This window comes from uncultured Ruegeria sp. (assembly GCF_947500045.1).
GTDB lineage: Bacteria > Pseudomonadota > Alphaproteobacteria > Rhodobacterales > Rhodobacteraceae > Ruegeria.
The window spans coordinates 224,144-281,002 of the sequence record NZ_CANMQQ010000003.1 but is presented as its reverse complement, the minus strand read 5'-3'; the positions used below and the strand labels follow the sequence as shown (position 1 = coordinate 281,002).

Below are 56,859 nucleotides of genomic sequence, written 5' to 3'. Positions count from 1 at the left end.
GCGTCAGATTGAAGCAGTTTCAGAACGACTGCGGCGTCCATACCGACGCTGTCAGCGATATCGGCAAGGACCTCGTGACTTCCGATGTCGCGCGCATCTACGAAGTATGCTTTGAATAAGGCATCGACCACAGCGTCCTGTTTGGTCTCGATCCCGGCCCAGTGGATCAGGCGGTGGGCATCCAGTGTGTTGGGCGTGCGTTTCATGCCCTCGAAATCGATCTTCAGACCAGCGTTTTCGGCATGTTCAACCACAGGAGCATAGGCGCGGACAGCGCCGTCCTTGCCGCCAAACTTGCGTTCGAGATACTCGCGCCGGTCCATGCCTGCGTCGGGCATGTCTGGATTCAGCTGAAAGGGATGCCATTCGATGACAAAGGGGTGTTCGGGCACCGCAGCGAGCGCTTTGTCCAGATGGGTCTTGCCGATATAGCACCAGGGGCAGATGGGATCGGACATGATGTCGAGCTTAACGGTTTGTGTCATTCGGACGTCGCCTTGAAATAGGCCGGCAGGGCGCGGCGCAGGAGTTTGCCGTTGCCTCCGGTGGGCAGGGCGGACAGATGGACAAAGGCGCGCGGCTGTTTGTAGCGCGCCAGCTTGTCAGACACATAGGCCTGCAGCGTCGCCGCGTCCAGTTCTTCGGGTCCGGTATAAAAGGCAACGATGATAAAGCTGTCCTGTTTCACCTCAACCGCTGCCGCGCCGACCTGCGTTATGCCGGGGTGGGTGGATAGGGCGGCCTCAACTTCGACCGGAGAAACCCTGTATCCGCCTGCATTCATCATGTCATCGTCGCGGCCCAGATAGGTGATCTGCCCATCGGCTGACATCGCGCCCTGATCTCCGGTCAGGAACCAGTTGCCAGCCATGCGCGCCTCGGCCTCTTCCGGCGCGTTCAGATAGGTCAGCATCAGTCCGGGGTCGTTGCGATGAATGGCGATCGTGCCCTCTTGCCCCTGCGGGACCGGGCCGCCCGGCCCGACGATGGCGACGCGGCGCCCGGGCTGTGGCTGACCCAGAGCCTCCCCTCGCGCGGGGTGGCTGGGGCTGGATGAAATGAAGGTCGAGCATTCCGACATGCCGTACGCCTCATAAAGCTCAGTCCCGGTAAGTTGCACCCACTGTTCATGCAGATGCCGTGAAAGCTTTTCTCCGGCGCATAAGCCGTGGCGTAGATCGGGGAGGTTCAGTTGGACCTCCTCTTGCATGATCTTCCGGAAGACCCCCGGGGCGGCGGCAAAAATGGTGGCTCGGTGTTGTTTCAACAGGGCGGGAAGTTCACTGATGTCTGTCCCCGGTTCAGGGATCAGGGCCGTTGCGCCGATGGTCCAGGGATCCATCAATCCTGTTCCCAGCGTATAGGTCCAGTTGAACGCACCCGCGTGGCACAAGCGGTCCGAGGATTGCAGGCCGTACCAGCCGTCGACCATCATCTGCCGCGCCCAAATCGCACGATGCGCATGGGCCACGGCCCGAGGTTTGCCGGATGTGCCTGACGTGTAGACGACATAGGCCAGCCGCTCGGGATCACCCATGGCAAATGTTGCTGGGGGCAGGGATCGCATGCGAACCAACTCTACCAACATTATCTGACGCGGATGCGGGGCGCAGGTGACATTGGGGTCGCGCAAAACTGCGGCGGGTTTTAGATCGTCGATGATCTTGCCGGTTTCTGTGTCGGTCAGTTGCGATGAGGTTGGCACCGGAACCAATCCCACGGCAATTGCACCCAAGTAGGCGATAGGAAAATCGACGGTATTTCCCAGTCGCATCAAGACGGTGTCACCGGGGTTTAGGCCGCTCTGGAGCAACCCCGCCCCGGTCCCCAAAATGGCCGATCGCAGATCGCCGTAAGTCCAGTCTGTTGCACCAGTCGATCCAAGCACCGACAGCGCAGTCTTCCCAGCACAAGTTTGTGCATGACGCATGACATGCGCAGCAAGATTGAACGGGCGCGGGCAGGGTGGCGGAGGCCCCTGATCAAAGATTGACAACATGAGAACTGGCTATCGCCGCATGACGTCCGTTGCAAGCGGGGCATGCTGGCCCTATAGAAAGCCCCATGACCACTAATGATCATAAGTCCATCGTCAGAATCGCCCGTGACAACGGTGTCAGCACCGAGTTGGAGCCGGTCGATCTTGGCGCACGGGTGCGCGAACTGCGCAAGGCCCGGAACTGGACACTGGAACAGGCGGCAAGTCAGGCGGGTCTCGCGCGGTCGACACTCAGCAAGATCGAAAATGGTCAGATGTCCCCGACCTATGATGCACTTAAAAAGCTGGCAACGGGTCTAGAGATCTCGGTCCCGCAGCTTTTTACACCACCTCAGCGTGATCAGGTGATCGGTCGCATGGCGGTGACCAAAATGGGTGAGGGGACTGCACATGCCACGACCACCTATGAACATGAGTTGTTGGCCGAAACGCTGACCAAAAAGCAGATGCTTCCCTACCGCGCACGAGTACGCTCGCGTTCGATGGAAGAGTTCGACGGATGGGTGCGCCACGATGGCGAGGAATTTCTGTATGTTCTCACCGGTGTGGTGCAGCTATTCACCGAATTCTATGAACCGGTCGAAATGCGCCGGGGCGACACTGCATACTACGATGGTAGTATGGGCCACAATGTTATCTCAATCAGTGATGAGGATGCGACGATCCTGTGGGTGACGTCACTTACTTAGGGTCTGGGCGACTTCGCGGTTCAACGCTTCGGTATACAGAAAATCCTCAAGCTCTTCTCGCGCTTCGTTCACCGTCAGGTGGTGACGCTCGGCCAGATACGCTTCGAATTGTTTGCGATCTTCGCCAACGCGCGCCATGTCCCTGTTGCGCAGGTTAGGAAACCTGCGTTTCGCACGTGCATAAGACGCGTCCCAATCTTGCGTCAGATCAGCCCAGTTCAGCATCTGCGAGCCTTCCCTTTTTCAGGTTCCAGGATTGCTCTCCCCCAAGTCAGCCTACGGAGTGTTGGGTGGGATCGCGGACATGACAAAATGTCGCATGTTGCCGTAAGGGCAATCGAGTGAAAAAACCCGCTGCGGCAATACCGCAACGGGCCGACGGACCTGCAGTTATGTGAGTGGCGGCCGGTCCGTTATTCTTCTGGCGTGAACAGCCAGTTCAGTATTATGTGACCGATAAATACAGCAATTATCTGCATTAAAATGAACATCGGAATATGCGCAGGGTATATCCCGGCAAACGTGTCCGTAAAGCCCCTAGCGATGGTAACCGCCGGATTCGCAAAACTTGTGGATGATGTGTACCAGTAGGCGCCAGTGATATAGAGCCCCACAAGCGCTGGTACAGTATCCGGCTTGTGCCGAATTCCGCCGAAAATCACAAAAAGCAAGCCCAGGGTCGCGATGATTTCGGAAAACCATTGATGCGATCCGGTGCGGTGCAATGTTTCCGAGCTTTGTAGAATCGGCAGGTCGAACATGTAGTGACTGGCCCAGACGCCAACGATGCCGCCGGCAATCTGAACCAGCATGTATGGCGCAACAGCGCGCCATGGATGTTCGCCGCGCAAGGCGAAAGCCAAAGTTACTGCCGGATTAAAATGTGCGCCTGACACGGGGCCAAGCGTCGTGATGATGGCATAAAGCATGCAGCCGGTGGCGATGGCATTGGCCAGCAAGGCAAGCGCGATGTTCCCGTCGGACAATGTTTGCGCCATGATACCCGACCCTACGACACCGATCAGCAGGAAGGCTGTTCCAAGAAACTCGGCAAAGTACTGGCGGGCGTTCATTGGATGTCTCCGATACGTTTGAGATGAGCGGTAAGTTGTGCGCTATCCATGGTTTCAATTGGCAGCGTCAGCAGGGCCTGGGCGCGGCGGCCCAGAATGTCATATGCGGTGCGAAAGGCGGTGTCCCAGTCGGCCTCTGACGCGGCGGCGGGGTCTTCGACGCCCCAGTGCGTGCGCAAGGGTGCACCGGGCCACACGGGGCAGGTTTCATCGGCGGCGGAACCGCAGACGGTGATCACCATGTCCATTTCCGGGGCGTTTTCTGCGGCAAACTCATCCCAGCTTTTGGACCGGGCATCGCGAAGGTCATGGCCTTCGGCACTAAGCAGCGCCAGGGATTGCGGATGAACCCGCCCCGTCGGGTTGGAACCCGCGGAATAGGCGCGAACACGCGCGTCGCCGTTATGGTTGAAGATCGATTCCAGCAGGATGGACCGGGCTGAGTTGCCGGTACACAGAACCAGTATGTTCATGGAGAAATCCTTGGGTTGGCGAGGGGCTAATCGGACATCCGGCCGATATCGTCCACCTTGTGTTGCAATGAGATACGGTCGAGCGTTTCAAAAGGAAGGCTCGCAAAGGCTGTGATGCGGTTGCGCAGCAAACCATAGGTCTGCTGGAACGCCAGCTGCTTTTGCGCCTCGGTCCCTTCGGCCTTGACCGGATCGGGCAGACCCCAATGGGCGCTCATAGGCTGACCGGGCCAAGCTGGACAGGCTTCGTTCGCCGCGTGGTCGCAGACGGTGAAAACGAAATCCATTCTGGGTGCGTCTTCGACGGTGAATTCCTCCACCGATTTTGAGCGCAACTTCGAAACATCGAAGTCCTTTTTCTGCAGCAGCTCCAATACAGTTGGGTTCGGCCCGTCCGTTGGGGCGTTGCCCGCGGAATACGCCCGGAATAACCCGGTACCTGCATCGTTCAGAATCGCTTCGGCCATGATGGAACGGGCGGAATTCCCAGTGCAGATAAAAAGAGCGTTCATAACGCGGTCCGGGTTCTTGAGGAAAGGCCCCTTGGGGGTTTGCAGGCAGAGGTCGGGGCGGTTCTGACAGCATTCACCCAGAAGGCTATCAAACAATCCCCGCACCGCAGGCAGGTTCGCCGTATATTGCAACGACGTCCCGCTGCGGGACTGTTCGATCAATCCGGCAGATTTGAGAGCGTTTAGGTAGGTAGAAGTCGTGTTGGGCTTAAGCCCCAGCGCGTCCGCTATCTGACCGGCGGCAACTGAACCAGGATAGCGGCGCATGAGCAGCCGGAACAAATCCAGCCGTTTGGGATGCGCAAGCGCGCCGAGCTTGTCGTGAATCTCTATTTCCATATTTCATGAAATATGGAAATAGAGAGGGTTCGTCAATCCTGATACCACCAGACCTGAGGCATATATTCAGGTCCGTCGCCATAAATCGGCAGAGTGTCGGGTTGCCTCAGTTCTTTTATGTGGGCAATACGGCCGACATCAAAGCTCCAGATCGGAATGACATAACGGCCAGCGGTCAACACGCGATCCAAAGCGCGGGTTGCGGCAACGAAATCTTCATGGCTTTCCGACGCCAACATCGCATCGATCAACCCGTCTACTGCTGGAGAGGTCAAACCCATTACATTGCGCGTTCCCGCAGTGTCGGCGTTTTCGCTGCCCCAATACAGGCGTTGCTCGTTACCCGGCGATAGTGAGAGTGCGCGACGGAATGGGGTCATATCGAAATCCTGCGCGTCGATACGCGAGGTATACTGCGCGTCATCGACCTTTTCGACAGTCAACTGGATGCCAAGTCGTTCGAGGGCGCGGGCATATATTTCTGCGATTACACCCACATCCTGCACGACATTCAGGCTGCCTTGGCTGATCACCAGATCAACCTGGAAGGCCTCACCCTGGGCATTACGAAGCTGACCGTCCTGAATTGTCCATCCTGCCTCTTCCAGTAGTTTGAGCGCTTTGCGGATGTTGCTACGGTTGCGTTCGGATCCATCACCCTGCGGCAATTCATATCCATCCAGCGTGCCGGGGGGCAACTCGGCGGCATAGGGTTGCAACAGGTCTTCGACCCGACCCGTTGCCGGTCCGGGCTGCATGCCCAGCGTAGAGCCGGAAAAATACGATGTAATCCTCGGCTGCGCGCCACCGGTGATGGTGTCGTTGATAAACTCGAAGTTGAACGCCAGCGTCAGCGCCTCGCGAACGCGCCAATCATCGTACGGTGCCTTGCGCGTATTCATGACGAACCCAGTCATGCCCGATGGCTTTTGATGAGGGATTTCCGTCTTCACGACATCGCCGCGCTGAGCTGCGGGAAAGTTGTACTGAGTGTTCCACTTGTCCGCGTTGAACTCGCGCACAGCGGAAAGCTCGCCGGCTTTGAAGGCTTCGAAAGCGACGGTGCCGTCGCCGTAGAATTCAATCCGCATGTCGTCGAGATTCATCGTACCCTTGCGGTAGGGGATATCTGCCCCCCAATAGTCCGGGTTGCGGCGCAGATTTACAAAACGGCCGGCTTCGTAATCATCGATCACATATGGTCCTGATCCGATGGGAATGTCGTGCAACTGGGCATCCGCGAATGATTTCCCCTCCCATTGTGCCTTCTGCAGGATTGGGCGCAATCCGGCGATCAGCGCCAGTTCGCGATCGGGGTCGTTAAAAGTGATCCGGGCGCTGCGCGGGCCGGTCTGTTCTATGCTGTCAATCTTGCCCCAAAGCCCGCGATACCGCAGATGACCTTCGGTGCCCAAAGTCTCATACGACCAGATCACGTCTTCGACAGTGACCGGCGTTCCGTCCGAGAATTCGGCATTTTCCCGCAGTGTAAATTCGACCCAGGTTCGGTCCGGATCAGTCTCAACTGATTCGGCTAACAACCCGTAAAGAGAGAAAGGTTCGTCCCAAGACCGGCCCATTAGGCTTTCATGGGTCCAAAATCGCAATTGCCAGGGTGACGTGCCTTTTTGCACAAACGGGTTCAAACTGTTATAGCCGCCGGTATTGCCGAACACGACCTTGCCGCCTTTAGGCGCGTCCGCGTTTGCATAGGGCAGCGACACAAAATCCGGTGGTAGGGCAGGGTCGCCATACATAGCTATGCCATGGGCCGATTCTGCCGAAGCGAACGAGGCCGCCAAAATGCAGGCGATTCCCGCAATTGCTGGACGGAAGGGATGGAGATAATCGGGGCTCATTTTGGAAACAATCCTGCTCTGGCCTTATTTTGTTTGGGATTCACCGTAGCCATGATTTTTCTTATTATCAAACTTTTAGCTTGGATGAAGGCACAGAATTGCTTATAAAGGGCGTACTGCTCGATAGGTTTCTTGCCTGTATGAAACCTGCCTCAATAACTTAACGCCCGCTTCGTGCGGGCGTTTTTTTTGGCAAAATCTGCGGGGACGTTCCCGCCCGATCATTCCCCGTTTCCTTTGCAGGTGCAGCATGGCACTGTGTGCCCGAAACGAAATCAGGACGGAGAGCGGTCATGAGCTTGTCGGGAAAAACGGCCATCATTACGGGATCGAATTCAGGGATTGGACTGGGCATTGCGCGTGAGCTGGCCAAGGCCGGTGCGGACGTGGTTCTGAATTCGTTCACTGACCGGGAAGAGGATCACGCACTGGCCGCCGAGATTGGGCAAGAGACCGGAACCAATGCGCGCTACATCAAGGCGGACATGTCGAAAGGTGATGAATGCCGCGCCCTGATCGAGCAGGCGGGTGCCTGTGACATTCTGGTGAACAACGCAGGTATTCAGCATGTAGCCCCGATCGACCAGTTTCCAACCGACAAGTGGGACGCGATCATTGCGATCAACATGAATTCAGCTTTCCACACGATGGCGGCAGCGTTGCCGATGATGCGTGCGGCAGGTTGGGGTCGGATTGTGAATATCGCCTCGGCCCATGGTTTGACGGCCTCACCTTTCAAGGCGGCTTATATCGCGGCCAAGCACGGTGTGGTTGGGATGACCAAAAGCGTAGCGCTGGAGACTGCTCAGGAACCGATTACCTGCAACGCGATCTGTCCGGGATATGTCCTGACCCCGCTGGTCGAAGCGCAGATCCCAAATACGATGAAGGAATACAACATGAGCCGCGAGGATGTGGTGAAGAATGTCCTTCTGGAGCGGCAGCCGTCCAAGGAATTCGCCACCGTCGAGCAATTGGGCGGAACAACGATCTTTCTTTGTTCAGACGCGGCGGCGCAGATTACGGGGACGACGATTTCGGTCGATGGGGGCTGGACCGCATTGTGAGGTTTCATGGGGGTACCACCCCCATACCCCCGAGGTATGTTGAACAGAAGAAAAGGTTTCAGTTGTGAAAAAGATCAATCTGGCACTGCAGGGAGGAGGGGCGCATGGGGCGTTTACCTGGGGCGTGCTGGATCGGTTGTTGGATGAAGAGGATATCGAAGTTGCGGCGATTACCGGAACCTCGGCCGGGGCCCTGAACGGTGCCGCATTCAAATCCGGTATGGTGCATGCGGGGCGTGACGGTGCGCGGGCATGTCTTGATGGATTGTGGAAACGGATGGGAGCCGTCGGTGATATGCGGATCGCCCATTGGATGCGCGGTATTGAGCCCGCGCACATTGCGCAGGCGCTTGAGTATTCACTGCCATATTCGATGGCGGAGACATGGTCGCGGCTGGTGTCGCCGTATGCCTACGGACCATTCTATCGCAATCCGCTGGAGCCGGTGGTGGATCGGTTTAATTTTGATGAGATTTGCGCGGATGAGGGGCCGGATCTTTTTGTCTGCGCGACTTGTGTGCGCAGTGGCAAGATCAGGGTGTTCACAGGCGACGAGATTTCCACGGATGCCATTTTGGCGTCGGCCTGTCTGCCCAACCTTTTTCAGGCAGTCGAGATATACGATCCAAAATCTGATCGGACCGAGGCGTATTGGGATGGGGGCTATACCGGTAACCCGGCGCTCTATCCCTTGTTCGGTGATGATTTACCCGACGATTTGGTGATCGTGAATATCAATCCGCTGGAACGGGACGAGGTGCCCAAGACGCCGCAGCAGATACAGAATCGGATCAACGAAATCAGTTTTAATTCGTCCCTGTTTCGCGAGTTGCGGGCGATCAACTTTGTTCAGCGCTTGTTGGCAGAAGGCAAGTTGAGGGCGGGTGAGATGAACCGGGTACTGGTTCACATGATCGCGGATGATGAACTGATGAATGATTTGTCAGCGGCGACAAAGACTGTCCCGAACCCGGTGGTGCTGAACAGGTTGAAACAGGCCGGCCGCGCGGCCGCTGATCAGTTCCTGCGTGCCCATAAGAAAGATCTGGGCGAACGCAGTACGGTCGATCTGCCCGCTATGTTTGGTTAACTATTCAGGCGGTTGTGTTGGGTCTTTTTCGTTGGGGTATACAAGCCCCGCCGAAATCACCAGTTTGGCCGCGTCCTCGATCGACATATCCAGCAAGATCACATCTTCGGCTGGAAAGAACAGCAAGAAACCGGATGTGGGGTTCGGGGTGGTAGGGACAAAGATGCTTAGCAATTCGCCAGCCGTGTCGGCACGCTCGCTAACCTCGCCCCGGGCCGTTGTCGACACGAAGCCGATTGCCCAAATCCCGCGGCGCGGATACTGGATTAGGCAGGCCTTTTCGAAAGAGCGTTCTGTCTGTGCAAAGACCGTTTCCGAAATTTGTTTGATACCGGAATAGACCGAACGGACAACGGGCATCCGGTTAACAAGGCTTTCGGCGAAGTGGATCAGCGAACGGCCAAGAATGCCCTTGGCGATCCAGCCGACGATGATCGTGAAAATCAGGAAGATGATGACGCCGACGCCACGCAAGTTGATTCCCACATATTCCGAAGGTTGGAATTTCTGGGGAATGAGCGGCAGCACCGCGCTGTCGATCCAGCCCACGACGGACCAGATCAGCCAGATCGTCAGCCAGACCGGAGCAATGACGACAATGCCCGTCAGAAATGACGCGCGCAACCCGGATAACAGGCCCGAGCGGCGATGAGGTTCTTCGTCAAACGGCGTGTTCATTGCGGTCCTGAGTGGTTTGCGGATTTAGTTAAGCAGTCCGAGGTCTTGGTACAATAGGCGATTGCTACCCGGCGCTGTTGATCAGGGCCTTTGCAATACCAGCTGCCAGGCGCGCGTTGTTGCGCACCAGCGCGATGTTGGCGGTTAACGAACGACCTTCGGTGCGTTCGTAGATGCGCTGTAACAGATAGGGGGTCACACCCTTGCCGGTAATTCTGTGCGCTTCGGCATCAGCCTGAGCCGACGCAATGATCGGAGCAAGCTCTTCAGCTGCGATCTGGTCGGTCTGTGGGATCGGATTGGCGACCAGCTGTCCGCCCGGTAGGCCCAGTGCGCGACGAGTGGCATGAGCCTTTGCAATGTCTGCGGGACTGTCCATCCGCAAGGGTGCGGCCAAGGGGGACTTGGCAGACCAGAAAGCGGGAAACTCATCTTGGCCATGCGCGATAACGGGTACGCCTAGGGTCTCAAGTACCTCAAGCGTTTTGGCCAGATCGAGGATGGCTTTGGCACCCGCCGCGACAACGGTTACCGGCGTTTGCGCAAGCTCATGAAGGTCGGCAGAGATATCGAACGAAGTTTCGGCGCCCTGATGCACGCCGCCGATACCGCCGGTGGCGAAAACCTCGATACCCGCAAAATGCGCGGCAATCATGGTGGCAGCGACGGTGGTGGCGCCGGTGCCGCCGGTGGCAAGGCAGGCGGCCATGTCGGCCCGCGACAGCTTGGCGACGCCTTGCGTCTGACCCAGCGCCTTAAGCTGATCCGGTTCGAGACCAACATTCAACACGCCATCGATCACTGCAATCGTTGCCGGAACTGCGCCTGCGTCGCGGATATCCTGTTCGACCTGAGCGGCGACCTCGATATTCTGGGGGTAGGGCATCCCATGGGTGATGATGGTGCTTTCCAGCGCAACGATGGGATGCCCAGCGTTTTTTGCGTCGCGGACTTCGGCAGAATATTGGATGTTGATCACAGTGGAGTTTCTCCGGAAACATATGTTGCGGCAGCGTGCAGAGCGCGGGCCAGAGCGGCGTCATTGTCCGCGCCGTTTGCCTCTGCGGCGATATGGGCGGCCATGAATGTATCGCCCGCACCGGTCACGCGCGTGACCAGAACGGAAGGTGGTTTCTGGGTCAGAATATTATCGCCGCTGCCGACAGTGGCAGAGTTGCCGCCATCTGTCACAAGAACGCGCAATGCACCTCGGTCGAGCAGGCCTTTGGCGGCGCTTTCGGAATCGGTGAACTCTCGCTGGCACAATAACCCTGCCTCTTCGAGATTCACGTAAAGCGTCGCTCGGGCGTGTTTCAAAAAGGGCAGTAGACGTTCAGCCTTGCCGGGCGAGGCCGGCGCTACGCGCAGGTCAGCACGGGCAAAAGCGGGGCTTTGGGCGATCTCTTTCAGCAGGTCCAGCGTCAGGTTTCCATCCAGCGCCACGGGCCCTTCGAACGGATCGTTTTCATAGCCCAATGGCCCATGCATCAGGGGCCGCAGGATCTTGGCGCCAGCAGCTTCGAGCGAATGTGCATCGGCGATGGCAGCGATCAGACCATTCGCACCCTCGACTGCCATATAGCGATCGGTTGGCAGGTCTTGCGACCGATAAATGTGATCGGTGATCATACCCATCCGAGCGCAGGCGTTGGTCAGTTCGTCCCCTTCGGGATCACGTCCGATTGCAGTCAGCAATGTAGGGGTCATCCCGAAGCGTACCAGCGTCATGGCGATGTTCATGGCGACGCCGCCGGGCAGGCGCGTGATCCGCCCCGGAACGTCCGATCCCTGCCGCATCACGCTGGCAGAGCGCCCGATCACGTCCCAAAGGACCGATCCGATACACAGGATTTCGCAGTTCTGAGTCATGTCTGGTGTCATGCCGCAGCCCCGGAGCGGGTGCAAGGGTTAACGCTCACGGTCCTCAGCGCATTGCAGCGATCAGTGTGTTCAACGCGTCTAGCGGGTTTTCCTGTGACCAGATTTCATCCCCTATGCCGAAAAAATCGGTGCAGGGGGTCAGATCGCGGACCAATCCATCGGTCAGACCACCCTCGGCCACGACCGGAACCTCGATCATCTGCGACCACCATTGGAACAGGTCGTGCTCGGCGCGGGTTCCGTCGCCCAATGCAACGTTTCCGACCGGACCAAAGGCAACATAGTCTGCTCCGCCTTCTCCAGCGGACATGCCATCGTGGCTGGAAGCTCCGCAAAAGCTGCCGACGATGGCATCCGGGCCCAGTTCCTTGCGCGCGGCCCTGACCGAGCGTGCTGCATCGTCCAGATGCACACCATCCAGCCCCAACCGTTGTGCCAGAAGCACGTGGTTTGATATCACCAGCGCCACGTCTCGGGCATGGGCAACCTCGCGGCAGGCATCTGCGGCGCGGGCAATGGTGTCTTCGTCACTGCCAGCCAACGCCAATCGGATGCAAGCGATCTCGGCCCCGTCCAATACGCGGGACAGTTGGTCGGGGAACGTGCTCAGGGTGATCGTTGGCGGGGTGATCAGATATATCTGCGGCTGCTCTGGGGTGTCCATGGGCGCGTCCTTGGCTTTCGGTCTTTCGCGGGGTTTAGCGGATTGTGCCGGGGATGCAAACTTTCATGCCTCTGCCAGATGTAATTGGGAACAGAAAAAGCAGGGGCGGCTTGCCCTGACGGGACGAGAGGATTAGAGCGGGCGGAGCTTTTTTGGAGTCCATGATGCCCAGCGACAAATCTCAGCCGTCCTTTGTGCTTGTGCGCCCGCAGATGGGAGAAAACATCGGCGCCGCAGCGCGGGCGATGTGGAATTTCGGGCTAGACCGGATGCGGATTGTTGCGCCGCGCGATGGTTGGCCAAACCCCAAAGCCGTCGCGATGTCCAGCGGGGCAGGGCGGCTGTTGGATGAGGCACAACTGTTTGACGATCTGGCCGGGGCATTGGGGGATCGGACCTATGTCTTTGCAACCACGGCGCGGCAACGGGGCCTGACCAAACCCGTATTCAGCCCCGAACGGGCCATGCAGATCGCCGCTGAAAAGGTAGCCTCGGGCGAGAAGGTCGCCGTGTTGTTCGGACCTGAACGCGCCGGGCTTGAGAATGAGGATATCGCCAAGGCAAATGCGATTATCTCGGTGCCGGTAAACCCTGAATATGCCTCGTTGAATCTTGGGCAATGTGTGCTGCTGACCGCTTATGAGTGGATGCGCCAGACCGGGGATGTGGTGCATGAAGCCACTGATCTGGGCAAAGGCGACTGGGCGACGGGGATCGAGGTCGAAAAACTGGTCGAACACTACGAGGACCGTTTGGAAGAAGCAGGTTTCTTCTATCCTCCCGAAAAAGCCGAAGGGATGAAGACAAACCTGCGCAATCTGTGGTCACGAATGCGGATGACGCGGGCGGATGTGCAGATGCTGCATGGTGTCATGCGTCAGATGGTCCGCTGGAAGGATCGGGGCTGAGGCTGGACCTCATGCCCAAGTCAACCTAGCTTGCGACGAAATCCAAGGCACAAGAGGACAGCATGAGCGGTAAGCGCAGCATCTTCGAAGACGTCTCAGACACGGAAAAACAAGAGGCAGTTCAACCGGGATTGCTTGATCGTGGGCGTGGCGGCGCGCGTCAGGCCATTCGCATCTGGCTTATGATCCTGTTCGCGCTTGTGGTCATCATGATCGCGGTCGGTGGTCTGACCCGCCTGACCGATAGCGGCCTGTCGATCACTGAGTGGCGCCCGATCACCGGAGCCATCCCGCCGACCTCTGAAACCGACTGGCAGGCCGAGTTCGACAAGTACAAGCAGATCGATCAATGGCGTATCCAGAACCAGTGGATGGAGCTGGACGATTTCAAGTCAATCTACTGGTGGGAATGGGGCCACCGCCAGCTGGGCCGTGTGATCGGTCTGGTCTGGGCGATTGGTTTCTTTGGTTTCCTGGCAGCCCGAAAGATTCCGACAGGTTGGACCGGGCGCTTGTTGATCCCCGGAGCATTGGGCGGCGTACAGGGGGCTGTCGGCTGGTGGATGGTCGCCTCGGGCGTGACGCAGGGCGAGGGGATGACCGCCGTCGCCAGCTACCGACTGGCCGTTCATCTGGGGCTTGCGTTTGTGATCCTCGGGTTTCTGGCTTGGTACATCTTCATGTTGGGGCGCGAGGAACGCGATCTGATGCAAGCCCGCCGTGCAAAAGAAGCGCGGTTGTTCTCGCTGTCCACAGGCCTGATGCATTTCGCCTTTTTGCAGATACTCATTGGTGCTTTGGTCGCTGGAATCGACGCCGGTCGTTCTTATACGGATTGGCCGTTGATCGGAGGCCAAATCCTGCCACCGGATGCGACCATGCTGGAACCGATGTGGCGAAACTTCTTCGAAAGCCCGGGTCTGGTGCAGTTCATCCACCGCTGCGCCGGCTATCTGCTGTTGGCTTTTGGAATCGTTGTCTGGCGGCGAGGCAGCGCCAGCGCGCACCCGCAGACCCGGTTCGCCTTTAATGCATTGTTTGCCGCGCTATCACTACAGGTTGTGGTCGGGATCATGACAGTGATCTATGCAGCACCCTGGCAAATAGCGATATTCCACCAACTCATGGCCGTTGTGGTCTGGATACTGATCCTGCGCGCACGTTTTTTGACGGCCTATCCCATTGCAACCTCTTTGCGCGGAGCATGATTTAGATGACAGCTTTCAACGACCTGATGGCGTATCAGCGCCAAACCTCGGCCCTTGGCCAGATTGCCGGACGTCTTGGTTGGGATCAGGAAACCGTGATGCCGCGCGGCGCCGCTCCGCAGCGGGCCGAGGAGATGGCCGCGATAGAAGCTGTGCTTCACGCACGTCGATCAGACCCGCGTGTCGCGGAGTGGTTGGAAAGCGCATATGCAACCAGCGATGCAGACAAGGCCCAACTGCGGGAAATTCGCCGCGCCTATGAACGTGCGGTAAAGGTTCCGTCGGATTTGGCCACGGCGATTGCGCGCCTGACGTCCGAGGCACAGGGAAAATGGGCGCAGGCCCGTGCTGACGAAGATGTTGCAGCCTTCCTGCCTGTTCTTGAGGAGGTTGTTGCTCTCAAGCGCGAGGAGGGCTCGGCGCTTGCCCAAGGTGGCGATATCTATGATGCAATGGTCGAGGATTACGAACCCTACACGACGGGTGCCCAGATCGCCGAGATTTTCGACCAGATGCGCCCGCGATTAGTTGCCTTGCGCGCAGCCGTTCTGGATCGGCCCGAACCTGCGGCCTTGACCGGCAGTTTTGATGAAATGACCCAGATGCGCCTGTCGCAAAAGCTGGCCGTCGCATTCGGGTATGACCTGAACAACGGCCGCGTCGACAAGGCGGTACACCCGTTCAGTTCGGGCAGTGGGCTGGATGTGCGCATCACCACCAGAACCAGCGAGACCGACCCGTTCAACTGCTTCTACTCGACGATTCATGAGGTGGGTCATGCGGCCTATGAACAGGGCATTGATCCGGTCTATCTGCTGACGCCATTGGGAAGCGGCGTGTCCATGGGTGTGCATGAAAGCCAAAGCAGGATTTACGAAAACCAGTTGGGCCGGTCTCGCGCCTTTACCGGCTGGCTGTTCGACCAGATGAAGGAAGCCTTTGGTGATTTTGGTATCGCAGATGCGGATGCCTTCTACGCTACGGTCAACCGCGTGCACAACGGATATATCCGAACCGAAGCGGACGAGGTTCAGTACAACCTGCATATCATGCTGCGTTTCGATCTTGAGCGTGCGCTGATGGCGGGTGATCTTCAGGTCGGCGACCTTGAAGCCGCATGGAACGACCGTTTTGCAGCTGATTTCGGATATGCGGTCGACAAGCCATCGAATGGATGTCTGCAGGATGTGCACTGGTCCGTTGGTCTGTTTGGGTACTTCCCAACCTATTCGCTGGGCAATGTCTATGCGGGGTGCCTCAATCAAGCGTTACAGAAAGCTGTTCCTGAGCTAGATGCGCAATTGGCCAAAGGCGACACCTCGGGCGCAACGGGTTGGTTGCGCGAGAACGTCCAGCAATTCGGCGGACTTTATGCGCCACGCGAGGTCATCCAGCGGGCAGGTGGAGTTGAACCGGGGCCGGAGCCTTTGTTGGCGTATCTTGAGGACAAGTTTGGGTCGTTGTATGCGCTTTGAGTGAGGGTCAAATATTAACCTCCCAAAGGTGTGCGCAAGTTTACGAATTCAGGAATTGACTTGAGGGCGCTGTCCGCTTTGCGCCAAAATTACGGTTTCTGCAACCAAAATGAATGTCGGGAACTGAGCGCGGTTGGTCAGCGATGCAAACAGAAAGTACGTGACTTTGGGTTAATCTCGCCTCTAGATTGGTCAGATACAAAAAATTATCCCAACGTTCTTATTGCGTTGTGGGGCAGAAAAACTCTAGCGGGGCCCAATATGTTGAACAAATACCTTGTCGCTGTTGAAGGAAGCGAAGGCAGTCAACGTGCTTTGGCGCATGCAATCGAACGCGCGAAAGCATCGAATGCAGAGCTGATCTTAGCCCACGTCATCGACTGGTCACCCTACAGCTTTCATACCCCAGAAGAGCTCTCTGCGCGGCACAAGCGGCGCGAAGAAGAACTAACAAGGGCAAGGGATGTAGTGCTGGCACCAATCATGAAGCGCGTCGAAGAGGCAGGTGTGCAGTCGTCGTCCGAAGTTCGGCACGGCAAGGCGGCCGAAACACTTGCTGAGATGGCAATTGAACATGATGTTGCTCAGATAATCGCCGGACGAAGTGGTGAAAGTGGTATGTCGACGATGCTGTTTGGCACGACGCCATCGAAACTCGTCCAGATCAGCTCAGTTCCGGTTTTGATCGTCCCCTAAAACAAAGAAGACAGAATTTATAAAGAAACTCCGGAGGGACAACATGGCTTATCGACATTTAATCGCCTGCTCAGTGCTCTTTGCCGCCCTGGCTTCCCCGGCATTCGCCGGGATCGACGACACCATCAACTCGATTACGGCTCCGATTGCAGCGCTGGTCGGGCAGATCGTGTTCTTCAAAATCCCGGTATTCGGAGCACAACTTCCACTTGTCGTGCTTTGGCTCGTGGTTGGTGCGGTGTTTTTCACATTCTACATGGGCTTTGTCAGCCTTCGTGGTTTCAAGCATGCGATTGAGCTGGTTCGCGGCGATTACTCTAATCCAAACGATGCCGGGGAAGTTTCGCACTTTCAGGCCCTGGCAACGGCGGTTTCAGGGACAGTTGGGATCGGTAATATCGGTGGCGTCGCTGTGGCGGTAACCGTTGGTGGACCAGGTGCCACCTTCTGGATGATCCTTGCAGGGTTCCTCGGCATGTCGACAAAATTCGTGGAATGTACTCTCGGTGTTAAATACCGTCAGCAGAACCCGGACGGATCGGTGTCTGGCGGGCCTATGTACTTCATGCGCGACGGACTGGCGGCGCAGGGTCGGGCTGGCCTGGGAAGGTTCATGGGAACATTCTACGCCATTGGTATTTTTGTTGGCGCGCTTGGCATTGGGAATATGTTCCAGTCCAATCAGGCCTATGTGCAGCTTAACACCGTGGCTGGCGGGGCGCTTGACGGGTTTGGCTGGCTTGTAGGCCTGATCCTGGCGGGTGTCGTATTCGCTGTCATCATCGGCGGTATCAAATCTATTGCGGCTGTGACTGAGAAAGTGGTGCCGTTCATGGCAGTGCTTTATTGTGTATTTGCAATCATCGTGATCCTAATGAATGGGGCCTATATCCCAGCAGCGATTGGCAACATCTTTAGCGGGGCGCTCACCCCGGAAGGCGTCGCTGGTGGAGCGCTTGGTGCACTCATCATCGGTTTCCAACGGGCGGTCTTTTCAAACGAGGCCGGGATCGGCTCTGCTTCTATCGCGCACTCTGCTGTTCGGACGAATGAGCCTGTTACCGAGGGCTATGTATCTCTGCTGGAGCCATTCATAGACACCATCGTGATTTGTACCATTACTGCATTAGTAATCGGCACCACACAAGTAGCGGCACCGGGCTTTGCCGGGGATGCAACCGGGGTTGCCATGACCTCAGCGGCATTCGAACGGCAGATCAGCTGGTTCCCATACGTATTGGCCATCGCGGCTCTGCTCTTTGCCTTCTCGACCATGATCTCATGGTCTTACTACGGGCTGAAGGGCTGGACATATCTGTTTGGTGAAAGCACGCAGACCTTGTACAAAGTAATCTTCTGCGCCTTTGTGGCATTGGGTTGCATGGTTCAGCTTGGTCCGATCCTTGATATCTCGGATGCGTTGGTCTTCCTAATCTGTGTTCCCAATATTTTGGCGCTCTACTTCCTGGCACCAGTCGTGAAGCGCGAAATGAACAGCTACCTCGATCGCATCAAAAGTGGTGAGATCAAGAAATACAGCCACTAGTCTGCAGGAAGACTAGTCTAAGTATTAAGTGAGAAGACCTGCCAAGCGGTTCAAAGACCGCTTGGCAGCCGACCGAGGCCTTCTGGGCTGATCTTATCCACAATGCCGACATCGTCGCGTGCGCTGCGAATGCACACATTGCCTGCTGAGCGGTCGTTGGAAAGTTTAGACCAAAGAAACCGAGTTTATCTCACCCGGTTTCTTTCTTGATCTTTCACTCTTCGGCCTCTTCGTCGCCCTGATCCGCGATCCAGGCCACACTGACGACCTCTTCGCCTTTGCCGGTGTTGAAGACCTTCACTCCCCCGGCGCTGCGGGAGCGGAAGGATATTCCATCAACCGGCACCCGGATCGACTGACCTTTGGAGGTGGCCAGCATGATCTGATCGTCAATCTCGACCGGGAAGGATGCCACCAATTCACCTCCGCGCATGGCTTTGTCCATTGCTGCAACACCCATGCCGCCACGGCCGCGAACGGGATAGTCGTGGCTGGAGCTTAGTTTGCCCGCGCCACCAGCGGTGATGGTCAGGATCAGGTTCTCGGCCGCCGACATCTCGGCATAGCGTTCCTGAGGCAGGACACTGTCAGCATTGCCTTCATCTTCATCCGTCTCGGCCTCATCCGTCACGCCAGCCATCAGACGGCGCATCTTAAGGTAAGCGGCCCGTTCATCCGAAGTGGCGTTGAAGTGGCGGATAACCGACATCGAGACCACCTCATCCTTGCCGGTCAGGCGCACACCGCGCACACCGACCGAGGACCGGCTGTTGAATACCCGTACATCCGTTGTTGAAAAGCGGATCGCACGACCGGATTTTGTGACCAGCATCACGTCATCATCATCCGAGCAGATGCGCGCGTTGATCAGTTTGGTATCCGCATGATCCTCTTCGAACTTCATCGCGATCTTGCCGTTACGTTTCACATTGGTGAAATCCGACAGGCGGTTGCGTCGCACGGTGCCCGCACTGGTGGCGAACACGATCTGCAGGTTTTCCCATTCTTCATCCGGCACATCCACTGGCATGATCGCGGCGATGGAAACTCCGGTTGGGATCGGCAGAATGTTGACGATGGCCTTGCCCTTGCCGGTGCGCCCCGATTGCGGCAGACGCCAGGTCTTGAGCTTGTAGACCATTCCATCGGTGGTGAAGAACAACAGTTGCGTGTGTGTATTCGCCACGAAGAGGGTGGTAACCACGTCCTCTTCCTTGGTCTGCATGCCCGACAGACCCTTGCCGCCGCGCTTCTGCGCACGGAAGTCGGCCAACGGGGTACGCTTGATGTATCCGCCCGAGGTGACTGTCACGACCATGTCTTCCCGTTCGATCAGGTCTTCGTCGTCCATGTCGCCAGACCAGTCGACGATTTCCGTGCGGCGCGGCACAGCAAACTGTTCGCGTACTTCACGCAGCTCGTCACCGATAATGGACATAATGCGCTCGCGAGAGCCAAGAATTTCAAGGTATTCCTTGATCTTGCCTGCCAGTTCTTCCAACTCGTCGGTGACTTCTTTCACACCGATCTGGGTCAGGCGCTGCAACCGCAATTCCAGAATGGCGCGCGCTTGCGTTTCGGACAGGTTATAGGTTCCATCCTCGTTCGCTGTGTGGGTCGGATCATCGATCAACGCGATGTATTCCAGGATCGGCTGCGCGGGCCATCGCCGAGTCATCAGCTTTTCGCGGGCCTCAGCGGCGTCTGCAGATTGGCGGATCGTCGTCACAATCTCATCGATATTGGTGACGGCCACGGCCAGACCACATAGAATGTGGCTGCGTTCGCGCGCCTTACGCAACAGATGCGCGGTTCGACGGGCGACGACATCTTCGCGGAAGTCGATAAACGAGGTCAAAAAGCGACGAAGCGTCAACTGTTCGGGCCGACCGCCATTCAATGCCAGCATGTTACAGCCGAAATAGGTCTGCATCGGCGAGAAGCGGAACAGCTGATTCAGGACCACTTCGGGCGTTGCATCGCGTTTAAGTTCGACTACGACACGTACACCGTTGCGGTCGGATTCGTCCTGGACGTGGGAAACACCTTCGATGCGTTTCTCGCGCACCGCTTCAGCGATCTTTTCGATCATCGAAGCCTTGTTCACCTGATAGGGAATCTCATCCACGACGATGGCATAGCGATCTTTGCGGATCTCCTCGACGCGGGTTTTTGAGCGGATGATGACGCTGCCGCGGCCTTCCAGATAGGCCTTGCGCGCACCCGAGCGGCCCAACATCAGGCCGCCGGTCGGGAAATCGGGGCCGGGGACGTATTCGATCAACTGCTCGGACGTCAGATCCGGGTCGTCGATCAGTGCCAGCGTCGCGTCAATGACTTCGCCCAGATTATGTGGCGGAATGTTGGTTGCCATACCCACGGCGATACCGCCGGCACCGTTGACCAACATATTCGGGAAACGGGCGGGCAGGACGGTCGGCTCTTTGTCTTTGCCGTCGTAGTTGTCCTGAAAATCGACCGTGTCTTTTTCGATATCGGCCAGTAGGGATGCGGCAGGCTTATCCATCCGCACTTCGGTGTAACGCATGGCCGCCGGGTTATCGCCGTCCATCGAACCAAAGTTGCCCTGACCATCCAGCAGCGGCAGAGACATCGAGAAATCTTGTGCCATCCGCACCAGCGCGTCATAGATCGCGCTGTCACCATGTGGGTGGTACTTACCCATCACATCGCCAACCGGACGGGCGGACTTGCGATAGGATTTGTCGTGCGTGTTCCCGGTTTCGTGCATTGCATAGAGAATGCGCCGATGCACCGGCTTCAACCCGTCTCGCAGATCGGGGATCGCGCGCGAAACGATGACAGACATGGCATAATCCAAGTAGGACGTGCGCATCTCGGATTCGATAGAGACCGTCGGGCCATCATAGACCGGGCGTTCTGGCGGAGTTTCATCCATGTTTTCAGGTGTTTCTGGCGTATCGCTCACGTAGGCTGCCCGTGTCTTGTTTTTGATCTATATCTTGTGGATGCACCTTATCAGACGCGGCATATAAGGTGCAAGCAAGCAACCGTCTCGAGGCCAATTTAGCTTGGTAACAGTAGAGTAACATATTGTTATCTAAGTATTAGGTAGTTTCCATGTTACCCTGAGAAGACCTTGTAATAAATTTGGAGGTCTGAATGGCGCAAAGCGAAACCGAACTTATGCTCAGAGGTTACGGGTTAACGACGGCCGAGTTCTTCTACCATATGCCCGACTATATTCACGTTCTGAACACGTTCATTTGGCAGGACTACGATCTTGCCCCGGATCATCCAAAGCTGTTTGAATTCGTTGAATATTGGCAAAAAGAGATTGAGGGACCGCTGCATTCGGTCCGTTTCACCCATCGCAAGATGATCGCTCCGGGCGAGTGGAGGAACATGGTCGGCGAATTCCAGGTGAACTGAAGCTGAGACAAATATCATCTGCGCGTTCTAAAGACTGGTTTTCAATCGAGGCAATTGGGTTATGGTGTCGACCAAGTTGATGGTCTCATGCGGAATTCCACTATGCCCAGAATACTATTCATTGCCGTGGCGCTTTGTCTGAACAGCCCTGCATTTGCTGAGGGCGTTCTGGACAAGATCAAAAAAGGGGCCGAGAACACAGCAACCGCTATCGGCCGCGGCGCAGAAGGCGTTGGGAATACTATTGAAAAGGGTGCCAACGCGGTTGATGACACCATTGATTCCACTTCCGAACTGTTAAAGTACGAAGCGACGCCAGAAGAGACGCGTGTCAAGCTGGATGCGATGGCAGGCGACATTCTGGATCAATTGCTTGCAGAAGACCCGCAGGCGCAAGCACTCTACGATGTCAGCGCCGGATATGCTGTATTCGACTCGCGTAAAGTGACCGTGTTTCCAGTGTCGGCTGGCTACGGCCGCGGTGTAGCCGTTTCAAAGGAAACTGAACAACACACATACATGAATATGGGTACAGGCGGGGTCGGTGGGGCCATCGGAATTGGTGGGTTCGAAACCAAGTTTGTCATTCTGTTCGAAACACCCGCGGATTTGGAAAAGTTCATCAGCCAGGGCTATGACGCGACGGCAGAAACAGGTGCGATGTATGGAGAGGATCGTTCGGGCGAAACGCTCCACTTCACAGAGGGCCGATCATTCTTTGCACTGAGTAAGAAGGGGTGGCGCGTTTCTGCGGGTGCCACGGGTACGAAATTTTGGAAGTCGCCGGAACTTAATTGATCATCCGGAACAACTCGCCCCACCAAGAACGCAGAATTTGGCGCAGTGGGGGTGATTCAGGTGTACGTCGGCCTCGGCTTCGGCAAGGGTCTCTCCCATTTCGAACTCAGGTGAATTCGGCAGCAGGGTGCAGGCCAGCACCGTCGGGCGCTCTGCGCCTTTGCGCTTGACCACCATGCGGGAGCTTGCGCACATGACCGCATCTGGGGATTTATTTAGAATTCCCCAGCAAGCGGTTGTAATTTCGGGCACTTCTACCGTTTCGTCCATTTCGGGAAACAGGACTGTTTGGCCCGGATCCTGCGCATCGATATCAAACCCATGCTCGGCAAAAAACGCGGCATATCCTGCGCGGCTTTCAGCGTCGGAATCGCCCCAAACGGTCCGCCCCGCGATGGCCATTTTGAGATTATTGTCCCGCAACCACCCCATACCGGTGAGAGTTTTGGCAAAACTGCCTTTGCCGCGTTCTTCATCATGAAGTTCAGGGCGATAATGATCGACAGAAACGCGAAGGATCAGCTTATCCCCATACTCTTGCTGCAGGGCCAGCAACCCATCGCGCATCTTGCGACGCATCATCGGAAGCATTGCATTGGTGAGGATCAGAACCTCGTATCCGCGTTCCAGTGCCGCACGGGTCATATCGATCATCTGGGGGTTCATGAACGGCTCACCGCCGGTAAATCCGATCTCGCGTATCGGCCACCCGCGATCTTCGATCTGATCCAGAAATTCGCGCACTTCGTCCGCAGTAATGTAAACCAACGCATCATTGGTCGGGCTGCTGGCGATATAGCAGTTCACGCATTCGATATTGCACAGCGTGCCTGTATTGAACCACAATGTCTCGGGATTGGTCAGTGCAACTGAGGCGCGCGTCTGCCCGTCCGCTGTCACCAAACTGTTTTGAAACTTCCCGATATTTGCTGCCTGAGTGGCGTTGTCTTTCATTCCGGCATCCGGTTCTGTGAATTCACTGAACCGACTTAACCGTTTGCACCAGTTTAGTTAAGTATGTTGACCCTTTGCTGACAGAGTTTTGATGTTGGAAGAAAATTGCCGAATGATTGCGCTAACATTGGACATGCCTCAAGCGGCAAGGTAAGGAAAAGCCATGGTTTCTCGCGTCATACCTGTTGACCCATTTGATCTGGTCATTTTCGGCGGAACTGGCGATCTGGCACAGCGCAAGATCGTTCCAGCTCTGTTTCGGCGTTACTGTGCCGGACAGTGGCCCGAGGCTGCCAGGATCATAGGTGCGGCGCGGGCTGGATTAACGGTTGATGCGTTTCGTGGGATGGTCGCCGATTCGCTGCGCAAGCACGCGCCGAAGCGGGCAAAAGACCCTGAGGCTGTGAGGGGTTTTCTGCAGCGTTTGGACTATGTTCCGCTGGATGCATTATCCGACGAAGGCTGGGCGCAGTTGGTCGATAGGCTGAGTACGGATCGTATCCGGGCCTTTTATTTCTCGGTCGGGCCAAGATTGTTTGGGCCGCTAGCCGAACGGATCAGAGCGCACGATTTAGCTACGCCGCAGACACGCATCGTTGTTGAAAAGCCGTTTGGTCATAATCTGGAAAGCGCCCGCGCGTTGAACGCGACTTTGGCGGCGCATTTCGACGAAGGGCAGATCTATCGGATCGATCACTATCTGGGTAAGGAAACAGTTCAGAACTTGATGGCTGTACGGTTCGGCAACATGCTGTTCGAACCGCTCTGGAACAGCCAGTATGTCGACCATATCCAGATCACTGTGGCCGAAACCGTCGGCATAGACGGGCGAGAAGAGTATTATGAACGCGCAGGCGCCATGCGTGACATGATGCAGAACCATTTGATGCAGCTGTTGTGCCTGATCGCGATGGAACCGCCCGCAAAATTCGACCCGGACGCAGTGCGTGATGAAAAACTCAAGGTGATCCGCGCGCTTGACCCGGTTGAGCCGCATCACATCGTGCGCGGCCAGTTTGCGGGTGGCGGTGATGGCCGCAGCTATCGTGAAGCCGCTGGAAACCCCCGATCTACGACCGAAAGCTATGTTGCTTTGCGTGCGCATGTCAGTAATTGGCGTTGGGCGGGGACACCGTTTTATCTGCGCACGGGAAAAGAACTGGTGGCGCGATCGTCTGTCATCAATGTGATGTTCAAGGACGCGCCGCATTCGATTTTCGGGGAAGAGGCTGGTCGCCATGCCAATGCGCTGTCGATCCGTTTGCAGCCGAACGAAGGCATCACCCTGAAGGTTACGATCAAGGAACCTGGGCAGGGCGGTATGCGCTTGGTCGACGTGCCATTGGACATGAGCTTTGCAGAGGCATTGGGCCCTGAAAATCAGGATCCGCCCGACGCTTATGAAAGGCTGGTCATGGATGTCATCCGCGGCAACCAGACACTGTTCATGCGTGGCGATGAGGTCGAGGCCGCCTGGGCCTGGACCGATCCGATTATCGCCGGTTGGCAGGCGCGTGGTGACGTTCCCAAACCCTATGAGAATGGCAGCACCGGACCAGGGGATGCCGAACTGCTGATGAAACGAGATCACCGCCGCTGGCAAGGAATAAACCCATGAATATCAAAGAATACGCCGATCGTGATATGCTGGCAATTGATGTAGCGAACGCATTAGCTGGCGACCTTGAGGCCGCGTTGCTGCACCACGATGCCGTCTCGCTGGCCGTTCCCGGCGGTACCACACCGGGGCCTGTGTTCGATGGGTTATGTGCGGCTGATCTGGATTGGGATCGCGTGCGTGTTTTGCCCACCGATGAACGATGTTTGCCGGGGGATCACGAACGCTCGAACGAGCGATTGATCCGTGAAAGGCTGCTGACCAGCCGCGCATCCGTCGCGCAATACATCCCTCTGTATGTCGCGGGTCACGAGCCCGAGGCGGTATTGCCCGAGATCGAAAGCCTGATTAACCCGGTTTTGCCTTTATCGGTACTGGTGTTGGGCATGGGGGAGGATATGCACACTGCTTCGCTCTTTCCCGGGATGGAAGGCTTGTCCGCCGCGTTGGATAACCATGCGCCGACATTGGCAGTGGCACGCACAGACGTGCAGCCTGAGGTGCGGATCACACTGACCGCACCGGTTTTGGAGGGCGCGATGTCGAAACACCTTGTCATATTTGGAGGAGCCAAGCGGGATGCTCTGGACCGTGCCATGTCATTGCCGCCCGAGGAGGCCCCGATCGCAGCTGTGCTGAGTGGCATGACAGTTCACTGGGCGGAGTAATCGCGATGCAATTGGATCAACTGAACTCTTTTGCGGCGTCCCTGAAAGGCCGCCGGATACTTGATCTGTTCGACGCGGATTCAAACAGGGCACAGGGCTTCTCGGCCTCGACCGGCGACATGTTGTTTGATTATTCAAAAACGCAGATCGACGACGATATCAGGTCAGCACTTATCCAACTTTGTGACCAGGCCAACCTGGCTGATCGCCGGGCTGCGATGTTTGCGGGCGAAAAGATCAATGAGACCGAAGGGCGTTCGGTGCTGCACACTGCGTTGCGCAACCTTGATGGTGGACCAGTCGAAGTTGATGGTCAGGACGTGATGCCAGACGTTCTGGATACACTGCAAAGGATGCGTGTGTTCGCCGAAGAGGTGCGTGGCGGGGCGATCAAGGGGGCAGGGGGCAGTTTTACTGACGTGGTGAATATCGGCATTGGCGGCTCAGACTTGGGGCCGGTCATGGCGACCCATGCGCTGTCGCAATACCACGATGGGCCAAGGCTGCACTATGTCTCGAACGTGGATGGTGCGCATATCGCGGATACGTTGCGACCACTTGATCCGACACGGACCTTGGTGATCGTCGCCTCCAAGACCTTCACAACCATTGAAACCATGACCAATGCACGGACAGCGCGGGCATGGATGGTGGATGGCGGTGGGGACCCGTCGCAACAGTTTGCGGCGGTTTCAAGCGCGGTTGATAAGACGCAAGCGTTTGGTATCCCCGAGGCACGCGTGTTCGGCTTCGCCGACTGGGTGGGCGGGCGCTATTCCGTTTGGGGGCCGGTTGGCTTACCAGTCATGATCGCCGTCGGCTCAAACGCGTTCGATTCTTTCCTGCGCGGTGGACAGGCGATGGATTTGCATTTTCGCTCGGCAGAATGGGCGGAGAATGTTCCGGTCATGCTGGCGCTTGTAGGTGTCTGGCACCGTCAGGTGCTTGGTCATGCCAGCCGTGCGGTATTGCCGTATGATCAACGCCTGCTGCGTCTCCCGGCGTATTTTCAACAGCTTGAAATGGAATCGAACGGCAAATCCGTCGCGATGGATGGCAGCGATCTTACGGTACCATCCGGTCCGGTGGTCTGGGGTGAACCCGGCACCAATGGGCAGCACGCATTTTATCAGTTGATTCATCAGGGCACCGATGTGATCCCCTGCGAGTTCATGGCCGCCGCCGAAGGGCACGAGCCAGAATTGACACATCATCATCGGTTGCTGCTGGCCAATTGCTTTGCTCAGTCCGAGGCTCTGATGCGCGGTCGATCACTTGATGAAGCGCGGGCGCAGATGGAGGAAAAGGGCCTGACCGGAGATGAACTTGAACGTCAGGCGCGCCATCGTGTGTTCTCGGGGAACCGGCCCTCAACCACGCTGATGTATCCGCAGCTTACGCCTTATGTGCTGGGCCAGATCGTCGCGTTGTACGAACATCGTGTGTTTGTCGAAGGCGTGCTGCTAGGCATCAACTCGTTCGATCAATGGGGCGTTGAACTGGGCAAGGAACTGGCCACTTCGCTTGGTCCCATAGTCGATGGTGAGGTCAGTACCGTGGGTAAGGACGGATCAACTGCTGCTTTGGTCGATTACGCGTTGCGCCATCGCGGTTGACGCGGCACCCGGCTGCACTCTTTTATTGTCAGACAATTGAATTCTTGGCAGGGTCATTGCCAAGGACCAAGGGCGCGGTCATGCGCTGACGATGGGAGGAATGTCCATGCTGGGACAGATGATGACGCAGCCTTTGCTGATTTCGTCGCTGATTGATCACGCCGAACGCTATCACGGCCAGACCGAGATCATCTCGGTCGAAACAGACGGCACCGTGACCGAGACCAATTGGGCCGGAATTGCACGAAATTCTCGGCGGATGGCCTCGGCGCTTTCGAAACTGGGGTTGCAGCCACAAGATCGCATCGGCACACTGGCTTGGAACAACCGCCGGCACCTTGAGATTTACTATGCCGTTTCTGGCGCGGGCTTTGTGTGTCACACGATCAACCCGCGTCTGTTTCCCGAACAGCTGACCTATATCATCAACCACGCACAGGACCGGGTTCTGTTCTTCGATGCAACCTTTCTGCCATTGGTGGCTGCGCTGCACGGGCATCTGACCGAAGTGCAGCACTATGTGCTGATGGGCGCACGAGATGAAGAGGTGGCATCACAAGTGCCCGGAGTGGTCTTTTATGATGAGTTGATCGAAACCGGTGATGATGACTACACGTGGCCCGACTTTGATGAAAATACCGCCTCCAGTCTTTGTTACACGTCAGGCACGACGGGTAATCCCAAAGGCGTTCTCTATTCGCACCGGTCTACGGTGCTGCACAGTTTTGCGTCTAACACGAAGGATGTGATCGGCTTTTCCGCCATGGATGTGGTGATGCCGGTGGTGCCGATGTTCCATGTCAACGCGTGGGGCTCGCCCTATGCCAGCGCAATGTCGGGCTCGCGAATGGTAATGCCAGGGCCTGGCCTGCATGGTGAAGCGCTGGTCGATCTGATTGACACTTATGGGGTAACGTTGGCGATGGGGGTGCCAACCATTTGGCAGGGGCTGCTGGCTCATGCCGCGAAGTGCGGAACAAAACTGGAAAGCCTCAATCGCACAGTGATCGGAGGCTCGGCATGTCCACCCTCGATGATCGAAACCTTCCGCGAGACCTATGGTGTCGATACCGTTCACGCCTGGGGAATGAGCGAGATGAGCCCACTGGGCACTACGAATTATCCGATGGCGAAACATCTGGGGATGCCGCTTGAGGCCCAGTACAAGCTGCGTGAGAGTCAGGGCCGCCCGCCATTTGGAGTTGAGCTTAAAATCGTCGACGATGACGGCAACGATCTCCCGCATGACGGTGAGACACAGGGCGATCTGATGGTACGCGGGCACTGGGTGCTGGACAGTTATTTCCACATGCAAGATGAGGCATTGCTGCAAGATGGCTGGTTCGCAACTGGCGACGTGGCAACACTGGACCCTGACGGTTACATGACCATTCGCGACCGTTCTAAGGACATCATCAAATCGGGTGGTGAATGGATCAGCTCGGTCGAGTTGGAGAATATCGCTGTCGCGCATCCTCAACTGGCTACTGCTGCCGTTGTTGGGGTTCCGCATCCGAAATGGGATGAACGGCCGCTATTGGTCGCTGTTAAGGCCGAGGGCGAAGAACCAACCGAACAGGATCTGATATCCTATTTCGATGGTAAAATCGCCAAATGGCAAGTGCCGGACAAGGTAGTATTCGTCGACGCTCTGCCGTTGAACGCAACCGGAAAGGTTCTGAAACGCAACCTGCGCGCGGATTTCAGTGATGCGCTGATGGGATAGGGCCAGTCAGGGAAGAATGGCTCCGGCGGTAGGGATCGAACCTACGACCAATTGATTAACAGTCAACTGCTCTACCGCTGAGCTACGCCGGAACGGTTCGCGCCGTATAGCAATCTGATTTTGTGCCGTCCAGAGGATAAGGTGCTTTTTTAGGCAAAACTGATTCAGCGAGAAATCAAGGTGATCGCAAGAGTGAAAAGGCCAACATTATTCAAACTGAGTAATGCCTTAACAAGTTGGATTGCTGCAGAATACCCCCAGACCACCTACTGATTTAGGTCTCAGGTAAGTTCATGTTCTGAGCTGCTTTTTGGGCTTCGCGTTCCTGCCGCGTAAAGATGGGGGCAGCAGCGGTATCAATGTTGTGATTTTTCAACAAGTGTTCCATGTAGCTGCCTGGTTCGGGAAGCCCTCCGAGAGTAGATAGAAATTGCCGAACCCTTCGCCCATAGAAGTGAACGGAGTATGTATCTTCAGTCACTGCTCGCCGAACTTTACGAGCCATTTTTCCACGCATTAAGAATCGGCGGTTCTTGAAGCTAATGGGATAGAGCCAATGCTCTGGGAATGCGTATTTTGACTCACCTGTCTTCTTCAGAAAATGAGTTACTGCATGTGGACCCCATACACCCCAACGCAACTCACTGACATGGACCGGTGTTCCGGCCTGCTTCAGATCTTCAAGGCGCTTTTTTTCTTCGTCCGGGTACCATTCTGGAATTCCATACTCGTCTTCGGTCATCTCAAGAAGTTGCCCAAGTGCTTCGCTATCTGATGGCAGCCCCAATACTCCACCAGCAATCTGATAATCAGATTCCCATGCGTAGAAATGACCCGTCTCCGACTTAAAGGTTTTGACGCAATAGGCATCAAGGTCAGCCCAGATCATTCGATCATTTTGCCGAAGAAGATGATATCTAAAAACGTCCGAGAACAATGCGAAGCTGCCCGTACGCCCGTGTTTGATAAATCGGTCGCTGCCGAGTACGGTGTTGCCGTTGACAAGCTGTACCCCTTCCGGCACGTTCCTTACATCACCATAGTGGTAGAGTTTTACGTGATGGCCAGCATCTAGAAATGACTGCGCGCAAAGAACCTCAACATAGCTGAGCGGGCCCTCGACCCACAGCATCCCAATTTCGTATTCATGGCTCATGTCCGGTCTTGTTCCTGTTGGCCTGTTGTCAGAAAATCACTCTGCCATTTTTGTAAATTGGGTGGAGTCCTAATCGCCAAACTCGACTGCGACAAGGCAATCAAATGACAAGATTGCACCACCGTCTCCCTACTGCATCGTAGTGGAGCTAGAGTTCAATGAACTCTATCCTGAAAAGCGGGGAGAAATTTTTTGGATTTTGGCTCCGGCGGTAGGGATCGAACCTACGACCAATTGATTAACAGTCAACTGCTCTACCGCTGAGCTACGCCGGAACTGAGGGGCGTATAACAACCCGGTTTTTCGCCGTCCAGAGGAGAAGCGCATCGCTGATAAAAAAATATCGACTAACCAAGCCTGCGAAATCGTGAGGTCGCTGAAAGCGCATCATCAGGTGCGATCTGGGATCTTCCGCTCAGATCGACCAGATGGGCAAAAACATTCCGCTCCGCTGCAGGCAGCAACGCGTCAGGGGTTTCAGTATAGATGCGCTGCGCAAGCTGGCGGGGGGTGGCGGGGCCTTGGGCCAGCTGTTCAAGAATCTGAGCCTCACGCATTAACCGGTGTTGTATCAACCAATCCAGCCGTTCGGCTGGCGCTGTGATGGGCGCACCGTGACCCGGGTGAAAAACAGACCAATCCCGTGCGCGCAGGCGATGGCAGGCGGCCATGAAATCCGTCAGGTCACCATCAGGGGGGGAAACCAGTGAACTGGCCCACCCCATGACGTGATCGGCGGTGAAACAGACATCACCCCAAGCCAGTGCGATATGGTTGCCCAGATGGCCGGGGGTATGGAGGACCTCAAGCGTCCAGTCATCGGTCGTGACATGTGCACCGTCCTCAAGCTCGATATCGGCGTGGAAATCGGCATCGATCCCCTCACCACCACCGGCAAGGCCGTTCTGTGCGAGTTCGTTCATCACGTCGCTACGCCCCGCCTGCGGACCCCCAAAGGCCAGCACAGGCGCGCCGGTACATTTTGCAAGCGGGGCGGCAAGGGGGGAATGATCCAGATGAGTATGGGTGACAAATATGTGGCTTATCCGTTGACCGGGTTGCAGTGCATCAAGAATGGCCTGCAAATGCACATCGCTCAGCGGTCCCGGGTCAATAACGGCAATATCTTTCTCTCCCAAAAGATAGGTGTTGGTGCCGCGATAGGTCATGGGCGAAGGATTGGGCGCAAGTAGGCGTCTGAGGCCGGGGGCGAGTTGATAGGCGCGTCCGGGCGCTGGGTCGAAATCGTCTGGCGCTTGCATTCTGACCTCTTCCTCTTGCCCGGGCAGCCCGCTAGGTTTAGCGCATGTCGACCCGATGGCTCAAACTCTATATGCCGCGCAGCCTTTATGCGCGTGCCGCACTTATTCTGGCATTGCCGGTTATCGTAGTGCTTTTGGTTGTTGCGATTGCATTTCTGCAAAAGCACCTTGAAGAGGTTACCGCCCAGATGACCCGCACAGCCGCACGCGAGGTGACGCTGGTGCTAGGTGTAATGGAAGGGACCGAGACACAGCAACAGGCGTTGGCGGCTGCACGGTCAGACCTTGCGGCGCTGAATATGACAGCTCGATTTTTACCTGTGAATCAAGAGCCGCAGGTTGGCAAGCGCCGGTGGTATGATTTTATCGCCCCGCAAGTTGACGCCGAAATGCGCACGCTGCTGCCCCAAATGGAGGACATTGCGCTGCCGAATGGGCAGGAGGTGCGGCTGTATTTGGCAACCGATCTAGGCACGCTGGAGCTGAGTTTCGATCGGCGACGCCTGTCGCCGACTGCGCCACATCAGCTTATCGTAACGATGGTTTTCTTTGCGGCTCTGATTACCACGATCTCGTTTCTTTATATGCGCAATCAACTACGACCGATTACGCGCCTTGCGGATGCGGCGCAGGCGTTTGGTCGTGGACGCGTGGTGCCATACTCACCTGGCGGCGCTATTGAGGTGCGCGCAGCGGGCAATGCTTTTGTCGACATGCGCTCCCGAATCGAGCGGCAGATCGAACAGCGCACTTTGATGTTGTCAGGTGTCAGCCACGACCTGAGGACGCCTTTGACACGGCTTAAATTGGGTCTTGCTTTGCTACCGGAAGAAGAGGCAGCCCCGCTGTTGCAGGATGTGGACGAGATGCAATCGCTGCTGGATGCGTTTTTGGACTTTGCGCGGGGAACGGCGGAAAGCTCACCCGAGGTGGTAGAGCCTGAAATATGGCTAAGCCAGATTATCGATGATGCACAGCGTGCAGGTCAGAAGGTCGAACTGGTTTCGGTCGAAGGACAAGGAACCGCGATGCTGCGTCCGACGGCGATACGCAGGGCGGTCGAGAACCTAATCGGCAACGCGATTCGCTATGGTTCGCGGGCTGAGGTCAGCCTGTCATTGACACCAAAATCACTCCGCATTCGGGTCGAAGATGACGGCCCAGGTATCCCCGCCGAACAGCGCACCGAAGCGGTCAAACCCTTCACGCGCCTTGACCCGGCTCGAAACCAGAATCAGGGCAGCGGAGTTGGTCTGGGTCTTGCGATTGTCGCCGACATTGCGCGCGTGCACGGCGGCATCCTTCGGCTGGGCAGCAGCGAAAAGATGGGCGGACTTTGTGCGGATATCGTCATCGGGCGGTGATTTGGTAGGCCCGGAGGGGCAAAAAAATGTGTTTTATTACAACGCGATAACTTGGCTAACTTTGCTTTAAATGTCAGTAAATGCGGCTTTAGTCTGGCTAACCCCAATTGCACAAATTCACGATTGTGTTTCGATTTGACGGCGTTACCGCTTGTCATATTAGCACCCCTATGTGGAGTGTGCGTAGGTCATTTGTTGGAATGAACCCCCGTAGTCGGCCTGAGAAGCATACCACGGGGGCCTCTGCGTGTAGTTCAAGGTTCACACCTTGGAAACACGGCTGACAGTCTCAGTAACCACCATAAGTCTTGAGATGCAACCTCAAGAATAAACGTCACGCTAATTATCCATCTTAGATAGAAAATAGCTCGGAGATCGTCATGGAAGAATGACAACGAAATTGGAATTGGACTAAGCTCATCAATGTAGCTCGACTTGCTTAACCCATACTACTTAGGCGGTTAGCCAAAATTTAACATTAAAGTCGCCGTGTAAGCAATTGAATATGTTAAATTATGGTAGGCCCGGAGGGACTCGAACCCCCAACCAAAGCGTTATGAGCGCTCTGCTCTAACCAATTGAGCTACAGGCCCGCCGATGCGCCTTGCGTATCACGATGGCAGCCCGCGTCAAGCCTGACCGTTGCAACATCGCCCACAATCGAATAACCCGCGCGCAAAGCACTCATGAGGGATTGGCCATGACAGCGGGCAAGAATGGAATCACCTATGCCGACGCAGGTGTGGATATCGATGCGGGGAACGCTCTGGTTGACCGGATCAAGCCCGCGGCCAAGCGCACAAATCGCTCAGGAGTGATGAGCGGGCTGGGTGGCTTTGGCGCTCTGTTTGACCTTAAAGCGGCAGGTTACGAAGACCCGATTCTGGTTGGCGCAACCGATGGTGTGGGCACCAAGCTGCGAATTGCGATTGATACCGGTGTTGTCGATGGCGTTGGGATCGACCTCGTGGCGATGTGCGTCAATGACCTGATCTGCCAGGGCGCCGAGCCCTTGTTTTTCCTTGATTATTTTGCCACCGGTAAACTGGACACGGATACTGCCGCGCGGATTATCGAAGGCATTGCCGAAGGCTGTGTGCAATCTGGCTGCGCGTTGATCGGCGGGGAAACGGCTGAGATGCCGGGCATGTACCCCGATGGCGATTTTGATCTTGCGGGTTTTTCGGTGGGCGCGATGGAACGAGGCAAAACGCTGCCTGAGGGCGTTCAGCGAGGGGATGTTCTGCTGGGGCTGGCCTCGAATGGCGTGCACTCGAATGGCTATTCGCTGGTGCGCAAACTGGTCGAGATGTCTGGGCTTGGCTGGGATGCGGATTCACCTTTTGGTGGCGGTACTTTGGGTGAGGCGCTGCTGACCCCGACGCGGCTATATGTAAAACCGGCGCTGCAAGCGATCAGGGCAGGGGGGGTCCATGCACTGGCCCACATCACCGGCGGCGGCCTTACTGAAAACCTGCCCCGCGTTCTGCCCGAAGAGCTGGGGGCCGAGATCGATTTGAACGCTTGGGACCTGCCGCCTGTGTTCAAATGGATGGCCGCAACCGGTGGGATCGCTGAATCCGAGATGCTCAAGACCTTCAATTGCGGTATCGGCATGATTGTCGTCTGTGCGGCAGAAGATGCGGGCGAACTGACGACATTGTTGTCCGAGGCCGGAGAATCCGTTGCCCGGATCGGGACCGTTACAGCCGCGCCCGGTGTGGAATATTCAGGCAAATTGCTGTGAGCCATAAACGCGTTGCGATTCTGATTTCCGGTGGCGGATCAAACATGTTGTCGCTGGTCGATAGCATGACCGGGGATCATTCGGGCCGGCCTTGTCTGGTTTTGTCGAATGACGCAAATGCCGGAGGGTTGAAAAAAGCAGCAGATCGCGGGATTATGATCGCCGCCGTTGACCACAAGCCCCATGGTAATGACCGTGCCGCGTTCGAGGCAGAATTGCTGAAGCCCTTGTTGGCAGCGCAGCCGGATATCGTGTGTCTAGCCGGTTTCATGCGCGTTCTGACTGCTGAGTTTGTTTCGCATTTTCAAGGTCGGATGCTGAACATCCACCCCTCGCTTTTGCCGAAATACAAGGGTTTGAATACGCACGCCCGTGCGATCGAAGCAGGCGATGCTGAGCATGGCTGCACCGTTCACGAAGTCACCGCCGCCTTGGATGACGGGCCAATACTGGGGCAGGCGCGCGTGGACATCCGGGTTGGAGACACGCCAGAAGACCTTGCAGCCCGCGTGTTGATACAAGAGCATAAACTGTATCCTGCGGTCCTTCGTCGCTATTGTATGGGCAACAAAGACCCAGTTCTGCTGCCCTAACACCGTGGGGTGATTTACACGCGAAGGTTATTCGTCCTATGGTCCAATATCGCTCGGGACGAGGACGGCACGGGCAGTTACAAAAACCAAAAGCAAGAACAGCACCGCGCATGAAAACCCTGACAACGACGCAAGAGCTGGCCGCATTCTGTTCGGCTGCCTCTCAATACCCTTATGTCACTGTAGATACAGAGTTTCTGCGCGAACGGACTTATTATTCGAAACTCTGTCTCGTGCAACTTGCGTTCCCATCCGAGGATGAAGACAGCGCGGTTCTGGTAGACCCTTTGGCCGATGGCCTGTCGCTGGAGCCTCTGTATGAGTTGTTTCGGGACGAAAGCGTGGTCAAGGTTTTCCACGCAGCGCGGCAGGATCTGGAGATATTCTGGGTCGATGCTGGCGTTTTTCCAACGCCGCTGTTTGACACTCAGGTCGCTGCGATGGTCTGTGGCTTTGGCGAACAGGTCGGGTATGAGACCTTGGTTCGAAAGATATGTAAGGAAGGCGTGGATAAAACCTCACGCTTTACCGACTGGTCGCGACGTCCTTTGACGGACGCGCAGAAGACCTATGCGCTGGCTGATGTGACCCATCTGAGGAATATTTATGAACATCTGGCTGCAGCGCTAAAAAAGACGCAGCGAGATCACTGGGTCGCGGAAGAGATTCGTATCCTCACCCGGCCCGAGACCTACGATATTCGTCCCGAAGAGGCATGGCGCCGAGTCAAGACGCGGACGAACTCTGCCAAGTTTCTAGCCGTGGTCAAAGAACTGGCGCAGTTTCGCGAAGCCCACGCACAAGGTAACAACGTGCCACGCAGCCGGGTTTTCAAAGACGACGCACTGATCGAGATGGCTTCGACAAAACCCAAGACCACTTCGGATTTGGGAGGATCACGTTTGTTGCTGCGCGAGGCGCGCAGAGGTGCGATTGCGGACGGCATTTTGGCAGCAGTGAAACGAGGCGTGAACTGCCCGCCGGATCAGTTGCCAAAGGTCGATAACAGCCGTGACAAGCTGAAGGTAAATCCCGCCCTTGCGGATTTGCTGCGCGTTCTGTTGAAATCAAAGACTGAGAGTGCAGGCGTTGCTGCGAAACTGATCGCCTCAAGCGCGGATCTGGATCAAATCGCCGCTGGTGAACGCGATCTACCCGCCATGTCCGGTTGGCGGTTCGAGGTTTTTGGTGAGGACGCGCTGAAGCTGTGCGAAGGCAAGATCGCGTTAGCTGCCAAAGGGCAGGCGGTCGAGGTTGTCTCGCTTTAACGGCGACGGGATTCCAACGCGTTTTGCTGGCCTTTGACACGAACCAGACGAATTCCTTCCAGATCCTGTTTGGACACGTTGACAGCCTCGGATACCATTCTTGATCTCTCGTTGCCCTGAACGGTCGCATAGTTCGGATAGTCCACGCGGAAGGTGAATTCCATAATTCCATTCTTGGTAAGCTCTTCGGATCTTACCCGCGCAAGCTGTGCATTGTAGGCACCCTGGCGGATTGCAGTGCCAGCCGCATACACAATCGCGCCCGAGGCGGTCGGGTCGACCCGCAATTCGTTAATGACGGCGATCGGAACGCTGTTATCGATGACTTCTGGTCGCGCCAGCAAGCCTTTGCCGTTATTTTGGCGTGGAACCAACGCGTCCGCGTCGTTAGCCGAAACCTCTGTAGGGGCAGGGGTGCTGCTGCCAAACCAGTTCGATGGATTTGCCCGAGAGTTGCTCCAGCTGTTACAGGCCGAAAGAACCGTGGCAGAGAGCAGAAGAACAGTCAGAGTTTTGTGCATGGACCCAACGCTTTGCGCAACATTACCCGCATTGGGTTATCGCAATTTCGACATCTTGAAAAGCCATGCAGGGGGCTGGACAGTAGGTAAAGCTGAGCATAGGTCACAATTGTGATCGCTTAACGCAAGGACAGACCCGCCATGGCAACGCCGGCCTTTGAAGAGATAGTCGAAGATTTCGAGTTTCTGGAAGACTGGGAAGACCGCTATCGCCATGTCATCGAGCAGGGCAAAGCGATGGAGCCGCTGGATGATGCGTTCAAGGTGCCTGCGACCAAAGTGAATGGTTGCGCCAGTCAGGTCTGGCTGCATCCGAATATCGAGAATGGTCAGTTTCGATTTGATGGCGATAGCGATGCGCTGATTGTGCGGGGGCTGATCGCGGTTTTACGCACGCTTTACAATGATTTGCCCGTGGCCGACGTTCCGAAGGTAGATGCCGGTGGTGAACTGGCGCGCCTGGGGCTGCAAGATCATTTATCAGCGCAACGATCGAACGGCCTACGCGCCATGATTGAACGAATTCGTGAGGTTGCGCTGGCCAACGCCTGATCGTCACTCTTGCTAGCGTGCTGCCCAATCTGAAAGTGTCGTTTCCAGATCGCCATATCCAGTCTGCCGACGCTCGAATTCCAACCCCATCCGTTTCGCACACTCCTGCGCGCGACGGGTAAGTTCGGGATTGTCGGTCTGTGCTTGGTAGACGAGCTTGGTGTAGTTCCCAAAGTACATCTCACGCAATTCAGGATGTCGATCCAGGCCAAGCGGTTTCCAGACAAACGCGTCGAACTGCCTTGCGAGGAAGTCTGTCAGATAAAACGCGGTGGTCTCATCGTCGCCATGCGCGGCAAAGGCCAAGTTCCCCTCGAAGAATGAGTAGCAATGGGGGCCTTTGATCATTTCGACCCCCAGCCGTTCGCACGCAGCTTGCAACAGACCTCCGGTTCCGCAATCGGCATAGACAACGTAAATCCGATCATATGCGTCCTGATGCTTGGTAACTGCGTCCTCCACTGCCTGAGTGATCTTTTCCGGGTGTACGTGCAGAATGGCGGGAAGGCATGTCAATGCCATATGGTCCCAGCCATTCCGTTCCTTGAGGTCCAGTATTTCGCGCGCCAGCGCACCGCAGGCGATCAGAAGAATTGATTCTACTGTGCGCGGTGCGGTGTAACCCTGACGGGTCAGGCCGTCATCATCTGGCATTTGTGCATCGGTCATGTGAACTCTCAGGCTGGCTACACTTATATAGGATCGCGTGCTTGGTACAAAAAAGGCCGCCCCGAAAAGGACGGCCTGTCTCACGGTATGGTCTCGTGCTTTAGCCGGCCAGTTGGTTGTGCTTGCGCGACATGAAATCCTTGGCCATTTCCACGGCGACCGCAGCATCACGGCAATAGCCATCAGCACCGATTGCTTTGCCGAATTCTTCGTTCAGCGGCGCGCCGCCAACCAGAACAACATACTCCTCGCGCAGGCCCTGTTCGACCAGCGTGTCAATCACAACCTTCATATATGGCATGGTCGTCGTGAGTAGGGCGGACATGCCCAGAATGTCTGGCGCCTCATTCTCCAACGCTTCAAGGTAGTTTTCGACCGGGTTGTTGATGCCGAGATCGACAACCTCGAACCCTGCGCCTTCCATCATCATCGCTACAAGGTTCTTGCCAATGTCATGGATGTCGCCTTTGACGGTGCCGATCACCATCTTGCCAACGCGCGGGGCGCCGGTTTCGGCCAGCAATGGCTTCAAGATCGCCATGCCGCCCTTCATGGCGTTGGCGGCCAGCAGAACCTCGGGCACGAACAGGATGCCGTCACGGAAGTCGTGGCCAACAATAGTCATACCACCGACCAACGCTTTGGTGAGAATGTCGTAGGGCATCCATCCGCGTTCCAGCAGGATGTTTACGCCTTCTTCGATCTCTTCCCTCAAGCCGTCATAGAGGTCGTCGAACATCTGCTCGACGAGCTCGTCGTCATTTAGTTCGGACAGGACGATGTCGTCTTCGTCAGACATGGGTATTTCCCTGAGCTGTGCGGGCCGTCGGCCCTTGGTGGCATTTTTTCCGTTTTGGCCATTTCGTCGCAGGTCTACTGTGACGATTGCGACCTAGGTGGCTCCGAGACCGACCTATAGGCTGAAATATTGCACCCAGCGACATCGAAATATGCAAGATCATCGTGCATTTGTTTCATTTTACCCGTGTCCAACCAATCAATCGGAATGCAGGGCCCTGATTTGCTGGTTTGTTAAAACCGGATTGCAGAACTTGTCAGCGCAATGGGTCTACATTAGATCTGAATAATGGAACGTAAGGTGAACAAATGCGTGCTGACCTAAAGCATCCGGGTCGTGGCGCAGCGTCGAACACTGCAGGCCGGTTCGAACGGTTTTCAACCGAAATGACCGAAGATAGCTGGTGTTTGCCCGAAGATTTACCGGTTCTTCGGACTGATGTTAGTGATGAGGTTGCCCGCAGCCTGATCACTTACAATAAATCTCCGGATTTGCCCTTTGATCGTTCGATCAATCCGTATCGGGGGTGCGAGCATGGGTGCGTTTATTGCTTTGCCCGACCAACCCATGCCTATCTGGGTCTATCTCCGGGCCTGGATTTTGAAACACGCCTTATCGCACGTCCCAATGCTGCTGAGGTTTTACGACGCGAGCTTTCTGCGCGATCGTACAAAGTGGCGACGATTGCATTGGGCACCAATACCGATCCCTATCAACCGATCGAAAAAAACCGCGAAATAACAAGGGACTGCCTTCGCGTGCTAAGTGCGTTTCAACACCCGGTCGCCATCGTGACAAAGGGTGCATTGATCGAGCGTGACCTTGATGTTCTGGCACCTATGGCCCGGAAAGGTCTTGTCCGGGTTGGCATTTCGCTGACCACACTGGACCCCGATCTTTCACGACGGATGGAGCCACGCGCTCCATCGCCTCAACGCAGGCTACGTATGATCCAAAACCTGACCCAGGCAGGGGTTCCTGTGCGTGTCATGACCTCTCCAATCGTACCTGGGCTGACTGATCATGAGATTGAGAACCTGCTGGAGGCAGGGAAACAGGCCGGCGCTGAAGCGGCAAGCTGGATTATGCTCCGACTGCCACGAGAAGTTTCTGAACTGTGGCGGGAATGGGTGTTTGAGAATCAGCCGTACAGGGCAGAGAAGATCATGGCACGGCTACGTGAAATGCATGGTGGTAAAGAATACGACCCCCGCTGGGGGCACCGAATGCGGGGCGAGGGGACTTATGCCGAGATGGTTGCACAAAGGTTTAACGCCGCAGTGAAACGGTTAGGATTGTCAGTGGATCTGCCCCCGCTGAACTGTGCTGATTTTGCGCCGCCGCCTCAGCCCGGCGATCAACTGACTTTGTTTTGATACAACCGTTCAGAAGCTGATACCTATCCCGGCCGAGAATCCGTTTACCGTATCACTTCCATAATAACGGACCATGAACCTTGTCGTTGAAACCCATGGCACCCAGGTATCGGACAGATCAACCTCGATCCCGCCACCAACACGAGCCAGCCAGTCGGTGCCAAGCACAAGCGCCTGATCCCCGAGCAGGTAGGATACGGACAGATCGCCAACCCATCGAACCGGACGCCCAAACATGCGCCTGCCGGTTGGAAAACGGTAACGCGACCACAGGACTGCATTTGCAGCCGTAGACTCGACCAGCAGGTCTTTGTTGTCACCAATGGGCCAATATTCAATATGCGTGTAGCGCAGGCTTGCCTCGAATTCACGATCATTGGATAGGGGTTGGTCGTACGAAACAGTCATCGAGCCGCCCGCGCCGCCAGCCCAGATGCCACCGCTTTCAAGGAAGTCCCGATCAAGCCCCACGCGATTGGCAATCGCCTGTGCCCCGACCGACGCATCAGATTGCGTGCGCCCGACCGAGATGTGGGCCATCGGGGTCACCTTCCAGTACTCGCCGATATCGAACTGATAGCCGACCCCGCCGGTGAGGGCGAGACTGGTCCATTTCAGAGGAATACGAGTGGTGTCTCCGGTGCCGCTGAAGGTCAAAACGGGATCATAGCGTGCGTAGCCAATGTATCCTTCAAGATAGATCGGAACGCCTTCGGCCAGGCGAAAGCCGCCGCCCAGTTGAGCGGATTTGAAATCGTAATCGCGATTATCCGTATTCGATTGTAACGAAATAGCGCTCGCAGAATCGTCCGGTATTCCCGCCAACCCCAAGATCGCAAGCGAACCCGCAGCGTTTTCCTGTTGCTGCTTTTCAAAAGCCCTTTCAAGCAGGGTTTGCGCGGATGCTGTCTGAGCGAGCAGCAGCACTAAAAACAATATGGCGAAACGCATGATGACCAAAAACTATTTGCAAGACGCCGCAACACTAGGTTGAAGACGTCTTTGCGAAAAGAACGAACAACGCGATGGCCTGTGATTGCCTCAGAACGGTTTCATTTTAGTAACGTCGCGGAACAAAAAAAGACCCCGGAAAACCAGGGCCTTTGCGTAGATTTGTGATAGAAGATCAGCGGTTTTCAATATCCACATAGTCTCGGCTCGTCGCACCCAGATACAGCTGGCGCGGACGTCCAATCTTGTTCTGTGGATCGGCGATCATTTCTTTCCACTGGCTGACCCAGCCGACCGTGCGCGACAACGCAAAGATCGGGGTGAACATCGAGGTTGGGAAACCCATCGCTTCCATTACGATGCCCGAGTAGAAGTCGACATTCGGGAACAGTTTCTTTTCGATGAAATACGGATCTTCCAACGCCTGCTTTTCCAGTGCTTTCGCGACCTGCAGTTTTGGGTTGTTTTCGACGCCCAGCAGATCAAGCACTTCGTCCGCCGACTGTTTCATGACAGTCGCGCGCGGATCAAAGTTTTTGTATACGCGGTGGCCAAAGCCCATCAGGCGGAACGGATCGTCCTTGTCCTTGGCGCGGTCGATGAATTCGGGGATGCGGTCCACGCTGCCGATCTCTTCCAGCATTTCCAGGCAGGCCTGATTTGCGCCGCCATGCGCCGGACCCCACAGGCAGGCGATACCGGCTGCAATACAGGCAAACGGATTCGCACCCGACGAAGACGCCAATCGAACCGTCGATGTCGAGGCGTTCTGTTCATGATCGGCCTGCAGCATGAAGATACGATCCATGGCACGTGCCAGAATCGGGTTTACCTCGTAGTCTTCCGCAGGAACTGCGAAACACATTTGCAAGAAGTTCGACGCATAGTCCAGATCGTTGCGCGGATACACGAAAGGCTGACCGATGTGGTATTTATATGCCCAAGCCGCGATGGTTGGCATCTTCGCAATCAAGCGGTGAGATGCAATCTCGCGCTGATGCGGGTCCGAGACGTCGGTTGAATCGTGATAAAATGCCGACATCGCGCCGACTACACCCACCATGATCGCCATGGGATGCGCATCGCGGCGGAAACCGCGATAGAAATACTGCATCTGTTCGTGCAGCATCGTATGCCGGGTGATTGTGGTCTCGAAGTTCTCGAGATCCTTGGCCGACGGCAACTCGCCGTAAAGAAGCAGATAGCTGAGTTCGAGGAAGTGTGATTTCGACGCGACCTGCTCGATCGGATAACCACGATGCAACAGTTCGCCCTTGTCGCCATCAATAAACGTGATGGTGCTGTCACAACTCGCGGTCGAGGTGAAGCCGGGATCATATGTAAACACACCAGCCTGACCATAGAGTTTGCGAATATCGATCACATCGGGCCCCGCAGTCGGAGAAAACATGGGCAGATCATAGCTTTCGCCGTGGACAGTCAGTTTGGCTGTTTTTGCGCTCTCGGTCATATTTATCCCTTCCTCATTCGTACTGATGCCAGATCGCTGTCCGGCAAAGCAGGCAACGACTGCGTGGTGTCGCGCAGTCCGTTCTTAGCGGAGCAGCATTACCCGAATGTGAAATCAGTCAGGGTTCGCTGCATCAGAAAGCCGCGCCAGGGTTTCATCCCGCCCAAGCACAAGCATCATGTCAAATACCGAAGGTGTGACTGCACGGCCTGCCAGCGCCGCCCGCAGTGGGCCGGCCAATTTGCCGAACTTAACCCCAATCGCCTCTGCGTACGAATTCAGGGCCACCTCCAGTTCGTTCCGGGACCAGCTAGCATTTTGCAACTGCGGCGTCAATTCTTTCAGTATACCGTCGGATACAGATGCCAGAGCTTTTGCGGCCTTCTCATCAGGTTCGATTGGCCGGGAAGCCAACACAAAATGTGCTTTATCAAGCAGTTCCGGGAACATACGCGCACGGTCTTTGAGGCAATACATCGCACGGGTCAGATCACCTGATTGTGTTGCGGTCAAAGGTGTCAAGTCTGCGGCGGCCAGATAACCTTCGATTTCCTGCTGCAATGCAGCATCTTCCCCAACGGCAATATGTTGTCCGCACAGGTTTTCCAGTTTCTTCAGATCGAACCGCGCCGGGCTTTTGCCGATGCCGTCCAGATCAAACCATTCTTTGGCTTGTGCGTCGGTAAAGAATTCGTCATCGGCGTGGCTCCAACCCAATCGCGCCAGATAGTTGCGCATCCCCGCGGCAGGGTATCCCATCGCCTGATATTCCTGCGCGCCCAAGGCGCCGTGGCGTTTGCTGAGTTTTTTGCCGTCCGGGCCGTGGATTAGCGGGATATGCGCCCAAACCGGCACATCCCATCCCATCGCCTCATAGATCATCATCTGGCGCGCTGCGTTGTTCAGGTGATCATCGCCCCGTATCACATGGGTCACGCCCATATCGTGATCGTCAACAACAACGGCGAGCATATAAACCGGTGTACCGTCCGAGCGCAGCAGGATCATATCATCTAGCTGGTCGTTGCGAATGGTCACATCACCTTGGACCTGATCGCGGATCACAGTGGTACCGTCCTGCGGTGCCTTAATACGGATCGCATAAGGGCCGTCAGGGTGGGATGCCGGATCAACGTCTCGCCATGGGCTGCGGAACAGGGTTGATTTTCCGTCGGCCCGCGCTTGTTCACGGAACGCGGCGATTTCATCCTGTGTTGAGAAGCATTTGTAGGCCTTGCCCTCAGCCAGCAACTGACGGGCGACTTCGGCATGGCGGTCCGCGCCTTCGAACTGGCTGATGACGTCACCGTCGTGATCCAGACCAAGCCATTCCATGCCCTGCAGAATCGCTGCGGTTGCCTCTGGTGTCGAACGTTCCTGATCCGTGTCCTCGATCCGCAGAAGGAATTTGCCTCCGCGACCCCGGGCATAGAGCCAGTTGAACAGCGCAGTACGCGCGCCACCGATATGTAGAAATCCGGTGGGAGAGGGGGCAAAGCGGGTGACGACCTGATCGGACATTGTGTGGATTAACCTTTTGGTAACCTTGGCGGGCATAGCTTGGCGACTATCTACCCAGCCGGAAGGACGGGGGCAACCATGCGTGTTCTGACACGGGTCAAGGTCGCATTGCTTACCCAAAGGGGGCATCTGTTTGCCTGGTCTCCGGTTTTACTGGCAATCGGGATCGGTTGGTATTTCAGCCTGAGGTTCGAGCCCAAAGTTGATCTGTTCGTAGGGGTGCTGGCGCTTGCGCTGATTGCGGTTGCCGCCACCCGTTGGTTGGGTGCTGCCTGGTCTCCGCTGGCCGCTGGGATCGCACTGATTGCCTTTGGTTTCCTGTTGGCGGGTGCGCGGGCGCATATGGTGGCCGAGCCGGTTTTGCAATGGCGCTACTACGGCCCGGTCGAAGGTAGGGTCGTGGCGCTGGACCGATCTGCATCGGATGCTCTGCGGGTCACATTGGATCAGGTAAAGATTGCGAGCGTTCCACCTGATCTGAGACCTCGGCACGTCCGGTTGTCCGTGCATGGTGATACCGTCGAACTCTCACCCGGACAAAGGATCATGACCACCGCCCACCTGTCGCCGCCACAGGGACCGGTCGAGCCCGGCGGCTTTGATTTTCGCCGCCATGCCTGGTTCCAGCAGCTTGGTGCCGTTGGGTACACACGGGTTCCGATTCTGACTGCCGCGCCAGTTCACGATGGGCTGGAGGGCGTGCGGATTACCGCCTGGCGTATGGCAATTTCAAACCGGGTGAGAACGATATTGCCCGGTGAGGTCGGTGGGTTCGCCGCCGCCGTTACCACTGGTGATCGCAGCGGAATGGGTCAGGCCTCACTCGACGCGTTGCGTGCATCAAACTTGGCGCATCTTCTCGCGATCTCGGGCCTGCATATGGGATTGTTGACAGGCTTTGTATTTGTGGCTTGCCGTATCGGGTTATCGATGGTTCCTGCCTTGGCTTTACGCATTCCGGTTCGAAAGCTGGCGGCAATCTTTGCATTGATTGCCGCAACCATCTATCTGTTTCTATCCGGTGGAAATGTCGCGACCGAGCGCGCCTTCGTCATGGTGTGTGTCATGCTGGGGGCAGTGCTGCTGGATCGCCGCGCGATTTCAATGCGTGCGGTGGCGGTTGCTGCTCTGATTGTATTGATATTGCGTCCCGAATCCTTATTAAGCCCAGGATTCCAGATGTCTTTTGCAGCAACGACTGCGCTTGTCGCCGTGTTTGGTGCGTTGCGCGACTACGGTCCGATGCCTGGTCCAAAGTGGCTGCGTCCCGTACTAGCCTTAGTAATGTCATCCGCAATAGCCGGGATTGCAACAGCGCCGATCGGGGCGGCGCATTTCAACACCGTGTCGCATTTCGGGTTGTTGGCAAATCTTGTCTCCGTACCGGTGATGGGGATGCTGGTTGTTCCGGCGGCGGTCGTTGCTGCGTTGCTGGCTCCGTTTGGATTAGAAGCACCGGCGCTGCAAGTGATGGGTTTGGGCCTGAGATGGATATTGGCAGTTGCGCGTTGGGTTTCTGATTTGGATGGAGCGCGCGGATATGTGGTTAGCCCTGCCGAATTCGTCTTACCCGTTCTTGCGCTGTCCCTTCTTTGGTTGATCCTGTGGCAAGGGCGGGCAAGGTGGGTTGGTTTGGCCCCGGCGCTTGTGGCTTTCATGATGTGGGGGCAGGGACACCGCCCCGATGTGCTGATTGCCGAATCCGGAGGTCTGGTTGGTATTATGACCGATCAGGGCCGCGCGTTGAGCAAGAACAAGGGCAGTGGATTCGTCGCATCTGTCTGGTTAGAGAATGACGGGGACGGTGCCGATCAACCAAAGGCTGCCGAGCGTTGGCCAAAGGCATCTAAGGGAATCCAACGCTATCTGCTTGGCGACAAAGAACTGATCCACCTGACCGGAAAACGGGCGGCGCGTGCCTTTGACGAATGCGGGCCAGAACAGATTGTTGTAGCACCGGTATCGCTGGCGCTGAGCGGTGAGTGCAGCGTATACGACCCTGAAATTCTTCAGAAAACAGGAAGCCTGGCCCTTTCGAAAGGGCGTATCCTAACCAGTTCTCAGGTTTCTGGCCGTCGCTTGTGGTCGCCCAGCACGCGTCAGTAGCTTCGAATTAGACCGACCAGACGGCCCTGAACCTTCACCTTGTCCTCAGGAAGCACACGGGTTTCATAGGCCGGATTTGCGGCTTCAAGCGCAATGGCCTGTCCACGGCGGAAAAACCGTTTCAATGTGGCCTCTTGATCCTCGACCAATGCGACCACGATATCACCGTTGTCAGCGGCTGAGGTCTCACGGATCACGACAACATCGCCGTCATTGATTCCGGCGTCAATCATCGAGTCACCACGCACCTCAAGCGCATAATGTTCACCACGACCCGATACCATTGATCCCGGAACCGCAACCCTGTGTGAGACATGGCTGATCGCTTCGATCGGCACACCGGCGGCGATCCGGCCCATGACGGGCAGTTCCATCGCATCAACCGTCACAGGTTCGAAATTCGCAGGGCGCGGACCTTTGGGCCGGTCACCTTCGATCACACGAGGTTTGAAACCCACCGTAGGTTCACCACCAAGACTTTCTGGCAGTTTGACGATTTCGATGGCGCGCGCACGATGGGCGAGGCGTCGGATAAAGCCGCGCTCTTCCAGTGCGGTGATCAGTCGATGGATCCCAGATTTTGACCGCAGATCCAGTGCTGCCTTCATTTCATCAAAACTGGGCGGAACACCGTCCGCTTGCACGCGTTTATGGATGAATTCCAGCAAATCCAATTGCTTCTTGGTCAGCATCGCTCGTACCTCATCGCTCATGCGTTTTCTTTTGTTCTACGCATGTTCACGTTTTGTGTCAACGGATTTGCTAAATGGGCAGGTAAAGGACCTCGTCCCCCGCGTCGCGTGCCGGATCATGTGGCTGGCGCACCAACAGTGCATTGGACTGCGCCAGAACGCTGAGAAGCGAGCTGTCTTGATCGTTACAAGCGCGAATACCATCGTCGTCCAGAACGGCTCGCATATAATGCTCTCGTGGGCCATTTTCTGTAAGCGGGGCCGATAGCAGCGCGCGCCGGAACGGGTTGAGAACCTGTTCAATCCCCAACATTCGATGGACCATCGGGATTAGGAAAAGGTAGCCACAGACCATGGCACTGACCGGGTTTCCGGGCAGGCCGACCATCGCCGTATCACCCAAGCGACCAGCCATCAGCGGTTTGCCGGGGCGCATGCGGATTTTATAAAACGACCGTTCCATTCCAAGCGATTCTGACACATCGGCGACCAGATCGTATTCACCTACCGAGGCCCCGCCGATGGTGACAACCAGATCAGCGCCTTGTGCCAGACCGAAGGCCGTTTCCAGGGAGGTGACGGTGTCCTGCGCGATTGGTAGCACACGCACATGCGCACCAGCTTCTTCCAGTAACGCCTTGAGGCCAAAGGTGTTCGAGGCGATGATCTGATCGGGCCCGGGTGTCTCACCGGGCATCACCAGTTCATTTCCGGTTGAGATCAACGCCACCACAGGTTGCCGCGTTACCGGGACCGAGGCTATGTTCATCGCTGCCATCAACGCAATATCTTCGGGGCGCAGCCGTCGTGGTGCAGTAATCTGAGCGCCCACGGCAAAATCAACTCCGGCGGGGCGAATATTGGGCTTTTGGCCGGGCGCATCCGTGATGGTGATCAGGTCTCCGCGCCGGTCGACATCTTCCTGAATGACAATAAAATCTGCGCCCTCGGGTACCGGCGCGCCGGTGAAGATACGGACTGCCTGACCGGGCCCAATAGTGCCTTCAAACCGCTGGCCTGCCGCGGCCTCGCCAACCACTTTGAACATGGCGTGCAGTTCGACTTCGGTCGCATTGACCGCGTAGCCATCCATCGAAGAGGCCGCAAAGGGTGGTTGATCGCGCGTGGCCGCAACATCGTGCGCCAGCACCCGGGCGGGGGCCTTGATCAATGGAATGGTCTCGGCAGGCAGCGGAGAAACAAGGTCGAACAAGAGGGCGCGGGCGTCTTCGACAGAAATCATGTCGCTTCGTAACGCCCTGATTTACCACCGTCTTTCAGAAGGACGCGAATACCACCAATCTCCATGGCCTTATCGACAGCCTTGGTCATGTCATACACCGTCAGAGCAGCGGTGGATACGGCGGTCAAAGCCTCCATCTCGACCCCGGTCTGGCCCGAGGTCTTGACGGTCGCCTCGATCCGTACGCCGGGCAGATCCGGGTCCAACGTCAGTTCCACCGCGACTTTGGTGATCGGTAAGGGGTGGCATAACGGAATCAAATCGGGCGTCTTCTTCGCACCCATGATCCCAGCAAGCCGCGCGACGCCAAGAACATCGCCTTTCTTGGCGCGACCTTCTGAAATCAGATCAAAGGTTTCCTGTGCCATCTTGATGTGACCTGCAGCGATTGCAACGCGGTCGGTCACTGATTTGTCCGAGACGTCGACCATATGCGCCTGACCTTGGGCGTCGAAATGGGTCAGTGGCATCTACATCACTCCGGGAATAAGCGGATTGGTCAACAGCGTTCGGGTAGCCGAGGCCACGTCATCTTGCCGCATCAGGCTTTCGCCAATCAAAAAACAACGCGCCCCATAGCGGGCGATATCGGCCAGATCGGCCGGATTGCTCAACCCGCTTTCGCACACAATGGTGCGATCCGCTGGAACAAGCTTCGACAGGTGGCGCGTTGTATCAAGAGTTGTCTCGAAGGTCTTGAGATTACGGTTATTTATTCCGATCAATGGGCTTTTTAGATGCGTTGCGCGTTCCAGTTCTTCGGCGTCATGAACTTCGATCAAAACATCCATACCCCAGTCAAAGGCGGTCTGTTCAAGCTCGGCGGCCTGTGCATTTTCGACCGACGCCATGATGATCAGGATACAGTCCGCACCCAATGCGCGCGCCTCAACCACCTGATAGGGGTCATACATGAAATCCTTGCGCAGTGCAGGCAAGGAACAGGCCGCGCGCGCCTCGGTTAGAAATTCCTTAGCGCCCTGAAAGCTGGGTGTGTCGGTCAGCACAGACAGGCACGCAGCACCACCTGCTTCATAGGCCCGAGCCAGCGCGGGTGGGTTGAAATCTTCGCGGATCAAACCTTTCGAGGGGCTGGCCTTCTTGATCTCGGCAATCAAACCATAGCCATCACGCGCGGCGCTGTGCAGAGCATCGGCGAACCCGCGTACTTCTGGCGCGTTGCGGGCCTCGGATTCCAATGTTTCCAGAGACTTGTGTGCTTTGTCTGAGGCGACTTCTTCCAGCTTGTAGGCTTTGATCCTGTCCAGAACGGTCTCGGTCATGCGGCTTCCTGTGTTATGCGTGCCAGCGCGTTGATCTTTTCCCGCGCCTTGCCGCTGTCGATGCTGTCGCGCGCCATCGCGACGCCTTCGCGCAGATCGCTGGCGGCGTCAGCGACGACAAGGGCTGCGGCAGAGTTCAGCAGCACCGCATCGCGATAGGCTGATGGCTGCCCGTCCAGCAAAGCGCGGAACGCGATGGCGTTTTCTTCCGGTGTGCCACCGATGATATCTTCGAACGGGTGCACCGGCAGACCTGCGTCTTCCGGGTGAAGCTCGATCTCTTTGACAACACTATTTTCGACGGATGCGACCCAGCTTACACCTGTGATTGTCAGCTCATCGGTGCCATCTGATCCATGCACCAGCCAGGCATGCTCTGCGCCCAACAGGCCAAGTGTTTCGGCCATCGGGCGGATCAGGTCGCGACTGAAGGCACCGGTCAATTGTCGTTTCACACCAGCGGGATTGGTCAGCGGACCCAGAATGTTGAAGATCGTGCGTGTCCCAAGCTCTTGCCGTGAGGGCATGACATGGGCAATCGCCGGGTGGTGCATCGGGGCCATCATAAAGCCGATCCCGACTTCTTGTAGTGCTTTTTCAACAACTTCTGGCCCGACCATCACGTTGATTCCAAGCTGACCCAGAGCATCCGCAGCGCCGGATTTCGAACTCAGATTCCGATTGCCGTGCTTCGCTACCGTGACCCCGGCACCTGCCGTCACAAAGGCTGTCGCGGTTGAGATGTTCAGTGTACCCTTGCCGTCGCCGCCTGTGCCGACGATATCCATCGCACCGGCTGGGGCCTTTACCGCATTGCATTTTGCACGCATCACGGCAGCGGCAGCGGCGTATTCGTCCACGGTTTCACCGCGTGTGCGCATCGCCATCAGCAATCCGCCGATCTGGCTGGGTGTCGCGGCACCGTCAAACAGGATGCCAAAGGCCTGTTCGGCCTCGGCACGGGTCAGAGGTCGATCGGCCGCAGCACCGATCAGCGGTTTGAGGGCGTCGCTCATGCGGGGACTTTCATCTCATTCAGGAAGTTTTTGAGCAGGGCATGACCGTGTTCGGAGGCGATGGATTCCGGGTGGAACTGAACGCCGTGGATCGGAAGCGCCTTGTGCTGCAGACCCATGATTGTGCCATCTTCGAGCTCTGCGGTGATCTCAAGGCAATCGGGAAGGGTTTCGCGTTCGACAACCAGCGAGTGGTACCGGGTGGCCTCGAACGGTGAAGGCAGACCAGCGAACACGCCTTTGCCGGTATGGTTCATTGTGCCCATCTTGCCATGCACGATCTCATGGCACCGCACGACCTTACCGCCAAAGACCTGACCGATGGTTTGATGGCCAAGGCAGACGCCCATCAACGGCGTCTGTGTCTCGGCAGCAGCTTCCGTCAAGGCCAGGCAGATGCCCGCCTGATCCGGGTCGCAAGGGCCGGGGCTTAGCAGTATACCAGCGGGGTTCATGGCCATTGCTTCCTGCACATCCAGCGCGTCATTCCGGCGCACGACCATCTCTGCACCAAGCTCACCCAGATAATGAACGAGGTTGTAGGTAAACGAGTCATAGTTGTCGATCAGCAGCAGCATTTGAGTACTTATCTTCTTATAGGCATTTCAGGCTGGCGATGCAGCCCTTGAGCGCGGTATAATGTCGGGACATACATGCTCAGGCTTGTGCGGCAGCGTCAAGAGGACATACCCAACTTGGCGCAGCGCAGGTGAGCGCCGCGGAAGATGGCGTATGGGTGGATGAGGCACGAAACAACGCGAAAGGCGAGAATTCGATGGGCGGATTTTACGGTGGATTGATCGCCGGGGCGGTCTCGGTTTTGGCTCTTGGTGCGGTCCTGTCACTGAGCACGCCTTTGTCACGCAAACCTGAAGTGGTGGAAACCGCGCCCGAGGTGGCAGCGGCGCCTGCGCCGGTGGAGGCGCAAGCTGATGAAGCCGGTGCTGATGCCGATCTAGTGGAATTGCCGCTATCGGGACCTGAAAGCCCTGATGTATCGTCCGATTCTCTGGATGGCTTGGCCGGTATTGAACTTGATCCTGGCGCACGGCCCGAAGCGGGTGAGACCCCTTCCGGGGCTGCGGCTCCTGCAGGGATTTCGTCGCAGGCGGTGACTGTTCAAACAGATGCACCTGCAGCGCCGCCAGTCCCACTTGCCGAACCGGAAGCGCCGCAACCCGAAGCCGAACCGGCGATCACTGCCGCCGCACCACCACCGCCGGAGCCCAAAAAGACGCCAGAACCGGAAGTGGTAGCAGAAGCACCGATCGAACAATCGCCCCAGATTGCAGCGGTGCAGCCCGAGACCCAAGAGGTGCCGGAAGTCGCAGCCGACACACCGGAAGCTGAAAACGTGCCCGTGGATAACCCGATTGCAGTTGAGGGCGAAGAAGATACCCGACCTGTCCGTCAGCCGCGCGTTCTGGCATTGCCTCAGATCGGCGGGGATGGGTCAACAAGTTCAGGTTCGTTGATCGGCAAACGTGTCGTGCCGTTGACCGACAGGGATGACGCACCGGTGGAGCAAGCCGAGGTAACACCCGAAGTGGTCGCAAGGCCAATCGAAACCCATGCAGCGGCTTTTGAGAACCCCGAAGCCAAGCCTTTGATGTCGATTATCCTGATTGACGATGAGGGGGCTTTTGGGGCTGAAGCCCTTCAGGATTTCCCGTACCCGCTGAGCTTTGCTGTCAGCCCCTCAGACCCAGATGCGGCCGAAAAGATGGCGCGCCATCGCGAAGCAGGATTTGAGGTGCTGGCCCTGATCGATATGCACGAAGCTGCCAGTGCTCAGGATGCAGAAGTGTCCTTGTCTGTTTGGCTGGATGAGTTGCCTCATACCGTTGGCATTCTGGAAGGTGTTGGAACTGGTATTCAGGGCAATCGAAAGCTGGCCGATCAGGTTGCCGCCATTGCCGGTGATACGGGGCGTGGCCTGATAGTACAGGACAATGGCCTGAACACCGTGCAAAAGCTTGCCGCCCGCAATGGTGTTCCATCAAGCGTCGTATTTCGGGATTTCGACAGCGCCAAGCAAGATCCCAAGATCATGCGGCGGTTTCTGGATCAGGCCGCATTCCGCGCCGGGCAGGAAGGCGCAGTTGTGATGCTGGGCCGCCTGCGCCCCGAGACGATCTCGGCCCTGTTGCTGTGGGGGCTGGAGGATCGTGGCAGCCGGGTTGCGATGGCACCGGTCTCAGCAGTGATGCTGAGCGAAGTTCAGAAGGACGATTCAGGATCCTGACGGATAGGCGGCCTGGAGACGCCGCCGCTCAATCAGCTGTTCCCGCTGCCCGCAAATCGCGCCGCATCAGCCGCTGCGCGCCGGATGGCATTCGATTTGTGGACCGTTTCCATATATTCCGCCTCGGGGTCGCTGTCATAGACCACGCCACCGCCTGCCTGAATATAAAGCTTATGATCCTTCACGATGGCCGTGCGTAGGGCGATACACATATCCATATCGCCACCTGCGCTGAAATATCCGACACCACCGCCATAGATGCCCCGCTTTTCGGGTTCCAACTCGTCGATGATCTCCATCGCGCGCACTTTGGGCGCGCCCGAGACCGTCCCGGCAGGCATCCCTGCAAAGAAGGCATCGAGCGCATCTTTGTCCTCAGACAGTTCACCAACCACGTTCGACACGATATGCATCACGTGGCTGTAGCGTTCGATGATGAATTCTTCGGTCGGGCGCACAGTCCCGATCTTTGCGACCCGACCAGTATCGTTACGACCAAGATCGAGCAGCATGAGGTGCTCGGCCAGCTCTTTTTTGTCGGCCAGAAGATCGACCTCATTCGCTTTGTCTTCCTCAGGCGTGGCCCCGCGTGGACGAGTGCCCGCAATGGGTCTGATGGTAACCTCGTCACCGAAGACCCTCACAAGGATCTCGGGGCTCGCGCCCACGACCTGAAAGCCGCCGAAGTTGAAGTAGAACATGAAGGGCGACGGGTTTGTACGCCGCAATGAGCGGTAGAGCGCAAAGGGCGGCTGCGGGAAGTCCTGCGTCCAGCGTTGTGCCGGAACCACCTGAAAGATGTCGCCCGCGCGGATATATTCCTTGGCCTTATCAACGGCCTCCATATAGCCCGACTTGGTAAAGTTGGATACCGGCGGACCAACCTCAATCGCGTCGCCCAGATCGCGCGTTTCAGCAGGCATGGCGCGTTCAAGATCACGCACAGCATCCATCACGCGTTCGGCGGCTTGCGCATAAGCAGCTTTGGCGGATTGGCCCTCGCTGACCCATGCAGGAGATACAACCGTGACCTCACCCTTAACGCCATCCAGCACGGCGATCACCGAAGGGCGCAGCATGATGGCATCTGGCAGGCCCAGCGGATCGGGGTTTACGTCGGGCAGGTATTCCACCAGCCGCACCATGTCATATCCCAGATACCCAAACAGCCCGGCGGCCGCCTGAGGCAGATCATCCGGCAGCGCGATGCGACTTTCGGCCAGCAGGGCGCGCAGATTGTCCATCGGGTTGCCATCTTGCGGCTGGAACGCTTCGGCATCGAACCGGGCCGACCGGTTCAGGGCCGAGACCTCACCATGGCAGCGCCAGACCAGATCGGGCTTCATGCCGATGATCGAGTAGCGCCCGCGCACTTCCCCACCGGTCACCGACTCGAGCATAAAGGCATCTTTCTGGGTGGCCGTCAGTTTCAGCATCAGCGAAACCGGCGTGTCCAGATCAGCGGCAAGGCGGGTATAGACAACCTGATTTTCACCCGCGTCATAGGCGCGCGCGAAACTGTCGAAATCCGGGGTCAGGGCCATGTGCGGTCTCTTTTAGTAACTTGCCCGTACAGCGTTCAGCGCTTGCTGATCCAGCACCGGGCGCGCGCGTGTCTGGGCGTTCCGCACATAGATGTCGAAGATGTTCTGTGCCAATGCCTGATCAAGCTGCGCGGCCAGCGCGTCCTGCATCTGACGCTGTTCGTCAGTATCCGCTGGCGGTAACTCTTCATCCATGCGCACGATCTGGACGGCTCCTTCACCGGGAATGACGCGCAACTCGCCCGGTTCCATCTCAAAAACCTGCGTCATGAAACCCACTGGCACGTCCTCTAGGAAAGCGGTTCGTGTCAGTGCGTTTTCAACGCGGAAGGGCAGACCAGTGGTTGCGAAATCACCATCTGTTGCCAGTTGTGTCAGAACAGTATTGGCTTTATTTTGCAACGCTTTACCGGTTTCGGCCTGAACCCAGGCTGCCACTACACGCGCGCGGGCGCTATCCAGCGGTTCAGGGCGCGGTGGCAATACTTCATTCAAGCGCATGGCAAAGATTGAACCGTCTTCAAGGAATGCCACCTCGGGGAAATCACCGTCTTGTACAGCTTCAGCGGCTGCGCGAAAGCCATCGTATGCTGCGACACCATCATCGCTTTGCTGGGTCCAGTCGATCTGGCCCAGTTCCAATTCGGTTTCATCGACCAGTTCTTCGAGTGTCGCACCACCTGCAAGCAGGTCATTGATGTCTTCGGCCTGTGCTTCGATCTGACGGCGCGCGCGGTCTGAGGCGAGCTCATCTCGCAGCTCTGGTTCGGCATCTTCGAAGCTGACATTGTTTTCGGCCAACGATCCATTGATCCGGAACAGGGCAGGGCCGAACACTGTTGGAAGCGGGCCGACTACGTCGTCAATTTCAGCCGCGAATACGGCATCAGCAGCATCGCCCAGGTCTTCGCGGGTGACGTCACCCAGATCGACATCGCTTAGCTCTAGCTGGCGCGCGCGCACCAACTGTTCGAAATCAGCCCCGCCGACCTCTAGTTGCGCCAGCGCTTCGGTCGCGGCTTCTTCGCTGGGATAAGGCAGGCGTTCAACCAGACGGCGTTCGGGTTGGGAGTACTGCTCGGCGTGTTGATCATAGAGGCGGCGCAATGATTCCTCATCGATTTCCACCGTATCCAACAGCATCTCAGGCGACAAAATGGCGTAGGTCAGTTGTTTGGTCCGGGGCAGGGTGAAAAGATCGCCGTTCTCGTCGTAGAAGGCTTGAATCTGCGCGTCTGTCGGTTCTGTGACAGGTGTCTCTAATGCGTCGGCGGACAGGGTCGCTACGGTAAAGCTGCGGCGGGCCAGCACATAGTTCGACAGTGCCTCGGTCAGGGTGCGGGGCATCTCAACGCCACTCATGACAGCGCCCTGAACGATGGTGCGAGCGGATTCTTTGCGCAGGTCCGATTCGAACTCGGAATCGGTCATGCCGACCTGCTCAAGCTGAAAGCGATAGGCTTCGCGGTCGAATGTGCCATTCACGCCTTGAAACGCCGGAATCTGCACGATCTCGTTCTGAAGGTTTTCGTCACCGATTGAGATGCCAAGCTGCCCAACTTCGTTGTCAAGCGCTGCCAAAGCAATCAAGCGGGACAGGGCAAGTTGGTCGAGACCAAGATCATGCGCCTGCGAAATCTGCATTGATTGCCCGGTTTGCGCCTCGATTGCGCGGATTTCGCGCTGAAGTTCACGGAAATACGTGTCTACCGAGACGCTTTCGTCTCCGACCTGCGCAACGGTGCGTACGGTTCCGGTCAGGCTGGTGGCCCCAAAGCCGGCAAGACCCAGCATCAGAAGACCCATGAGAATCCAGACAAAGGTTTTGGAAAGGTTTTTCATGCCTGCGGCCATGGTGCCCTCTTGATTGTGTGGGCAAGTGTGTGCCCTGTCGGTTGCGGCCCTGAATACGATGCGTGCAGCCGAGGGGCAAGCTTAGAAGGACAGGGCCTGCAATCGGTCGAACAACTGCGTGATTCCCGCGCGGTCGAGATTGGCGAATGCAATGCGAACCTGCCGCTTTCCGGCGGTGTCGTGCGCAGGCATGAACATGGTGCCGGGTAACAGCAGGATGCCCGACTCGATGACCAGTTGCCGGGCCAATTCATCGGACGGGATGTCAAAGGGGTGTTCAAGATAAGCAAAGTATGCGCCCAACCCCAGAAGACGCCAGCCCTTCGCCTCGAGCCGAGGCATTCCTTCGGCAATGGCGGCCCTCCGGTCAAGAATCTCATCCCTCTCGCCTGCAACCCATTGGGACAGGTTCTGCATCCCCCAATGCGCAGCAAACTGACCGATTTGGCCGGGGCAAATCGCAACTGTGTCCAGAAATTTCTCAATCTCAGCCAACAGCAGGGTCCCGGTGGCAATCGCACCCACCCGGTGCCCGGTCAGACGGTAGGCTTTCGAGAAGGAATAGAGATGGACAAATGTATCTTCCCAGCCCGGCTGCTGGAATAAGTCATGCGGTGCAGCGGTGCGGCTGTCAAAATCGCGATAGGTTTCGTCAACCAACAAACGAACCCCCGT

The 56,859-nt window shown here is 56.7% G+C and carries 52 protein-coding genes and 3 tRNA genes (2 of these 55 only partly in view); 22 read left to right on the top strand and 33 right to left on the bottom strand.

The window, feature by feature from the left end; all coding sequences use genetic code 11:
* Together Q1B46_RS07265 and Q1B46_RS07260 are read right to left on the bottom strand one after the other, a co-directional pair.
* Positions 1-485: the 5' portion of a DsbA family oxidoreductase gene (locus Q1B46_RS07265; protein WP_299946363.1), read on the bottom strand. 175 nt of this gene lie to the left of the window's left edge; only the first 485 of its 660 coding nucleotides appear in the window; it begins with the start codon at positions 483-485; the stop codon falls past the left edge of the window.
* Complete coding sequence (locus tag Q1B46_RS07260) at positions 482-1,999, bottom strand: class I adenylate-forming enzyme family protein (RefSeq protein WP_299946361.1); 1,518 nt, start codon at positions 1,997-1,999, stop codon at positions 482-484. Before Q1B46_RS07260 ends, Q1B46_RS07265 begins: the two co-directional genes overlap by 4 nt.
* Before the next feature lie 65 nt (positions 2,000-2,064).
* On the opposite strand from Q1B46_RS07260, the gene Q1B46_RS07255 reads away from it, so the two are divergent.
* Positions 2,065-2,688, top strand: coding sequence for an XRE family transcriptional regulator (locus tag Q1B46_RS07255; RefSeq protein ID WP_299946359.1), 624 nt, complete (start codon positions 2,065-2,067; stop codon positions 2,686-2,688).
* On the opposite strand, the gene Q1B46_RS07250 is transcribed toward Q1B46_RS07255, so the two are convergent.
* From Q1B46_RS07250 to Q1B46_RS07230, 5 genes are all read right to left on the bottom strand, one after another.
* Positions 2,677-2,913, bottom strand: coding sequence for a hypothetical protein (locus Q1B46_RS07250; protein WP_299946357.1), 237 nt, complete (start codon positions 2,911-2,913; stop codon positions 2,677-2,679). The genes Q1B46_RS07255 and Q1B46_RS07250 overlap by 12 nt on opposite strands.
* Before the next feature lie 188 nt (positions 2,914-3,101).
* Positions 3,102-3,761 (bottom strand): MIP/aquaporin family protein, encoded by a 660-nt coding sequence (locus Q1B46_RS07245; RefSeq protein WP_299946355.1) that lies wholly within the window; start codon positions 3,759-3,761, stop codon positions 3,102-3,104.
* Positions 3,758-4,234, bottom strand: coding sequence for an arsenate reductase ArsC (locus Q1B46_RS07240; RefSeq protein WP_299946353.1), 477 nt, complete (start codon positions 4,232-4,234; stop codon positions 3,758-3,760). Before Q1B46_RS07240 ends, Q1B46_RS07245 begins: the two co-directional genes overlap by 4 nt.
* Before the next feature lie 26 nt (positions 4,235-4,260).
* Positions 4,261-5,085, bottom strand: coding sequence for a helix-turn-helix domain-containing protein (locus Q1B46_RS07235; RefSeq protein WP_299946351.1), 825 nt, complete (start codon positions 5,083-5,085; stop codon positions 4,261-4,263).
* Positions 5,086-5,117: 32 nt separating this feature from the next.
* Positions 5,118-6,944, bottom strand: coding sequence for an extracellular solute-binding protein (locus Q1B46_RS07230; RefSeq protein ID WP_299946349.1), 1,827 nt, complete (start codon positions 6,942-6,944; stop codon positions 5,118-5,120).
* Positions 6,945-7,237: 293 nt separating this feature from the next.
* Between Q1B46_RS07230 and Q1B46_RS07225 the strand changes: the two genes are divergently transcribed.
* Together Q1B46_RS07225 and Q1B46_RS07220 are read left to right on the top strand one after the other, a co-directional pair.
* Positions 7,238-8,011: a 3-hydroxybutyrate dehydrogenase gene (locus tag Q1B46_RS07225; protein WP_299946346.1), complete on the top strand. Its 774-nt coding sequence runs from the start codon at positions 7,238-7,240 to the stop codon at positions 8,009-8,011.
* Positions 8,012-8,075: 64 nt separating this feature from the next.
* Positions 8,076-9,101, top strand: a complete 1,026-nt coding sequence (locus Q1B46_RS07220) for a patatin-like phospholipase family protein (protein ID WP_299946344.1) — start codon at positions 8,076-8,078, stop codon at positions 9,099-9,101.
* Here Q1B46_RS07220 and Q1B46_RS07215 read toward each other — a convergent pair whose 3' ends face one another.
* The 4 genes from Q1B46_RS07215 to Q1B46_RS07200 all read right to left on the bottom strand — a co-directional run bounded on the left by Q1B46_RS07215 (position 9,102) and on the right by Q1B46_RS07200 (position 12,324).
* On the bottom strand, positions 9,102-9,779 hold the full coding sequence (locus tag Q1B46_RS07215) for a DUF502 domain-containing protein (protein ID WP_299946341.1): 678 nt from the start codon (positions 9,777-9,779) through the stop codon (positions 9,102-9,104).
* 64 nt (positions 9,780-9,843) lie between these two features.
* On the bottom strand, positions 9,844-10,758 hold the full coding sequence (locus Q1B46_RS07210) for a pseudouridine-5'-phosphate glycosidase (RefSeq protein WP_299946338.1): 915 nt from the start codon (positions 10,756-10,758) through the stop codon (positions 9,844-9,846).
* Positions 10,755-11,648 carry a PfkB family carbohydrate kinase gene (locus Q1B46_RS07205; protein WP_299946700.1) on the bottom strand — a complete coding sequence of 298 codons (894 nt, stop codon included), beginning with the start codon at positions 11,646-11,648 and terminating at the stop codon, positions 10,755-10,757. The genes Q1B46_RS07210 and Q1B46_RS07205 overlap by 4 nt, the downstream gene beginning before the upstream one ends.
* 55 nt (positions 11,649-11,703) lie before the next feature.
* Entirely contained in the window at positions 11,704-12,324 is a 621-nt protein-coding gene (locus tag Q1B46_RS07200) for a thiamine phosphate synthase (RefSeq protein ID WP_299660689.1), read from the bottom strand.
* 164 nt (positions 12,325-12,488) lie between these two features.
* Here Q1B46_RS07200 and Q1B46_RS07195 point away from each other — a divergent pair, with 164 nt between their 5' ends.
* The 5 genes from Q1B46_RS07195 to Q1B46_RS07175 all read left to right on the top strand — a co-directional run bounded on the left by Q1B46_RS07195 (position 12,489) and on the right by Q1B46_RS07175 (position 18,157).
* Positions 12,489-13,232, top strand: a complete 744-nt coding sequence (locus Q1B46_RS07195; RefSeq protein WP_299946335.1) for an RNA methyltransferase — start codon at positions 12,489-12,491, stop codon at positions 13,230-13,232.
* 62 nt (positions 13,233-13,294) lie between these two features.
* The gene (ctaA, locus tag Q1B46_RS07190; RefSeq protein WP_299946331.1) at positions 13,295-14,440 is read left to right on the top strand and encodes a heme A synthase; all 1,146 of its coding nucleotides are present in this window, start codon (positions 13,295-13,297) and stop codon (positions 14,438-14,440) included.
* Positions 14,441-14,445: 5 nt separating this feature from the next.
* Positions 14,446-15,915 (top strand): carboxypeptidase M32, encoded by a 1,470-nt coding sequence (locus Q1B46_RS07185; RefSeq protein WP_299946329.1) that lies wholly within the window; start codon positions 14,446-14,448, stop codon positions 15,913-15,915.
* 261 nt (positions 15,916-16,176) lie between these two features.
* Positions 16,177-16,611, top strand: coding sequence for a universal stress protein (locus Q1B46_RS07180; RefSeq protein WP_299946326.1), 435 nt, complete (start codon positions 16,177-16,179; stop codon positions 16,609-16,611).
* 43 nt (positions 16,612-16,654) lie between these two features.
* Positions 16,655-18,157, top strand: a complete 1,503-nt coding sequence (locus Q1B46_RS07175) for an alanine/glycine:cation symporter family protein (RefSeq protein ID WP_299946323.1) — start codon at positions 16,655-16,657, stop codon at positions 18,155-18,157.
* A gap of 214 nt (positions 18,158-18,371) precedes the next feature.
* Here the strand turns inward: Q1B46_RS07175 and gyrA are convergent, their stop codons facing one another.
* Positions 18,372-21,077 (bottom strand): DNA gyrase subunit A, encoded by a 2,706-nt coding sequence (gene gyrA / locus Q1B46_RS07170; protein WP_299946698.1) that lies wholly within the window; start codon positions 21,075-21,077, stop codon positions 18,372-18,374.
* Between the two features lie 224 nt (positions 21,078-21,301).
* Here gyrA and Q1B46_RS07165 point away from each other — a divergent pair, with 224 nt between their 5' ends.
* Both Q1B46_RS07165 and Q1B46_RS07160 read left to right on the top strand, forming a co-directional pair.
* Complete coding sequence (locus tag Q1B46_RS07165) at positions 21,302-21,571, top strand: usg protein (protein WP_299660677.1); 270 nt, start codon at positions 21,302-21,304, stop codon at positions 21,569-21,571.
* A gap of 102 nt (positions 21,572-21,673) precedes the next feature.
* Positions 21,674-22,369 (top strand): hypothetical protein, encoded by a 696-nt coding sequence (locus Q1B46_RS07160; protein ID WP_299946320.1) that lies wholly within the window; start codon positions 21,674-21,676, stop codon positions 22,367-22,369.
* Here Q1B46_RS07160 and Q1B46_RS07155 read toward each other — a convergent pair whose 3' ends face one another.
* A complete protein-coding gene (locus Q1B46_RS07155) occupies positions 22,370-23,323 on the bottom strand; it encodes a radical SAM protein (protein ID WP_299946317.1) in 954 nt (317 codons plus the stop codon).
* Positions 23,324-23,486: 163 nt separating this feature from the next.
* Between Q1B46_RS07155 and zwf the strand changes: the two genes are divergently transcribed.
* The 4 genes from zwf (at position 23,487) to Q1B46_RS07135 (ending at position 28,951) form a co-directional block, all read left to right on the top strand.
* On the top strand, positions 23,487-24,941 hold the full coding sequence (gene zwf / locus Q1B46_RS07150) for a glucose-6-phosphate dehydrogenase (protein ID WP_299946314.1): 1,455 nt from the start codon (positions 23,487-23,489) through the stop codon (positions 24,939-24,941).
* The gene (pgl, locus tag Q1B46_RS07145) at positions 24,938-25,609 is read left to right on the top strand and encodes a 6-phosphogluconolactonase (protein ID WP_299946312.1); all 672 of its coding nucleotides are present in this window, start codon (positions 24,938-24,940) and stop codon (positions 25,607-25,609) included. Before zwf ends, pgl begins: the two co-directional genes overlap by 4 nt.
* A gap of 5 nt (positions 25,610-25,614) precedes the next feature.
* The gene (gene pgi, locus Q1B46_RS07140; protein ID WP_299946310.1) at positions 25,615-27,225 is read left to right on the top strand and encodes a glucose-6-phosphate isomerase; all 1,611 of its coding nucleotides are present in this window, start codon (positions 25,615-25,617) and stop codon (positions 27,223-27,225) included.
* Between the two features lie 106 nt (positions 27,226-27,331).
* A complete protein-coding gene (locus Q1B46_RS07135; protein ID WP_299946308.1) occupies positions 27,332-28,951 on the top strand; it encodes a long-chain-fatty-acid--CoA ligase in 1,620 nt (539 codons plus the stop codon).
* Positions 28,952-28,968: 17 nt separating this feature from the next.
* Here Q1B46_RS07135 and Q1B46_RS07130 read toward each other — a convergent pair.
* The 4 genes from Q1B46_RS07130 to Q1B46_RS07115 all read right to left on the bottom strand — a co-directional run bounded on the left by Q1B46_RS07130 (position 28,969) and on the right by Q1B46_RS07115 (position 31,369).
* A tRNA-Asn gene (locus Q1B46_RS07130) sits at positions 28,969-29,043 on the bottom strand.
* Positions 29,044-29,225: 182 nt separating this feature from the next.
* Positions 29,226-30,107, bottom strand: coding sequence for a hypothetical protein (locus Q1B46_RS07125; protein WP_299946305.1), 882 nt, complete (start codon positions 30,105-30,107; stop codon positions 29,226-29,228).
* Positions 30,108-30,307: 200 nt separating this feature from the next.
* Positions 30,308-30,382: transfer RNA gene (locus Q1B46_RS07120), tRNA-Asn, on the bottom strand.
* A gap of 72 nt (positions 30,383-30,454) precedes the next feature.
* Positions 30,455-31,369, bottom strand: coding sequence for an MBL fold metallo-hydrolase (locus Q1B46_RS07115; protein ID WP_299946302.1), 915 nt, complete (start codon positions 31,367-31,369; stop codon positions 30,455-30,457).
* 44 nt (positions 31,370-31,413) lie between these two features.
* On the opposite strand from Q1B46_RS07115, the gene Q1B46_RS07110 reads away from it, so the two are divergent.
* Complete coding sequence (locus Q1B46_RS07110; protein WP_299946299.1) at positions 31,414-32,733, top strand: ATP-binding protein; 1,320 nt, start codon at positions 31,414-31,416, stop codon at positions 32,731-32,733.
* 516 nt (positions 32,734-33,249) lie between these two features.
* Here the strand turns inward: Q1B46_RS07110 and Q1B46_RS07105 are convergent.
* Positions 33,250-33,326: transfer RNA gene (locus tag Q1B46_RS07105), tRNA-Ile, on the bottom strand.
* 107 nt (positions 33,327-33,433) lie between these two features.
* Here Q1B46_RS07105 and purM point away from each other — a divergent pair.
* The 3 genes from purM (at position 33,434) to rnd (ending at position 36,341) form a co-directional block, all read left to right on the top strand.
* Positions 33,434-34,480 carry a phosphoribosylformylglycinamidine cyclo-ligase gene (gene purM, locus Q1B46_RS07100; protein ID WP_299946297.1) on the top strand — a complete coding sequence of 349 codons (1,047 nt, stop codon included), beginning with the start codon at positions 33,434-33,436 and terminating at the stop codon, positions 34,478-34,480.
* Positions 34,477-35,073: a phosphoribosylglycinamide formyltransferase gene (gene purN / locus Q1B46_RS07095; protein ID WP_299946294.1), complete on the top strand. Its 597-nt coding sequence runs from the start codon at positions 34,477-34,479 to the stop codon at positions 35,071-35,073. The genes purM and purN overlap by 4 nt, the downstream gene beginning before the upstream one ends.
* A 110-nt stretch (positions 35,074-35,183) precedes the next feature.
* Positions 35,184-36,341 (top strand): ribonuclease D, encoded by a 1,158-nt coding sequence (gene rnd, locus Q1B46_RS07090; RefSeq protein ID WP_299946291.1) that lies wholly within the window; start codon positions 35,184-35,186, stop codon positions 36,339-36,341.
* Here rnd and Q1B46_RS07085 read toward each other — a convergent pair.
* Positions 36,338-36,862 (bottom strand): hypothetical protein, encoded by a 525-nt coding sequence (locus Q1B46_RS07085; RefSeq protein WP_299946289.1) that lies wholly within the window; start codon positions 36,860-36,862, stop codon positions 36,338-36,340. The two genes, rnd and Q1B46_RS07085, sit on opposite strands and share 4 nt — an antisense overlap.
* A gap of 141 nt (positions 36,863-37,003) precedes the next feature.
* On the opposite strand from Q1B46_RS07085, the gene Q1B46_RS07080 reads away from it, so the two are divergent.
* Entirely contained in the window at positions 37,004-37,414 is a 411-nt protein-coding gene (locus Q1B46_RS07080; RefSeq protein WP_299660639.1) for a SufE family protein, read from the top strand.
* 12 nt (positions 37,415-37,426) lie between these two features.
* Here the strand turns inward: Q1B46_RS07080 and Q1B46_RS07075 are convergent, their stop codons facing one another.
* Complete coding sequence (locus Q1B46_RS07075) at positions 37,427-38,083, bottom strand: DUF1638 domain-containing protein (protein ID WP_299946286.1); 657 nt, start codon at positions 38,081-38,083, stop codon at positions 37,427-37,429.
* A 100-nt stretch (positions 38,084-38,183) separates the two neighbouring features.
* Positions 38,184-38,882: a B12-binding domain-containing protein gene (locus tag Q1B46_RS07070; protein WP_299660635.1), complete on the bottom strand. Its 699-nt coding sequence runs from the start codon at positions 38,880-38,882 to the stop codon at positions 38,184-38,186.
* Between the two features lie 308 nt (positions 38,883-39,190).
* Between Q1B46_RS07070 and Q1B46_RS07065 the strand changes: the two genes are divergently transcribed.
* Positions 39,191-40,258, top strand: coding sequence for a PA0069 family radical SAM protein (locus Q1B46_RS07065; RefSeq protein ID WP_299946283.1), 1,068 nt, complete (start codon positions 39,191-39,193; stop codon positions 40,256-40,258).
* A gap of 9 nt (positions 40,259-40,267) precedes the next feature.
* On the opposite strand, the gene Q1B46_RS07060 is transcribed toward Q1B46_RS07065, so the two are convergent.
* The 3 genes from Q1B46_RS07060 to gltX all read right to left on the bottom strand — a co-directional run bounded on the left by Q1B46_RS07060 (position 40,268) and on the right by gltX (position 44,201).
* The gene (locus Q1B46_RS07060; protein WP_299946281.1) at positions 40,268-41,209 is read right to left on the bottom strand and encodes an autotransporter domain-containing protein; all 942 of its coding nucleotides are present in this window, start codon (positions 41,207-41,209) and stop codon (positions 40,268-40,270) included.
* 175 nt (positions 41,210-41,384) lie between these two features.
* Positions 41,385-42,680 (bottom strand): citrate synthase, encoded by a 1,296-nt coding sequence (gltA, locus tag Q1B46_RS07055; RefSeq protein ID WP_299946280.1) that lies wholly within the window; start codon positions 42,678-42,680, stop codon positions 41,385-41,387.
* A gap of 114 nt (positions 42,681-42,794) precedes the next feature.
* Positions 42,795-44,201 carry a glutamate--tRNA ligase gene (gene gltX / locus Q1B46_RS07050; protein WP_299946278.1) on the bottom strand — a complete coding sequence of 469 codons (1,407 nt, stop codon included), beginning with the start codon at positions 44,199-44,201 and terminating at the stop codon, positions 42,795-42,797.
* A 78-nt stretch (positions 44,202-44,279) separates the two neighbouring features.
* On the opposite strand from gltX, the gene Q1B46_RS07045 reads away from it, so the two are divergent.
* The gene (locus tag Q1B46_RS07045) at positions 44,280-46,307 is read left to right on the top strand and encodes a ComEC/Rec2 family competence protein (protein ID WP_299946276.1); all 2,028 of its coding nucleotides are present in this window, start codon (positions 44,280-44,282) and stop codon (positions 46,305-46,307) included.
* On the opposite strand, the gene lexA is transcribed toward Q1B46_RS07045, so the two are convergent.
* The 6 genes from lexA to Q1B46_RS07015 all read right to left on the bottom strand — a co-directional run bounded on the left by lexA (position 46,301) and on the right by Q1B46_RS07015 (position 51,119).
* Entirely contained in the window at positions 46,301-46,999 is a 699-nt protein-coding gene (gene lexA, locus Q1B46_RS07040) for a transcriptional repressor LexA (RefSeq protein WP_299946696.1), read from the bottom strand. The genes Q1B46_RS07045 and lexA overlap by 7 nt on opposite strands.
* A 70-nt stretch (positions 47,000-47,069) precedes the next feature.
* Positions 47,070-48,242: a gephyrin-like molybdotransferase Glp gene (gene glp / locus Q1B46_RS07035; RefSeq protein WP_299946274.1), complete on the bottom strand. Its 1,173-nt coding sequence runs from the start codon at positions 48,240-48,242 to the stop codon at positions 47,070-47,072.
* A complete protein-coding gene (gene moaC, locus Q1B46_RS07030; RefSeq protein ID WP_299946271.1) occupies positions 48,239-48,712 on the bottom strand; it encodes a cyclic pyranopterin monophosphate synthase MoaC in 474 nt (157 codons plus the stop codon). Before moaC ends, glp begins: the two co-directional genes overlap by 4 nt.
* Positions 48,713-49,525 (bottom strand): indole-3-glycerol phosphate synthase TrpC, encoded by an 813-nt coding sequence (trpC, locus tag Q1B46_RS07025; protein ID WP_299946269.1) that lies wholly within the window; start codon positions 49,523-49,525, stop codon positions 48,713-48,715.
* Positions 49,522-50,541, bottom strand: a complete 1,020-nt coding sequence (trpD, locus tag Q1B46_RS07020) for an anthranilate phosphoribosyltransferase (protein WP_299946268.1) — start codon at positions 50,539-50,541, stop codon at positions 49,522-49,524. The genes trpC and trpD overlap by 4 nt, the downstream gene beginning before the upstream one ends.
* Positions 50,538-51,119, bottom strand: a complete 582-nt coding sequence (locus Q1B46_RS07015) for an aminodeoxychorismate/anthranilate synthase component II (protein WP_299946265.1) — start codon at positions 51,117-51,119, stop codon at positions 50,538-50,540. The genes trpD and Q1B46_RS07015 overlap by 4 nt, the downstream gene beginning before the upstream one ends.
* Positions 51,120-51,250: 131 nt before the next feature.
* Between Q1B46_RS07015 and Q1B46_RS07010 the strand changes: the two genes are divergently transcribed.
* Positions 51,251-52,786 carry a polysaccharide deacteylase family 2 protein gene (locus Q1B46_RS07010; RefSeq protein ID WP_299946263.1) on the top strand — a complete coding sequence of 512 codons (1,536 nt, stop codon included), beginning with the start codon at positions 51,251-51,253 and terminating at the stop codon, positions 52,784-52,786.
* Positions 52,787-52,818: 32 nt separating this feature from the next.
* Here the strand turns inward: Q1B46_RS07010 and trpE are convergent, their stop codons facing one another.
* From trpE to Q1B46_RS06995, 3 genes are all read right to left on the bottom strand, one after another.
* Positions 52,819-54,330, bottom strand: a complete 1,512-nt coding sequence (gene trpE / locus Q1B46_RS07005; protein WP_299946260.1) for an anthranilate synthase component I — start codon at positions 54,328-54,330, stop codon at positions 52,819-52,821.
* Between the two features lie 12 nt (positions 54,331-54,342).
* Positions 54,343-56,184, bottom strand: coding sequence for a peptidyl-prolyl cis-trans isomerase (locus Q1B46_RS07000; RefSeq protein ID WP_299946257.1), 1,842 nt, complete (start codon positions 56,182-56,184; stop codon positions 54,343-54,345).
* Positions 56,185-56,265: 81 nt separating this feature from the next.
* Positions 56,266-56,859 carry the 3' portion of an aminotransferase gene (locus Q1B46_RS06995; protein WP_299946254.1) on the bottom strand. The gene runs 582 nt beyond the window's last position, so only the last 594 of its 1,176 coding nucleotides appear in the window; its start codon lies off the right edge, out of view; it ends in the stop codon at positions 56,266-56,268.

Bases quoted from the DNA above. Each gene is read 5' to 3' on its own strand.
- Q1B46_RS07260 (WP_299946361.1), bottom strand. From the start codon at position 1,999: ATGTTGTCAATCTTTGATCAGGGGCCTCCGCCACCCTGCCCGCGCCCG.
- Q1B46_RS07255 (WP_299946359.1), top strand. From the start codon at position 2,065: ATGACCACTAATGATCATAAGTCCATCGTCAGAATCGCCCGTGACAAC.
- Q1B46_RS07250 (WP_299946357.1), bottom strand. From the start codon at position 2,913: ATGCTGAACTGGGCTGATCTGACGCAAGATTGGGACGCGTCTTATGCA.
- Q1B46_RS07245 (WP_299946355.1), bottom strand. From the start codon at position 3,761: ATGAACGCCCGCCAGTACTTTGCCGAGTTTCTTGGAACAGCCTTCCTG.
- Q1B46_RS07240 (WP_299946353.1), bottom strand. From the start codon at position 4,234: ATGAACATACTGGTTCTGTGTACCGGCAACTCAGCCCGGTCCATCCTG.
- Q1B46_RS07235 (WP_299946351.1), bottom strand. From the start codon at position 5,085: ATGGAAATAGAGATTCACGACAAGCTCGGCGCGCTTGCGCATCCCAAA.
- Q1B46_RS07230 (WP_299946349.1), bottom strand. From the start codon at position 6,944: ATGAGCCCCGATTATCTCCATCCCTTCCGTCCAGCAATTGCGGGAATC.
- Q1B46_RS07225 (WP_299946346.1), top strand. From the start codon at position 7,238: ATGAGCTTGTCGGGAAAAACGGCCATCATTACGGGATCGAATTCAGGG.
- Q1B46_RS07215 (WP_299946341.1), bottom strand. From the start codon at position 9,779: ATGAACACGCCGTTTGACGAAGAACCTCATCGCCGCTCGGGCCTGTTA.
- Q1B46_RS07205 (WP_299946700.1), bottom strand. From the start codon at position 11,648: ATGACTCAGAACTGCGAAATCCTGTGTATCGGATCGGTCCTTTGGGAC.
- Q1B46_RS07200 (WP_299660689.1), bottom strand. From the start codon at position 12,324: ATGGACACCCCAGAGCAGCCGCAGATATATCTGATCACCCCGCCAACG.
- Q1B46_RS07195 (WP_299946335.1), top strand. From the start codon at position 12,489: ATGCCCAGCGACAAATCTCAGCCGTCCTTTGTGCTTGTGCGCCCGCAG.
- ctaA (WP_299946331.1), top strand. From the start codon at position 13,295: ATGAGCGGTAAGCGCAGCATCTTCGAAGACGTCTCAGACACGGAAAAA.
- Q1B46_RS07185 (WP_299946329.1), top strand. From the start codon at position 14,446: ATGACAGCTTTCAACGACCTGATGGCGTATCAGCGCCAAACCTCGGCC.
- Q1B46_RS07180 (WP_299946326.1), top strand. From the start codon at position 16,177: ATGTTGAACAAATACCTTGTCGCTGTTGAAGGAAGCGAAGGCAGTCAA.
- Q1B46_RS07175 (WP_299946323.1), top strand. From the start codon at position 16,655: ATGGCTTATCGACATTTAATCGCCTGCTCAGTGCTCTTTGCCGCCCTG.
- gyrA (WP_299946698.1), bottom strand. From the start codon at position 21,077: ATGGATGAAACTCCGCCAGAACGCCCGGTCTATGATGGCCCGACGGTC.
- Q1B46_RS07165 (WP_299660677.1), top strand. From the start codon at position 21,302: ATGGCGCAAAGCGAAACCGAACTTATGCTCAGAGGTTACGGGTTAACG.
- Q1B46_RS07160 (WP_299946320.1), top strand. From the start codon at position 21,674: ATGCCCAGAATACTATTCATTGCCGTGGCGCTTTGTCTGAACAGCCCT.
- Q1B46_RS07155 (WP_299946317.1), bottom strand. From the start codon at position 23,323: ATGAAAGACAACGCCACTCAGGCAGCAAATATCGGGAAGTTTCAAAAC.
- zwf (WP_299946314.1), top strand. From the start codon at position 23,487: ATGGTTTCTCGCGTCATACCTGTTGACCCATTTGATCTGGTCATTTTC.
- pgl (WP_299946312.1), top strand. From the start codon at position 24,938: ATGAATATCAAAGAATACGCCGATCGTGATATGCTGGCAATTGATGTA.
- pgi (WP_299946310.1), top strand. From the start codon at position 25,615: ATGCAATTGGATCAACTGAACTCTTTTGCGGCGTCCCTGAAAGGCCGC.
- Q1B46_RS07135 (WP_299946308.1), top strand. From the start codon at position 27,332: ATGCTGGGACAGATGATGACGCAGCCTTTGCTGATTTCGTCGCTGATT.
- Q1B46_RS07125 (WP_299946305.1), bottom strand. From the start codon at position 30,107: ATGAGCCATGAATACGAAATTGGGATGCTGTGGGTCGAGGGCCCGCTC.
- Q1B46_RS07115 (WP_299946302.1), bottom strand. From the start codon at position 31,369: ATGCAAGCGCCAGACGATTTCGACCCAGCGCCCGGACGCGCCTATCAA.
- Q1B46_RS07110 (WP_299946299.1), top strand. From the start codon at position 31,414: ATGTCGACCCGATGGCTCAAACTCTATATGCCGCGCAGCCTTTATGCG.
- purM (WP_299946297.1), top strand. From the start codon at position 33,434: ATGACAGCGGGCAAGAATGGAATCACCTATGCCGACGCAGGTGTGGAT.
- rnd (WP_299946291.1), top strand. From the start codon at position 35,184: ATGAAAACCCTGACAACGACGCAAGAGCTGGCCGCATTCTGTTCGGCT.
- Q1B46_RS07085 (WP_299946289.1), bottom strand. From the start codon at position 36,862: ATGCACAAAACTCTGACTGTTCTTCTGCTCTCTGCCACGGTTCTTTCG.
- Q1B46_RS07080 (WP_299660639.1), top strand. From the start codon at position 37,004: ATGGCAACGCCGGCCTTTGAAGAGATAGTCGAAGATTTCGAGTTTCTG.
- Q1B46_RS07075 (WP_299946286.1), bottom strand. From the start codon at position 38,083: ATGACCGATGCACAAATGCCAGATGATGACGGCCTGACCCGTCAGGGT.
- Q1B46_RS07070 (WP_299660635.1), bottom strand. From the start codon at position 38,882: ATGTCTGACGAAGACGACATCGTCCTGTCCGAACTAAATGACGACGAG.
- Q1B46_RS07065 (WP_299946283.1), top strand. From the start codon at position 39,191: ATGCGTGCTGACCTAAAGCATCCGGGTCGTGGCGCAGCGTCGAACACT.
- Q1B46_RS07060 (WP_299946281.1), bottom strand. From the start codon at position 41,209: ATGCGTTTCGCCATATTGTTTTTAGTGCTGCTGCTCGCTCAGACAGCA.
- gltA (WP_299946280.1), bottom strand. From the start codon at position 42,680: ATGACCGAGAGCGCAAAAACAGCCAAACTGACTGTCCACGGCGAAAGC.
- gltX (WP_299946278.1), bottom strand. From the start codon at position 44,201: ATGTCCGATCAGGTCGTCACCCGCTTTGCCCCCTCTCCCACCGGATTT.
- Q1B46_RS07045 (WP_299946276.1), top strand. From the start codon at position 44,280: ATGCGTGTTCTGACACGGGTCAAGGTCGCATTGCTTACCCAAAGGGGG.
- lexA (WP_299946696.1), bottom strand. From the start codon at position 46,999: ATGCTGACCAAGAAGCAATTGGATTTGCTGGAATTCATCCATAAACGC.
- glp (WP_299946274.1), bottom strand. From the start codon at position 48,242: ATGATTTCTGTCGAAGACGCCCGCGCCCTCTTGTTCGACCTTGTTTCT.
- moaC (WP_299946271.1), bottom strand. From the start codon at position 48,712: ATGCCACTGACCCATTTCGACGCCCAAGGTCAGGCGCATATGGTCGAC.
- trpC (WP_299946269.1), bottom strand. From the start codon at position 49,525: ATGACCGAGACCGTTCTGGACAGGATCAAAGCCTACAAGCTGGAAGAA.
- trpD (WP_299946268.1), bottom strand. From the start codon at position 50,541: ATGAGCGACGCCCTCAAACCGCTGATCGGTGCTGCGGCCGATCGACCT.
- Q1B46_RS07015 (WP_299946265.1), bottom strand. From the start codon at position 51,119: ATGCTGCTGCTGATCGACAACTATGACTCGTTTACCTACAACCTCGTT.
- trpE (WP_299946260.1), bottom strand. From the start codon at position 54,330: ATGGCCCTGACCCCGGATTTCGACAGTTTCGCGCGCGCCTATGACGCG.
- Q1B46_RS07000 (WP_299946257.1), bottom strand. From the start codon at position 56,184: ATGGCCGCAGGCATGAAAAACCTTTCCAAAACCTTTGTCTGGATTCTC.